Genomic DNA, 57,671 nt, shown 5'->3' on the forward strand with positions numbered 1-57,671 from the left:
GACCGCCATTTTAATAAGGCTCGGTAGCTCAGTCGGTAGAGCAGAGGACTGAAAATCCTCGTGTCGGCGGTTCGATTCCGTCCCGAGCCACCATTTATTTTAATAAAATACGCCGGCTTAGCTCAATTGGTAGAGCAACTGACTTGTAATCAGTAGGTTGGGGGTTCAAGTCCTCTAGCCGGCACCATGTAAGTTTCGGAGGGGTAGCGAAGTGGCTAAACGCGGCGGACTGTAAATCCGCTCCTTCGGGTTCGGCAGTTCGAATCTGCCCCCCTCCACCATTTACATAGGGGCATAGTTTAAAGGTAGAACTGAGGTCTCCAAAACCTCCAGTGTGGGTTCGATTCCTACTGCCCCTGCCAAATATATTTACACAACATGGCGGTTGTGGCGAAGTGGTTAACGCACCGGATTGTGGCTCCGGCATTCGTGGGTTCGATTCCCATCAGTCGCCCCATTTTTATTTTTAAAATTACAAATAATTTAATTGATACTTACATATAATTAAGTAAGAATTCGATGGGCTATAGCCAAGCGGTAAGGCAACGGACTTTGACTCCGTCATGCGCTGGTTCGAATCCAGCTAGCCCAGCCATTTTTGCGGAAGTAGTTCAGTGGTAGAATACAACCTTGCCAAGGTTGGGGTCGCGGGTTCGAATCCCGTCTTCCGCTCCAATGAAATTTAATATGGCGGCATAGCCAAGTGGTAAGGCAGAGGTCTGCAAAACCTTTATCACCGGTTCAAATCCGGTTGCCGCCTTTTCTTTTGTGCCGATGTGGCGGAATTGGCAGACGCGCACGACTCAAAATCGTGTTCCTTCGGGAGTGTCGGTTCGACCCCGACCATCGGTATCATGAACGTCGTAAAAAAACTCTATACAATTAGTATAGAGTTTTTTTTGTTTTCTTTTCATTACATGACAAAATAAGCACAAAAAGTGTACGGTGAGTAAACTGCGAAACATTAAAAGGATAAAAACAAACATTCAATTTTATCCTTTTAATTGCGGTATTCTATAATATTCCCTTCGAGCACTCTAGAGAGAATTTCTCCACCCCGGTGACATGAAGTTAAATCCGACACCACCAGTAGATATTAGTACATGATCAGCTGTTAATTTCGTAATTTCTAAAAACTTCTTTTCAAACTTTTCTCTGTTGTATTTGTACATAGTTGAGTGGCACGACCACATGTGCGTTGAAGTACTCAACCAGTCCCCTAATTCCTTCAATTCAGGAAACGCCTCAAATTGGATTGGTTCATCTAATTTCATGAATCTTACTTGATAGATAGTTGGGTTTAACTTCTCTCCTATTCCTTTAAAAGCATGTGATTTTTTCTCATTTGAATGTGTCATAATTCTCCCTCCACCTTTTCTTCAAATTTTTCCCTATTTTTATTGTACAGCAATAGAAAGTAATTATGGGAATATTATGGAAATCGGTATCGGCAATATAAAAAGACTCTAACAGAAATGTTAGAGTCTTTTTTGTTAAATTATATTATGTGATGCTAAAATTCGTAATAAACTTAGGAATTCATGTATAATATAACTTGTCGAAAGAACAAAATGATAGTGATTTATATTATGTCTGTAATATGAATCAAAAATGAACTTTTTATATTTCTTTTAAAAATGTGTTGAACACACATTATATTTCATATTAATATTTTTATGTAGATTTAAAACGAGAAAGAGAGTGGAAAGTATGGGCCGTAAATGGAACAATATTAAAGACAAAAAAGCATCGAAAGATGCAAATACAAGCCGTATATACGCGAAATTTGGACGTGAAATTTATGTGGCGGCAAAACAAGGAGAGCCAGATCCAGAATCAAACCAAGCGCTTAGAGTCGTATTAGAACGTGCGAAAACATACAATGTACCAAGAACAATTATTGATCGTGCAGTTGAAAAGGCAAAAGGCGGTTCAGAGGAAAATTATGACGAGCTTCGTTATGAAGGATTTGGACCAAATGGAGCTATGGTTATTGTAGATACACTTACAAATAACGTAAACCGTACTGCAGCAGATGTACGAGCTGCATTTAGCAAAAACAGTGGTAACATGGGTGTAAACGGTTCTGTAGCTTACATGTTTGATGCGACAGCTGTTATCGGCCTTGAAGGTAAAACATCAGATGAAGTTCTTGAAATTTTAATGGAAGCAGATGTTGATGCACGTGACATTCTAGAAGAAGAAGATTCTGTTATCGTGTATGCTGAACCTGATCAATTCCATTCAGTACAATCTGCACTTAAAGGTGCTGGTGTTGAAGAATTTACAGTTGCAGAATTAACAATGCTTGCACAAAGTGATGTTACACTTCCCGAAGATGCTCAAGTACAATTTGAGAAAATGGTTGATGCATTAGAAGATTTAGAAGATGTGCAACAAGTTTACCACAACGTAGACTTAGGAGAATAATACGATAGAAGCCCTGTCCGTTTAACGGATAGAGGCTTTTTTTATGAAGTTAATTAAGTTGATGAATTAGTAAAGGTATTTTGTTGTAGACAGGGAATATGCTTATAGGGATATATGAAATAATCATTATTTCTAGGAGGTTTAATATGGAACATAAAACACCAAAGCATATCGTTGCTGTAGCAGGTTATTTAACAAATGAAAAAGATGAAGTGTTATTAGCTAAAGTACATTGGCGATCGGATACGTGGGAGTTGCCAGGAGGACAGGTGGAAGAAGGAGAAGCGCTCGATCAAGCAGTTTGTAGGGAAATGTTTGAGGAAACCGGTTTAACTGTGAAGCCGGTTGGAGTTACAGGTGTTTACTATAATGCTTCTATGCATATTTTAGCTGTTGTTTTTAAAGTGGCATATGTGAGCGGTGAAATAAAAATTCAACCTGAAGAAATACAAGAGGCTAAATTTGTTGCTTTAAATGAAGAGAATATAGATGAGTATATAACGCGTCCTCATATGAAATCCAGAACGCTTGATGCGATGAGAGCAACACATTATATTCCGTACGAAACGTGGGAAGTACAGCCGTATAGTTTAATAGGAAGATTGTAAAGAAAAGAGTGACTGATTTGAGATACATTCAAATCACTACTCTTTTTTTTGTATACTGTTTAAGAAAAAGGTCAAAATAATAATAGCGCTAGTATTGATTTGTAGAACGTTTGTTCTGTATAATGGATTTATCCCGCTATTTGCCGGGCAGCTCAATTGGTGAGGGCTAATAATCAGTGGGGATGAACAAAACCTCCACTGATTAAAGTTTCACTTTATATGTTATATACATTTAGATTACTAGATAGTTAAAAGTACATATATTTGTAGATGATATAATTAAAGTGTAAAGTGAAAATATAATAGTCTTAAGGGTTACTCTCTTATTGGTTATTCGTACTTTAACATACCTATATTCAATATTTCAGATGAATAGTAGATAAAAAAAGACTGTGATACAATACTTTTTTATCCGACTATTTGCTGGGCAGTAAGCCTGATTGATGAGGGCTTATTAAAGTTTCACTTTATACCTTACAATGATGTAAGGTACGTGTAAGAGAAATCGATGGGATATTTTTTTACAACAATGTATTCTTAAAGTAAGAGTTATATGCTGTGTGGAAAAGAGGTGTTCAAGATGAAAGAACGAGTATTATCTAGGGTGAACTATCATCAAAAAGTTGCATTAAATCCAATGACTAAACTTTTTTATAAAGCCATTATATTATTATTATTGTTAAGTTGTACGTTATTATTCATTGGAAATGTAATGATTGAGCAAAGTGATATTAGTAAATTACATGTGCCGGCTAAGTTAGAGGTACCAGAATCATTAACACATGCATTTATTGCGACAGAAGATAAAAGATTTTATCATCATAACGGTTTAGATTATATAGCAATTATTAGGGCCTCTGTTGAGAATATAAAGGCTGGTGGTGTCGTACAAGGAGGAAGCACGATTACACAGCAGCTATCTAAAAATGCTTTTTTAACGAATGAACGTACATTTTCTCGTAAGTGGAAAGAGATTTTTTATACGAAAAAAATTGAACGTACATTTACGAAGGATGAAATTTTAAAATTATATGTAAGTAACATTTATTATGGAGAAGGAGCATGGGGAATTGAAAAAGCAGCAAACCTTTACTTCGGTAAAAAGGTGAACCAATTAACGTTGGCTGAAAGTGCAATGATGGCTGCTGTAGTAAAAGCACCTGCTTATTACTCACCTGCCCAAAATTATGATAAAGCAGTAGAGAGACGAAATGTCGTTTTGAGACTAATGGAGAAAGAAGGCTATATAAGTCATGATGAGTATGTTCAAGCAGTTAGTGAGAAATTGGTAATTCGTCATGATATAAAAATAGAGCAGTCGATGTTAAATAGCGCGCGTAAAAAAGCAGTAAGTTAAGAGAAGTTCCTACAGAGGAGCTTCTTTTTTTGAATAAATTGTGACAAATTGTGACACAATATCGTCACAATTATTGTGTTTTTGTAATTTATGTGAGCGTGTTCATTGCGTGACGTATATAAGTGTTGATATTATGTGTATTGTGTACAATGCTGTATACAGAATATGAATTTAAAGAGGAATGTATATGAAATCAAATAAACTCATGGCTCTTGGTATAGTTTTTTCTATCGCAGTATTGATTGTAATTGGAACAATTGCGTATAGCATCATAAATGACAAAAAAGATAAAGGGAATGAGATGTTTGCTTATTCCACGCAACAATCTTTAGGGAAAGATGATGCTCCAGTTAAGGTAGTTGAATTTGGAGACTTCAAATGTCCTGCTTGTCGTACTTGGGATGTAACAGTATTACCTCGATTAAAAGAAGAGTATATTGATAAAGGCAAAGTGCAGTTATATTTTATTAACTTCCCATTTATCGGAAAAGACTCGGATTTAGGTGCAGCAGCTGGTGAAGCAATTTATAAACAAGATAAAGATTCATTCTGGATTTTCTATGATGAGATTTATCAAAATCAAAAGAAAGATACGGAAGAATGGATTACAGAAGATTTGCTTCTTAGCATTGTGAAAGAGAAACTTCCAAAAGTTGATGTAGAGCAATTTAAGAAAGATTTACACAGTAAAGAAATTACAGAAAAAGTACGTAAAGATTCAGATCGTGCTCAAAAATTAAAAGTTCAAGGTGCTCCTTCAGTATATGTAAACGGAAATCTTGCAAACCCTGATTTCGATAGTATGAAGAAGGCCATTGATAAAGAATTGAAAAAGTGATGAGGTCTCTCATCACTTTTTCGACTTTTTTCGATAAAATTCTTGCCTCTATTTTTTTAACATGCTATACTACTTTACATAAGTTATTCTAATATCTTATATGTAATTCATATTTGCGGGTGTAGTTTAGTGGTAAAACAAGAGCCTTCCAAGCTCTGGTCGAGAGTTCGATTCTCTTCACCCGCTCCAAATTTTATTAAATGTTTTTCTATAAATTGTGATCAACGCAGTGTTTCGTTTCCGAGATAAACGAGGCATTGCGTTTTTTAATGTTTGAAAAATATAATTACATGCGAAAATAGAAGTAAATAATAGTATTCCAAAAGTGAATTACTAACCAATAAAGTCGTTACATAAGGGATGATGGATTCATCTGAGGAGGCGATTAAGAGTGGATTTTGAACAATTAAAGCAAGATGTAATTGCGTATAGTAAAACAATTGGCATAGATAAAATAGGCTTTGCGAGTGCTTCTCCTTTTGAGGAATTAAAGCAGCGCTTAATCCAGCAACAACAATTAAATTATCAATCTGGATTTGAAGAGCCTGATATAGAGAAGAGAACGAATCCGCAACTTTTATTACCGGGTGCTAAATCAATTATTGCGATTGCTTTAGCATATCCTTCAAAATTAAAAAATGCACCATTAAGTAAGCGTGGAGAACGCCGTGGAATTTTTTGCCGTGCTTCTTGGGGACAAGATTATCATCTTGTTTTACGAGATCGTTTGCAAAAATTAGAAGCATATTTAATTGAAAAACTTCCGGATATAGAAGTGAAGTCCATGGTTGATACAGGTGAATTAAGTGATCGAGCTGTATCAGAGCGTGCAGGCATTGGCTGGAGTGGGAAAAACTGTGCTATTATTACACCTGAATTCGGTTCGTACGTATACTTAGGGGAAATGATTACAAATGTTCCATTCCCGCCAGATAAGCCGATAGAAGATCAATGCGGGGGCTGTACGAAATGTATCGATATTTGTCCTACAGGTGCTTTAATACAGGGGGGACAGTTAGATTCGAAGAAGTGTATTGCGTTTTTAACACAGACGAAAGGATTCCTACCTGAAGAATATCGCGATAAAATAGGAAATCGTATATATGGATGTGATACGTGTCAGACTGTTTGCCCGAAAAACAAAGGAATGGATTTTCATAATCATCCTGAGATGGAGCCGGACCCTGAGCTAGTTAAACCATTATTAACGCCACTTTTAACAATTAGTAATCGTGATTTTAAAGAGAAATATGGGATTATGTCAGGGTCATGGAGAGGGAAAAAGCCACTGCAAAGAAATGCGATTTTAGCATTAGCACATTTTAAAGAAGCATCGGCAATTCCTGATTTAATTGGTGTTATGAAAGATGACCCAAGACCGGTATTGCGCGGAACGGCAGCATGGGCACTTGGGAAAATTGGGGGAGATGGAGTAGGCGAAGCGATTGAGAAAGCGATGGAACGTGAGAAAGATGAAGAAGTACTTCATGAAATGAAGCGCGGGCTTGAATTGTTAGCACAGAAAAAAGAGTAGATAATATTTCCCTTTTTCATATTGTAATATGGGAGGGAAACGAAATGGCTGTAAAAATGAATATTGAAAAGCAAGTACAACAGTTTTTAGCATATATCACAGAGAAACGAACAGACGTGGATGGTATTGCTGAGGATTTACTACAAATGGCACAGAGAAAGAAACAATTGTTTCAAAGGCGTAGTGCACATATAGTGAAAGCAACTGCGGATGTTTCTTTCATTAGACAATTAAATAGTAATGACCATCAAGAAATTGATTATCAAATACATTTTAAATATTTAATTAAGCATAAAGAATTATTTTATATTGAAGAGGAACAATTAAAACGAAGAGTTTGTTTAAATAATAGTCGGATTATAGGCGATTATGATATTGAAGTGTCAGAAGAAATTAGAATGGGTGAGACATTAGAAAGGGAAATTACGAAAGAGAAGTACGGTTCTTATCAGTATAATCGTTTAGAGGCAGTGAAATATGCAGAGCGTTGGTGGGATGACCGAAATCCTATGTATCGTAATTTCCCTGATAATTGTACGAATTTTATTTCTCAATGTCTTCATACTGGAGAAGTACCTATGAACGGATATCCTAATATTCGTAAAGGATGGTGGCAAAGGGAGAATCAGTGGAGTTGGAGCTGGGCTGTTGCACATTCTTTTTATTGGTATTTGTCAGGTGCTACAACAGGACTTCGAGCAGAGGCGGTAGAGAGGCCAGAAGAACTTATTCTTGGAGATGTTATTGCTTATGATTTCGAGGATGACGGAAGATGGAATCATACGACGATTGTAGTAGCAAAAGATGCAGATGGTATGCCGCTTGTAAATGCACATTCAGCGAATAGCCGTCGACGTTATTGGAACTATGAAGACTCTAGTAAATATACACCACAAATGAAATATAAATTCTTTCATATTATTAATGGGTAGAGATTTTTCGCTCAAGTGGTATAATACGTAGTAGACAAAAAACAGAGGTGAATATCGCGTGGGAGTACATGTTGTTTTATATCAGCCAGAAATTCCAGCAAATACAGGGAATATTGCTCGTACTTGTGCAGCAACTGGAACAGAATTACATTTGATTAGACCGCTTGGATTTTCAACGGATGATAAAATGTTAAAGCGTGCCGGATTAGATTATTGGCAGCACGTGAAAATTACGTATTATGATTCAATTGAAGAATTTTATGAAAAAAATAAAGATGGTGAATTCTTCTATTTAACGAAGTATGGCGAAAAAGCTCATACAGCGTTTGACTATAGCAAGCGCGAGAAGGATTACTATTTTGTATTTGGAAGAGAAACAAACGGCTTACCAGCTAATGTAATCGAAGAAAACTTTGATCATTGTTTACGTATTCCAATGACAGATAAAGTACGTTCATTAAATTTATCTAATACAGCAGCAATTTTAATTTATGAAGCGTTCCGTCAACAAAATTACCCTGGATTAGATTTAGAAATCGTTTATTAAAAGTCGCCATATGGCGACTTTTTTTTATAAAATAAAAATAATATGTAATCATACATTTAAAAGAGAGGACATAATCATATAGAATGGGATATATGATTAAAAATAGATAAGACGGGTTGAGATAAATATGAAGGAAGAATATAGTAATCAAAATACCTTTTTAAGTATGATAGATATGGATTTAATTAGACAAGGATTATTACATGCTATTCAAGATTTAGTATTTATTTTGAAAGTTATTGATGATGAAACGTTTAAATATATGTATGTGAATAGAATAGGAATGGATTATGCTAGGTTAAGCGAAGAGTGCTATGGAAAAACTTTTGCAGAAGTATTACCAAAAGATATAGCGGGGATATTGCAAAGGCAATATGAAAAAGTAGTGAGAGAAGCGAAAGCACACACATTTTGTGATGTAGTCAAATTACAAAAAGGTGAGATACATTATGAATCTTCACTTAATCCTGTCTGCGATGAAGAAGGAATATGTCAATTTGTTATTTGTATTACAAGAGATATTACAGCTCAAATTGAGGAGAAGACAGAGATAGAGGAAAAACAAATGTTATTTAAGTCGTTACTAGAATATAATAATGACTCAATTATATCTATAGATTCTATAGGGAGAGTTACATATGCAAACCCGGCAACGTATGAAATATTTGGATACCGGTATGAAGAGTTAAATAATAAATTTATTTTTGAATTCATTAATAAAGAATATGAAAAAGACTTTCAAATTCTATTTAAAGGAGCTCTGCAGGGAAGAGCAAAACAAATCGTTTCAAAGAAATATGTTCATAAAGAAGGGTACGAGCTATATATTTCTTTGAGAACTATCCCGATTATTGTGAACGGTGAAATTGTTGGAGTTTATATTGTTACGAGAGATGTTACAAGGCAAGTATTAAACGAAATGCGAACAGAATATTTAGCCTACTATGACCAGTTAACGGGATTAATGAATAGAATTTCATGTACAAATAAGTTAAATACTTTTTTAAAAGAGAGTATAAATTTTGCGCTTGTATTTATAGATTTAGATGAGTTTCATCGTATTAATGATACATTTGGTCATAAAGAGGGAGATAAAGTATTACAAAAAGTTACAGAATGTTTAAGCAATCTAAAAATAGAAGGTATGCACTTATTTAGAGAACACGATGATCAATTTGTTATGTTAATAGAAAATATAACGAAAGAATGTGTAGAGGAAATTGCAAAAGGCATACTGAAAAATATTAGTGAATATTTTGTAATCGAGGAAGAAGATGTATATTTAAGTGCGTCAATTGGAATTGTAATGGCTCCAGCAGATGGAGAAGATGAAAAAATACTATTTCAGAGGGTCGATGCTGCTTTAGAAAAAGCAAAAGAAAAAGGAAAAGGACATTATCATTTTTATTGTAGTGGATTAGACTGTGAGCGTGAACAAAGGTTTATAATAGAAAACCAGTTACATCGTGCTATAGAAAAAAATGAGTTTTTCTTATATTATCAGCCACAAATTAATATTGAAACGAAAAAAATAGCTAGTATGGAAGCTTTAATAAGGTGGGAGAATAAGGAATTAGGATTTGTTTCTCCAAATCAATTTATTCCGTTGGCAGAAAGAACAGGATTTATTATTAAGCTCGATGAATGGGTAGTAAATCAAGTGTGTCAGCAACTGCGCGAATGGTTAAATAAAGGATATGAAGTGGTCCCAATTGCAGTTAATATTTCAGCTAGACACTTTCGCTCTATTACATTAATAGAGATGATTACACGGGCTTTAAATAAGTACAATGTACCAGCTTATTTATTAGCGATAGAGGTTACAGAAGGAGCTCTTATACATAAAGATATATCGAAGAGAGTGTTACTACAATTAAAAGAACAAAATTTAAAGATTCATTTAGATGATTTTGGAACAGGCTATTCATCTTTAAGTTACTTGAAAACATATCCAATTGATACTTTAAAAATTGATCGTTCTTTTATGGAAGGTATACATATAGATGAACGTGATACGAATATTACAGCTGCAATTATTCATTTAGCTCATACTTTAGAACTGAATGTAATTGCAGAGGGAGTAGAAAAAAAGGAGCAAATACAGTTTTTGAAAGAAAAGAATGTGAAGCTTGTACAAGGTTATTATTATAGTCGACCATTATCCAAATATGATATGGAAAATATGTATTATAAATAATGTATAAAAAAATGATGTGCTAAAAGCACATCATTTTTTATGTGTACCTGGTTTGTCATTGTAACCAGATGTAAAAATAGCTGTAAGAAATGTGAGTGATACACCTAAAATTAATAATAATTTCATACTAATATCCTCCTTACTTTTTTCGGTTCACGAGTTCTATTTATTACCCAAAATGTATGTAAGGTTCTTAGAAGAAAAGAATTTATTTATAATGAATAGCAGTGTGAAAACGTTAATACCTATATTATACAGAATTTTCTTTGAATTTTGGAGAGAATTTTAGCGTGCTATTATATATTTCGTTTTGATTTAAAGAATGTTTAAGGACATCCTAGCATACCTTTTATAATAATCCGATTGAACAAGGAGATGGGGGAGGAGCTATAATGGATATTCTAAAAAAGATTGAACAGCATCGAGCAGCAGAAGAACGGTTACAATGGGAAGGTACGTTTGCGGAGTATTTGGAGCTTGTGAAAGAAAGACCATGGGTGGCTCAAACAGCACACTCTCGCATTTACAATATGATAAAAGATGCTGGAATTGAAGAAGTTGATGGTAGAAGAAAGTATAACTTCTTTAGTAATCAGCTCTTTGGATTAGAGGATGCTCTAGAACGTCTTGTAGAGGAATATTTTCATCCATCCGCAAAACGATTAGATGTTAGAAAAAGAATTTTATTATTAATGGGTCCTGTTAGTGGAGGGAAATCAACGTTAGTTACGATGTTGAAACGAGGATTAGAAACATATTCACGAACAGATCGTGGAGCAATTTTTGCAATTAAAGGATGCCCAATGCATGAGGATCCACTGCATTTAATTCCACATCATTTACGAGATGATTTCTTTGATGAGTATGGGGTTAGAATTGAAGGAAATTTATCACCACTAAATGTCATGCGTTTAGAGCAAGAATACGGATCAAGAATTGAGGATGTAGTTGTAGAGCGTATTTTCTTCTCTGAAGATCGCCGTACAGGGATTGGTACATTTAGCCCGTCTGATCCAAAATCACAGGATATTGCAGATTTAACAGGTAGTCTGGACTTTTCTACGATTGCAGAATATGGTTCAGAATCAGACCCGCGTGCGTATCGATTTGATGGAGAATTAAATAAGGCGAACCGAGGAATGATGGAGTTCCAAGAGATGTTAAAATGTGATGAGAAGTTTTTATGGCACTTATTATCGCTTACGCAAGAAGGGAATTTCAAAGCGGGAAGATTTGCGCTTATTTCAGCAGATGAATTAATTGTAGCGCATACGAATGAAACAGAGTATCGCTCATTTATAGCAAATAAGAAAAATGAGGCATTGCACTCAAGAATTATTGTAATGCCAGTTCCTTATAATTTACGAGTAAGTGAAGAAGAACATATTTATGAAAAAATGATTCGTGAAAGTGATGTGTCGAATGTTCACATTGCACCACACACACTTCGCGTTGCAGCAATGTTCACTATTTTAACTCGTTTAAAAGATCCGAAGCGTCCGGATATTGATTTAATTAAAAAGATGCGTTTGTATGATGGAGAAACGGTAGAAGGTTATAATGCGATTGATGTAGAGGAGCTACAACGAGAATATCAAGATGAAGGTATGAAGGGTATTGATCCTCGTTATGTCATTAACCGAATTTCGTCTACAATCATTCGAAAAGAGGTACCATCTATTAACGCGTTAGATGTACTTAGATCTTTAAAAGATGGGCTGGATCAGCATCCATCGATTAGTAATGAAGACCGTGAACGTTATATGAATTTCATCTCATTAGCGAGAAAAGAATACGATGAAATCGCAAAGAAAGAAGTACAAAAGGCGTTTGTTTATTCATATGAAGAATCGGCTAAGACACTTATGGATAATTATTTAGATAACGTCGAGGCGTACTGCAATAAATCGAAATTACGTGATCCGTTAACAGGAGAAGAAATGAGTCCAGATGAAAAATTAATGCGCTCAATTGAAGAGCAAATTGGGATTTCAGAAAATGCTAAGAAAGCGTTCCGTGAAGAGATTTTAATTCGCATTTCTGCTTATGCCCGTAAAGGAAAACGCTTTGATTATAATTCACATGAACGTCTTCGTGAAGCGATTCAGAAAAAACTATTTGCTGATTTAAAAGATATAGTGAAAATTACAACATCAACGAAAACGCCAGACGAAAATCAGCTTAAGAAAATCAATGATGTTGTTGCGCGTTTAATTGATGAGCATGGCTATAATTCTTCTTCAGCAAATGAATTATTACGCTATGTAGGTAGCTTGTTAAACCGATAGTTTGATAACAAAACGCTGTCTCTTGTATTTTGCGGGACAGCGTTTTATTATCCGTTCATATGTGTATAAAGTGTCATACCTTGTCCAAATGTAATAAATTAAGATGCAATTTCATGAATTTATTGTCAATTATTTTTACAATATGCATATGATAGAGTAACCAACCATTCATACGAAAAAAGCCAACACAATACAATATGTTGCAAAGTAAAAATGTGTGCAACAATGCATTGTGTTTCTTTCTTATCAGTGGCTGAATATTTCTTTCTATTATGTGAGTGGCAAAATTTTGTTTAGGATGCTCGGGTATTGTATGAAAAACGTTATAAATGTTTATGGGATGATTTTCTGTGGGCAGTTACCTTTCAAATATTCTAGCTTGCACAGTACAGAACAAAATTTATAGATTGCTGTTCATAAAGGAAGACAATTACAGTAAGGAGGGAAAGGAATGGGCGAAGAAAATCAACCAAATTATACGATTTCACAGGAAAACTGGTCCCTCCATCGCAAAGGATATGACGACCAACAACGCCATCAAGAAAAAGTACAAGAGGCAATTAAGAATAATTTACCCGATCTTGTAACAGAAGAAAGTATAGTTATGTCTAATGGCAAAGATGTTGTAAAAATACCAATTCGTTCTCTAGATGAATATAAGATTAGATACAATTATGATAAAAATAAACATGTTGGGCAAGGAAACGGTGACAGTAAAGTTGGTGATGTCGTTGCGAGAGATGGATCAGGTGGTCAAAAACAAAAAGGGCCAGGAAAAGGGCAAGGAGCAGGAGATGCAGCTGGGGAAGATTACTATGAAGCTGAAGTCTCTATTTTAGAATTAGAGCAGGCGTTTTTCAGAGAGTTAGAGCTGCCTAATTTAAAGAGAAAAGAAATAGATGAAAATCGGATTGAACATGTTGAATTTAATGACATTAGAAAAACAGGATTATGGGGAAATATCGATAAGAAACGAACAATGATATCTGCATATAAACGAAATGCGATGCGTGGTAAAGCATCTTTCCATCCAATTCATCAAGAAGACTTAAAGTTCCGCACTTGGAATGAAGTATTAAAGCCAGATTCAAAGGCTGTTGTGTTAGCGATGATGGATACGAGTGGATCGATGGGAATGTGGGAGAAGTATATGGCACGTAGCTTCTTTTTCTGGATGACAAGATTTTTACGAACAAAGTATGAAACAGTTGATATTGAATTTATTGCTCACCATACAGAAGCGAAAGTCGTCACAGAAGAAGAATTTTTCTCAAAAGGAGAAAGTGGCGGAACAATATGTTCTTCCGTATATAAAAAGGCATTAGAACTGATTGATAATAAATATTCACCAGACCGCTATAATATTTATCCATTCCATTTTTCAGATGGTGATAATTTAACATCAGATAACGCTAGGTGTGTAAAGCTTGTGGAAGAATTAATGAAGAAATGTAATATGTTTGGATATGGGGAAGTGAATCAGTATAATCGCCATAGTACACTCATGTCAGCCTATAAAAATATTAAAGATGAAAACTTTAGATACTATATTTTAAAGCAAAAAGCAGACGTATTTCATGCGATGAAAAGCTTTTTTAGAGAAGAATCAGGTGAGAAAATGGCATAACCTCTTTTAAAGAGGTTCTTTTTTTGTAAACTTTTTATTTTTTTAGTTGACAATGATAATGAAAATCATTATCATTTATTCGAGAAATGATTACATTTCGAATTATATATTTTGGAGGAGATGTAAAGTTGAAACAAAATAAAAGAAAACGTATAAATGCAATGATTATAGCGGCGGCGTTATCACTTCCGTTTGCTGTTTATTCAACACCTGCTTTAGCGGCAGTGGCAATTGAGGCGAATAAAACGGGACAAGGTTTAGAAGATGGTACATATGATGCTGTTATTAAAGCGTATAAAGATAAAACGAATGAAGAGTCTATGGCAGCTGTTTATATAAAGGATCCGAAATTAACAATTGAGAATGGAAAGAAAATTGTAACAGCAACGTTAAGTGATAGTGATTTCTTCCAATACTTGAAAACAGAGGATATTCATACGCCAGGTGTGTTTCATGATGTAAAGGTCCTATCAGAAGACAAAAAGAAAAATGGGACGAAGGTTATTCAATTTGAAGTTGGAGAATTAGGAAAAACATACAATATGCAAATGCATATTTATATTCCAACGATGGCCTATGATAATAAATATCAAGTGCAGTTTGAAGTGAATGCTATAAATTTAGAAAACAATGTTTCAGAAAAACAAAAGGAAAATAAAGAGGAGCAACAAGATGAAAACGGAAATGTAATATTAGATAAGCAATTACAAAAATATATTAATAAATATAACTTAGATAGAGATAATGTAGATGCGCCAATCACAAAGAAAGATTTATTACAAATTAAAACATTATCCGTTTATTCAGGTAAAGGGATAAATGAAATAGCTGGTTTAGAGTATATGACAAATTTAGAGAAGTTGACGTTACGAGAGTCTAATGTAACAGATATATCAGCTATCTCGAAATTGAGAAGTTTGAAGTACGTTGATTTAACTTCTAATTCAATTGAAAGTATTCATCCAATTGGGCAATTAGAGAATATTAATATGCTTTTTTTAAGAGATAATAAAATTTCTGATCTTACACCATTAAGTAAAATGAAAAAAATCAAAACATTAGATTTAATCGGTAATAACATTAAAGATATCCAGCCATTATTTACATTATCAACTATGAAACAATTATACTTAGCAAATAATCAAATCAGTGATCTTAATGGAATTGATCGATTAAATAATGTGGAACTATTATGGATAGGGAACAATAAAATTAATAATGTTGAATCTATTAGTAAAATGAGTAATCTTATTGAACTAGAAATTGCTGATAGTGAAATAAAAGATATATCACCATTATCTCAATTAGGAATTTTACAAGTGCTGAATTTAGAAGAGAATTATATCTCTGATATATCGCCGTTGAGCACTTTAACAAATTTACATGAGATAAATCTTGGAGCAAATGAAATTTCTGACGTAAGGCCTGTTGAGGAATTAGGTAAGCGAATTTCAATTGACATTCAAAGACAAAAAATCTTTTTAAATGAAGCAAGCGTAGATGAGGAATTAAAAATCCCAGTATACAACCTTAAGGGAGAACCACTTCAAAATATTAATGTAAAAAGTGAGGGGGCTACTCTGAATAACGGATTTATAAAATGGAATAGTCCTGGAGAAAAAATATATGAATTTAAACTAGATACTAATTCTACTGAAAGTAAAATAAGATTTAATGGTACGGTTATACAGAATATAGTTGAAAAACAAAAAGAACGTGCAAATGTAATTCTCGATAAAACTTTACAACAACATATTAATAAAGAGAATTTAGGTAGAGAGAACTTAAACGCTCCTATCACAAAAGAAGATTTATTACAGGTTAAAAAATTAGAGATACTTAAAGAAAAAGGAAATGAGATAAAAGATATAACAGGTTTAGAGTACATGACGAACTTAGAAAACCTTACTTTAGAAGGAGTAGGCCTGAAAAATATTGATTTCATCTCAAACTTGAAACGATTGAATAATGTGAATGTATCTCATAATCAAATTGAAGATATAACACCGCTATCTTCATTGAAAAATTTACAGTGGTTAAATCTTACTGAGAATCGTATTACAGATGTAACGGTTCTTGGCTCAATGTTAGACTTACTTAGTTTAAAATTAGCTGAAAATGAGATTCGTGATGTAAGGCCATTAATACAATTAGGTCAGTGGGTAACAATTGATGTTAGAAGGCAAAAGGTCATTTTGGATGATGCAGAAATAAATAAAGAAGTGAAAATACCTGTATATGATTTAGAGGGAGAGCCAATTGAAAAGATTACACTAAAGAGTGAAGGTGGAACTCTTACTGATGAGGGAATCATTTGGCGTACTTTAGGAGAAAAAATATATGAATTTGATTTAGATGCAGATCATTATGAGACTGGCATATTATATAGTGGCATTGTAATGCAGAATATAGTAGAAAAATTAATACCAAAAGAAGAAGTGAAAGAACCAACAAAGGAAGTGGAAGAGTCAAAAGAAGAAGTGAAAGAACCAACAAAAGAAGTGGAAGAAACAAAAGAAGAAGTGAAAGAACCAACAAAGGAAGTTGAAGAGTCAAAAGAAGAAGTGAAAGAACCAACAAAGGAAGTGGAAGAGTCAAAAGAAGAAGTGAAAGAACCAACAAAAGAAGTTGAAGAGTCAAAAGAAGAAGTGAAAGAACCAACAAAGGAAGTGGAAGAGTCAAAAGAAGAAGTGAAAGAACCAACAAAGGAAGTTGAAGAGTCAAAAGAAGAAGTGAAAGAACCAACAAAGGAAGTTGAAGAGTCAAAAGAAGAAGTGAAAGAACCAACAAAAGAAGTTGAAGAGTCAAAAGAAGAAGTAAAAGAACCAACGAAAGAAGTGGAAGAGTCAAAAGAAGAAGTGAAAGAACCAACAAAAGAAGTTGAAGAAGCGAAAGAGGAAGTAAAAGAGCCAAAAGGAAATAATCAGGTTGTTGAAAACGAAGGCAGAACAGCAGATACTTTAAATACACAACATGTTAATAAGACGGAGGAAGGAAAGAAATCTTTACCATCAACAGGCGGTGAAGCTAGCACATCGACTTTACTTTCTGGAATAACACTTGTTCTTTCCGCACTAAGTATGTTCGTATTTAGAAAGAGGTTATTTAAGAAATAAATAACGTTTAATCTTATTATTGTATATAATTAATGTTTGTCTTTTGTGTAATAGATAGAGTAAAACCCCATTCGTATGAAAATTATATTTCATACGAATGGGGTTTGTTAATTTTCTTTTTTCTCTCAGTCATCACGGATTCAGAAGTAATTTGAGGTGCCAATTGTTACATAATCTTTTTTATTTTTTGCGGAACTTCTTTCGTTTGCGAATTAACATCTTCCTTTCGCAGCTCTTTAAATAGCGAAGCAACCATAAGAACGACTACGATAGAAAATGGTAGTGCTGCGATTATAGCTGCAATTTGTAGTGCATTTAATCCTCCAGCTTGTAATAAAAGTGCTGCAATGATCGCGATTGTTAATCCCCATATAAGTTTTAAACTATTTTTCGGTGATAAGCTTCCGTTACTCGTTTGCATTGAAACAACAAATGTTGCCGAGTCGGCAGAAGTAACGAAAAATGTGGCTACTAAAATTAACCCGATAACCGTTAAAAATGTAGAGAATGGTAGGTGCGAAATAACAGCAAATAATCCAATCTCTGTACCATTTTTTGCGATTTCATCAGCTATCCCAAGCGATTGGAACATTTCCATATGGATAGCGGTACCGCCAAATACTGCAAACCAAAATGTACAGATAAGAGTTGGGACTAATACAACTCCAATAATAAATTCTTTTATTGTGCGCCCTTTAGAAATACGAGCAATGAATGTACCGACGAATGGAGACCAAGAGATCCACCATCCCCAATAGAAAATAGTCCAGTTTTCAATCCAAGAAGAAGATTTTTCACTAAATGCTCCTAAATTTAATCCCATACTAGGTAAAGCGCCGATATAAGAACCGAGTGTAGATGTGAAATATTTCATAATAAATACAGTTGGTCCTAAAATTAAAAAGGAGACGAGTAAAATACCTGCGAGAGAGAAATTCAAGTTACTCAAATATTTAATCCCACGATCTAAGCCAGTTTGCGCACTTGTTAAATATAAAACAGCGAAGATAGCTATAAGTACGAGCTGAGTAAGTAAAGTGTTATGAATAGAAGGGAATAAATAGCTTAATCCTCCGGCAATTTGTTGAGCACCAATCCCAACAGATGGCACAATGCCAAATACTGTGGCTAAAACAGCCAAAATATCGACTGTTTTTCCGATAGGAGAATTTTTCGATCGATTAAATAATGGAGTAACTGTAGCCCCAATTGTGCTACCTTTTTGTTTGCGGAATGTGAAATATGCAATTGTTAAAGCAACCATCGCGTATAGTGACCACGGAAAGAGTCCCCAGTGGAAAAATGAATATTGCATAGCGAGTTTGGCGCTTTCCTCTGTACCTGCTTTTCCTGTTAATGGATCTGTAAAATGTGAAATCGGTTCAGCGATTCCATAGAAGAGGAGTCCAATCCCCATTCCTGCTCCAAACAACATGGATAACCAAGATGAATAGCTGTATTTTGGTCTTTCTCCATCTTTACCAAGACGAATAGAACCGTATTTTGAAAAGGCTAAATAAGTAGCTAAAACAAGCATTGTGGTCATAAGTAGAGAGTAAAACCATCCAAATTTATTGAGGATAAATGAGTTTAAAGAAGATGTGATACTTTGTAAATCATGGCCTTGTATCCAGCTTGCTGGTATGACACCCCATATAATAAATAAGGTTGTAAGCAAGATGGAGATATAAAATACACTGTTCTCTTTTTTTATCATAGAATCCCACCTTTATTTAATAAAGTTAACAATTATATTAACCATAACAATTAAAGGGTGAAATGTCAAAAAATTCTCTTTTTAATATTTGTAAAAGGGAATTTTGATTGTTATAAGTTCATAATCAGCGGAGGTTAGATAAAGGAAAGGGTGTTCACGATATGTACAAATTATAGGAAGAAATAATATGAAATATTGCATTTTATATTGTTACATCCATATTTTATGTTAAATTCTTGAATGGAATATTAAAATAGGGGGCAAGGATATGAACAAGAAATCAAAGATCAATAAAGTGATGCTTAGCATTAGTACAATGGCTTTATCGTTAGGGGCACTTCAAACTCATGCAGTAGCGGAAGAAAAAGTACCGTATAATGTGCTAAAAACGAAACCGGTTGGAATTGAAAAGCCAGTAGATGAAGTTGGGCATGTTTCAAAAGTTGATGAAACCTTATCATTTCAAGAACGTTTAAAAGTAGGCGATTTTTCACAGCGACCAGCATCTATTACGAAGAAAACGGCAGTAAAGCAAGTTAAAGAAAGCTATTCAATGGCTGATTTAAACAAAATGAATGATCAAGAATTAGTTGAAACATTAGGCAGTATTAAGTGGCACCAAATTACAGATTTATTCCAGTTTAATGAAGACACAAAGGCCTTTTATAAAGATAAAGGAAAAATGCAAGTCATTATAGATGAATTAGCTCATAGAGGTAGTACATTTACGAAAGATGATTCAAAAGGAATTCAAACGTTTACTGAAGTGTTGCGTTCCGCTTTTTATCTGGCATTTTATAATAACGAATTAAGTGAATTAAATGAAAGAAGCTTCCAGGATAAATGTTTACCTGCTTTAAAAGCAATCGCAAAAAATCCAAACTTTAAGCTTGGTACAGATGAACAAGATACAGTCGTATCTGCATACGGAAAATTAATTAGTAATGCATCAAGTGATGTTGAAACAGTTCAATACGCATCAAATATTTTAAAGCAATACAATGATAATTTTACTACTTATGTAAATGATCGAATGAAGGGACAAGCAATATACGATATTATGCAAGGGATTGACTATGATATACAGTCGTATTTAGTTGAGGCCCGTAAAGAAGCGAATGAAACGATGTGGTATGGAAAAGTAGATGGGTTTATTAATGAAATAAATCGTATTGCTCTTTTAAATGAAGTAACGTCAGAAAATAAATGGCTCGTTAATAATGGTATTTATTTTGCAAGCCGTTTAGGGAAATTTCATAGCAATCCGAATAAAGGATTAGAGGTTGTTACACAAGCAATGCATATGTACCCACACTTAAGTGAACCATATTTTGTTGCGATAGAACAAATTACAACAAATTATAATGGTAAAGATTATAGCGGGAATACAGTAGATTTAGAGAAAATACGTAAAGAAGGAAAAGAGCAGTACTTACCAAAAACGTATACATTCGATGATGGATCAATTGTGTTCAAAACAGGAGATAAAGTATCAGAAGAAAAAATTAAGAGATTATATTGGGCTGCGAAGGAAGTAAAGGCACAGTATCACCGTGTAATTGGAAATGACAAAGCATTAGAGCCAGGAAATGCGGATGATGTGTTAACAATCGTAATTTATAATAGTCCAGATGAATATCAGTTAAATAGACAATTGTATGGGTATGAAACAAACAACGGTGGAATTTATATCGAAGAAACAGGAACATTCTTTACATATGAGCGTACACCAGAGCAAAGTATTTATAGTTTAGAAGAGTTATTCCGTCATGAATTTACTCATTATCTGCAAGGGAGATATGAAGTTCCTGGTTTATTTGGAAGAGGAGATATGTATCAAAATGAAAGGTTAACTTGGTTCCAAGAAGGAAATGCAGAGTTTTTCGCAGGCTCTACTCGTACGAATAACGTTGTACCAAGAAAGAGTATAATTAGCGGATTATCATCTGATCCTGCAAGCCGTTATACTGCAGAGCGCACACTATTTGCTAAATACGGTTCTTGGGATTTCTATAATTACTCGTTCGCATTGCAGTCTTACTTATATACGCATCAGTTTGAAACATTTGATAAAATTCAAGATTTAATTCGTGCGAATGACGTGAAAAATTATGATGCATATCGTGAAAATCTAAGTAAAGATCCTAAGTTAAATAAAGAGTATCAAGAGTATATGCAGCAGTTAATTAATAATCAAGATACATACACTGTACCAGAAGTAGCTGATGATTATTTAGCTGAACATGCAACGAAGTCGTTAACAGCGGTGAAGAAAGAAATTAGTGATACGTTGCCTATGAAAGATACAAAAATGACAAAACATAATTCTCAATTCTTTAATACATTTACATTAGAAGGTACGTATACAGGTAGTGTCACAAAAGGTGAATCAGAAGATTGGAAAGCAATGAGTAAAAGAGTAAATGAATCTTTAGAACAATTGGCGCAAAAAGAATGGAGTGGCTACAAAACTGTTACAGCATACTTCGTCAATTATCGTGTGAATAGCTCAAATGAATTTGAATATGATGTAGTCTTCCATGGAATCGCAAAAGATGATGGAGAAAATAAAGCTCCGACGGTTAATGTAAACGGGCCTTATAATGGAGTTGTAAAAGAGGGAATTCAATTTAAAAGTGATGGCTCAAACGATGAAGATGGAAAAATTGTTTCTTATTTATGGGAATTTGGAGATGGAAGCACAAGTGCAGAAGTGAATCCAGTACATGTATATGAAAGAGAAGGTTCTTATAAAGTATCGTTAAGAGTAAAAGATGATAAAGGAAAAGAGAGCAGAAGCGAAACAACTGTTACGATTAAAGATGGAAGTTTAACAGAATCAGAACCAAATAATCGTCCAGAGGAAGCAAATCGTATCGGGCTAAATAGTACGATAAAAGGTAATCTTATTGGCGGGGACCACACTGATGTTTATACATTTAATGTAGCATCAGCGAAAGATATCGACATTTCTGTTTTAAATGAGTATGGAATTGGGATGACATGGGTACTTCACCATGAATCAGATATGCAAAATTATGCGGCTTACGGTCAAGCTAATGGGAATCATATAGAAGCAAAATTTAATGCAAAACCAGGTAAGTATTACTTGTATGTATATAAATATGATAATGGCGATGGAACATACGAATTGTCAGTAAAATAAGTACTTTTCCAATGTATGTTTAACTTTACTTTTTGTGGAAAATAGTATATTATATAGATATATAATATATCGGTTATTTTCTAGGAGGAGCCTGTCACAATAGGTTTCTCCTGTTCTTTTTTAGAGGCCTGTCTTACAGGCTTTTCTTTAAAGGGTAAATAACTGAAAATTTAGAACGATAATCTTTGAAAGAGGTGGGGCATACACATAACAAAAAAGGGATTGTTTAAGAGAGGGGGATAAGAAATGGCTTTGTTTGGTTATCCACTTGAAACAATTTATTTATATGGATTTATTATTGCTACTATACTCACTGTAATTTATATCTTTTTTGGAGATATATTTGAATCCATATTTAGTTTTGGAGGCGGATCTGTATCCGTTGTTACTTTATTACTTAGTTTTTTCGCCATGTTATGTGGACTTAGTTATATAGGAGAATATTTATTTTCCTTTAATAGTATTCTTATTTTTGGGGCTGCATTTGCTATATCTTTTATCGGTGTATTCATCATGAAAATACTAATTTTAAAACCGATTGCAGAAGCAGAACAAAACACGGTGCAACGTATGGATGAATTCATCGGTTGCAAAGGAGAGGTCATTACGACTATTCCTACAGAAGGGTTTGGTGAAGTATTAATTTCCTCCCAATTTGGAAACAATGCAATCCTAGCTAAAACAGTTGGAAAGAAAGATATTTCGCAAGGAACAGAGGTTATTATCGAGGGAGTCCAAGATGGTGTTTTACTTGTACAGAACATCGCTTATTCTTTAAAGAAACCAAAATTATAAGGGGGAATTTACATGACGATTCCATTAATTATCGGTGGAGTATTACTCGCAATTTTAATTCTACTCATTTTAGTATTCATTACAAAGTATCGAACAGTTGGACCAGATGAAGCATTAATTGTTACTGGAAACTGGCTTGGTGGCGGGAAAAATGTAGTTACCACTGATGATGGAAAGAAGATTAAGATTATTCGTGGTGGCGGTACTTTCGTAGTTCCGATTATGCAAAGAGCAGAGCCTTTAAGTCTATTAAACTACAAATTAGAAGTGGGAACACGTGATACGTATACGAAACAAGGTGTACCGATTACAGTAAATGGTGTTTCTATTATTAAAGTAGGATCTACCATTGAAGAAGTTTCTACAGCAGCTGAACAATATTTAGGAAAAGAAACAGAAGAGTTGAAAATAGAAGCAAAAGAAGTTTTAGAAGGTCATCTACGTGCTATTTTATCTTCTATGACAGTAGAAGATGCCTATAGTAATAGAGAGCAATTCGCTCAAAAGGTACATGAAGTAGCTTCTACAGATTTAAAGAAGATGGGACTTCGCATCGTTTCCTTTACAATTAAAGAAATCATGGATAAGAACGGTTACTTAGATGCACTTGGTCAGCCACAAATTGCGATGGTTAAGCGTGATGCAACAGTTGCAAATGCAGAGCGTGAAAAAGAGGCACGAATTGAAAAAGCTCGTGCTGAGAAAGAAGCAAAAGAAGCTGAGTATCAACGTGATGCACAAATCGCTGAAGCTGAAAAACATAAAGAGTTAAAAGTACAATCTTATAAGAGAGATCAAGAACAAGCTCGCGCAGATGCAGATCTTTCCTATGAATTACAACAAGCAAAAGCGCAACAAGGTGTTACAGAAGAGCAAATGCGCGTTAAAATCATTGAACGTGAAAAGCAAATTGAATTAGAAGAAAAAGAGATTGCGCGTCGTGAAAAGCAATATGATGCAGAAGTAAAGAAAAAGGCAGATGCAGATCGCTATGCTGTTGAACAATCAGCAGAAGCGGAAAAAGTAAAACAAATGAAAAAAGCAGATGCAGATCAATATAAAATTGAAGCGGAAGCAAGAGCACGTGCAGAAGAAGTTCGTGTAGAAGGTTTAGCGAAGGCGGAAATCGAAAAAGCGCAAGGTCAAGCAAAAGCAGAAGTACAAAAAGCACAAGGTACAGCGGAAGCAGATGTTATCAGATTAAAAGGTTTAGCAGAAGCGGAAGCGAAACAAAAAATTGCAGAGGCATTTGAGTTATATGGCCAAGCGGCGATTATGGATATGGTTCTTAACATGCTTCCAAGTTATGCGAAGGAAGTTGCAAGCCCACTTAGCAACATTGATAAAATTACAGTTGTCGATACAGGTGGCGGTGGTAAAAATAGCGGCGCCGGAAAAGTTGCAGGTTATGCGACTGATTTAATGGCAACGATGCAAGAAACATTAAAAGCTTCTTCTGGGATTGATTTAAAAGGGTTATTAGAAGGATTTGCTGGAAAAGGAGCAGTACAACAATTATCAAACGATAAATCTGTTGTATCTGTAGTAGAAGATGCGAAAAAAGAAGTAGAAAAAGATAAAGAATAGTAAAGCGGGAGGAACCTCTAGTAAGTGAGATACTAGAGGTTCTTCAGTGAATTATAATATTTCGAATAATATACATTTTTATATATTGTTTTAATTATTTAATTTATATAGAATGAAAAAGGTATGTATCAATTCTTTATGATGTAGAAAAAGATAGAGAGTCTCATCGATACATTTAAATTGTATTATTTTTATAGAAAGATTAAATGTTAATTAATTACATTTAAAACGGTATGGAGGGGTAGAAGTATGTTTCAAGGGAAATTAAGGAGTAGTAGTTTAAAAACAAAGTTACTTGTATCATTTATTATTATTTTAATTCTTCCAAGTATTGTAATTGGTTGGACGTCTTATCAACAGGCGAAGACGAATTTTAATGAAACGATTTTGAACTCGGCGAAAGATAATATAAAAATTTTGGATAATGTAATTAATAAAGAATTGGATAGTAAAAAAATAGATGCAACTTATTTTACAAAATTATTCACACAATCAAGTTACCAAGCAGATCAAATTCAAAACATACAAAATAAACTAGAAGAATACAATAAACTGCATCCAGAAATGGAAGCAATCTATACAGGATCTAGTAATGGACAGTTTATTCAATCACCAGCTATTCAGATGCCAGATGGATATAATCCTACAGAAAGAGATTGGTATAAAGAGGCAGTGAAGAAAAGCGGAGAAGTAATTGTAACTGCTCCATATAAGTCAAAAACGACAGGTAATATTGTTATTACACTAGCAAAACAAAATGAGGATAAAAGTGGCGTTCTTGGGATTGACTTAATCATTAATGATATTGTTACTACTTCCAAGATGGTTAATATCGGTAAGGAAGGGTATGTAGCAATATTTGATCAAGATAAAAATGTAGTAGCGCACCCGACACTGAAGCCAGGAGAGAAATTAGAAGAGAAACTTAGTAAAGAATTGTATAAACAGGAAGCTGGGGATGTTCATTATTCGTTAGATGGTGAAGATCGTAATATCACTTTTAAAACGAATAAGAAAACTGGATGGAAAATAGCAGGAATTATGCCTTCCAAAGAAATTATCGAAGCGGCTGAACCTATTTTCTATAAAACAATAACTGTTCTTGGATTTTCGCTACTAATCGGTGGGATTGTAATTTACTTCATTATTGCGTCTATTATTAAACCGTTAAAACAACTTGTTATATCATCGAAGAAGATTAGTGAAGGCGATTTAACAGAATCAATTACAGTTCATTCTAAAGATGAAATTGGACAGCTAGGAGAAAGCTTTAACGAGATGGCTACATCGTTACATAGTGTCATTTCCAATATAAACATTTCAGCAAGTCATGTAGCAGCATCTTCAGAAGAATTAACAGCTAGTATGAAGCAGACAAGCGAAGCAACGGAACAAATTACACAGGCGATAGAGCAAGTATCGAGTGGTGCAGAAATACAAACGAAAGAAGTTGAAGAAGGAGCAACATTGTTAGAAGAAGTTACAGAAGGAATTCAGCGTGTTGCAGATAGTTCTTCATTAGTATCTACAGCCTCTATGTATACGAAGAAAAAAGCTGAAAATGGTGGGACGTTAGTTGAAAAAACTGTGAATCAAATGCAATTAATTCATGATTCTGTTTCACAGTCAGACAAAATCATTGGTTTGTTAGACGATAAGTCGAAACAAATTGGAGCAATTCTTGAAGTGATTCAACATATTGCAGAACAGACAAATTTATTAGCGTTAAATGCGGCAATTGAGGCTGCGAGAGCTGGAGAGCAAGGAAGAGGATTTGCAATTGTAGCAGATGAAGTGCGAAAGCTAGCAGAACAATCAGGAAAGTCTTCTACGGAAATTGGAAAACTAGTGAAAGAGATTCAATTTGATATAAAAGAAACAGTAAGCTCTATGAATCAAGTTGGAACAGAAGTACAATCAGGACTTGTAGTTGCAAATGAAACGAAGCAAAGCTTTGCCGAAATATTGAAGTCTACAAATGATACAGTTGTACAAATTGATAGCATGGTAGATGTAGCAAAACAAATGACGGTAGATGCAAAGCAAGTAAGTGCATCTATTAATGAAATTGCAGCTACGATTGAAGAAAATGCGGCAAGCGTTCAAAATATTGCTGGTTCCTCTGAGGAACAATTAGCTTCAGTAGATGAAATAAATGCAGCAGCAGTTCATTTATCACAAATGGCAGAAGAATTACAAGAGATGATTGGTAAGTTTAAAATATAATAATAAACTGTTAAGAAACGAAGTAGTGCTTATGCTTCGTTTCTTTTTTTATGAAGATAAAAAAGAAAGAAATATATAGTAAGCGTGTTATGATAATAAAAAACTGTATTTTCTTTAAATTCTATCTTTAATTATGTTAGGGGAATGGTTTTGACATTGAAAAAATTAAAACTACAACCGAGAATTACATTAACTATTAGTACACTTATTCTTGTTGTACTTTTGCTAACAAGTTATTTATTTTTTTACATATTATCTGAAACAGTAGAAGAGCAAATTGGTAAAAGGGCCTTGCATGTTGCGAAAACAGTTGCTGCGATACCAGAAATTCAGGAAGCTTTTCAAAAAGAAAATCCAGCTTCTATTATTCAGCCAATCGCAGAAAAAATTCGAATTGATACAGAAGCTGACTTTATTGTAGTTGGAAACAAAGAGGGGATTCGTTATGCGCATCCTGAGCGAGATAAAATAGGAGAAAAAATGGTTGGCGGAGATAATAAAGGCGTTTTATTAGAAGGGAAATCTTATGTTTCGAAAGCTAATGGATCGTTAGGCCCTTCATTGCGTGGGAAAGTCCCAATCCGTAACCAGGAAAATGAAATTATCGGTGTGGTGTCTGTTGGGTTTTCAATGGCTGATATTCATGGAGCAGTAGAAGTGTATGGAAAGCGTGTATTTTGGATTACAGTAATAGGTCTTTTAATTGGGGTAATCGGCTCTATATATTTAGCGGGAAGTATAAAAAGAATGATGTTCGGGATGGAGCCAGAAGAAATTTCATCTTTATATGAAGAGCATAGTACAGTGATTCAATCTGTACGTGAAGGGATTATTGTAATCGATAAAAATGGCATGATTAGTTTAGTCAATCAAGCAGCTTATGATATTCTTTCGCTAAATAAACAACAAAATATTATTGGGGAATTTATTTTAAATGTAATTCCTAATTCAACGATACTAGATGTATTTCAAACTGGTGAAGAACAGTTTGACCGCCAATTAAATATAAAAGGACAGGCTGTTATTGCGAACCGTCTACCTATTAAAGTAAAGAATAAAGTAACTGGCGTTGTATCGAGCTTACGTTTGAAATCTGAAATGGATCAGTTAACAGCAGAATTGTCCCAGACGAAGCAATATACAGAGGCATTGCGGGCGCAAACGCATGAATATAATAATTTATTGTATACGCTTTCGGGTCTTATCCAATTAGAATCATATGAAGATGCTTTAGAGCTTATTCATAAGGAAACAGCGGTATATCAAGATTTTGTTCAATTTATTATGAAGCGGATTCAAAATCCATGGCTAGGTGGAATTTTAATTGGATTTTATAATAGAGCACGAGAGTTGAAGATTGATTTTATGCTAGATAGAGAAAGTGGTTTAGACAAATTAAGTCCACATATTGAGAGTAATTATGTCGTTTCTATTTTAGGGAATTTAATTACGAATGCATTTGAAGCAATTGAAAAAAATGAAGAGAATGATAGGAAAGTAAGGATGTTTGTAACTGATATTGGAGAAGAAATATTAATTGAAGTGGAAGATTCAGGGCAAGGGATTCATGATGAAATAATTACTAGCATATTCTATAAAGGCTTTTCGACGAAAGAAGGAGGAGAGCGAGGATATGGATTAGCAAAAGTGAAAGAGTTAGTAGAAGATTTAAATGGAAGTATTGCAATTGAAAAAGGGGATTTAGGTGGTGCGTTATTTATTATTGCACTACCGAAAGAGAGAGGCGAATAGTAATGGGTGAGGAGATTGAAGTATTAATTGTAGAAGATGATATTCGGATTGCTGACATTCATCGTCGTTTTACTGAAAAAATTGAGGGATTTAAAGTAATTGGAACGGCAACGACTGGAGAACAAGCGAAAGAATGGCTAGAGCTTGTGAAGCCACAGCTCGTGTTATTAGATGTGTACTTACCTGATATGCAGGGAACGGAACTTGTCACATATATTAGGAATCATTTGCACGATACAGATATCATTATGATTACAGCGGCATCGGAAACAGATGTAGTGAGGCACGCCCTGCGGGGCGGAGTAACAGATTATATCGTAAAGCCACTAATGTTTGATCGATTTAAAGCAAGTCTAGAAGGCTATCAAAAAAAGATTATACAGTTAAAGAAGAACAATCAATTATCTACGGAACAAATTGAATATTTATGGTCTCAAAGAGGTGTGAAGGGAGATCAAATAGAATATGCCCCGAAAGGGATAGATCCTTATACTTTAGCGAAAGTAAAAAAGCATATGTTAACAGTTAATGAAGAAGGGATTACAGCAGAAATGTTAAGCTCAATGATTGGAGTAAGCCGATCAACGGCAAGGCGCTATTTAGAGTATTTGATATCTGGGAAGAAAGTCCACGCAGAGCTAATATATGGAAGTGTTGGGAGACCGGAGAGACGTTATTTTCTTGCTTCTTCATAATAAAAAACAGTAGAGGATTTTATTTCTTCTACTGTTTTTTTGCATCTTATATTGGAATAATCCCAATTACAATTCCGGTAATTAACATAACCATTGTCGTTCCAACGGCCCACAATAAAGTGAAGCGTTGATGTTCACCGAAATCAACTTTGGCCATTCCGACCAATAAATAAGTGGAAGCGACAAGAGGACTTAATAAGTGAACGGGTTGCCCAAGTAAGGAAGCGCGTCCCATTTCAGCTGCACTAATTCCGTAAGTAGCAGCAGCTTTCGTCAAAATAGGTAATACCCCGAAGTAAAATGCATCATTAGACATGAAAAATGTGAATGGCATACTAAGAAGAGCTGTAATAATTGGCAATTGTGGTCCAAGTACATCTGGTATAAGAGTTACTACACTGTTAGCCATCGCATCTACCATTTTTGTTCCGGATAAAATACCAGTGAAAATACCGGCAGCAAATACGAGAGAAACAACTGCTAATACATTCCCTGCATGAGAAGCAATACGTTCTTTCTGTTGTTCTAAGTTTGGATAGTTAATCATAACAGCAATAGCAAAAGCGACTGTAAATAAAACAGGTAACGGCATAACTTCTAGTATGAGACAGACAAGTAATGTAGCGGTTAATAAAAAGTTAATCCATAGAAGTTTAGGACGTTTATGTACTGCGGCTTCGACAGTTGCAGCTTGCTCATCCATTGTTTGCATTTGTTTTAAATACTGTACATCCATAATTCCTAAACGTTTTCTTTCTTTTTTTCCAAGATAGTAGGCAACGAAAACAACCCAAATTGCACCAGTAATCATTCCTGGAATAAGAGGTGTAAATAATTCGGAAGCATCAAGCCCAAGTGCGCTCATAACACGAGCTGTGGGTCCACCCCAAGGTGTAAGATTTGTTACCCCCGCCCCTAACATAACAACTCCAGCTAATATGAGGGGGTTCATTCCAAGGCGCTTATATAGTGGATACATTGCGGAAACTGTAATCATGTATGTTGTTGTACCGTCACCATCTAGAGAAACGATAATAGTCAATATAGCCGTTCCGACAACGATTTTTAAAGGATCTCCTTTTACAAATTTTAAAATCTTACTAATGACAGGATCGAATAAACCGCTATCAATCATAATCCCAAAATATAAAATAGCGAACATAAGCATAATACCAGTAGGTGCTAATTTTTGAATTCCCTCTAACATCATAGGCCCCATATTGGCATAGAATCCGCCAATTAATGCAAAAACACTCGGAATTAATATTAATGCTACTAGCGCTGACATACGTTTCGTCATAATTAAAAACATAAAGACAAATACCATCGCAAATCCAAGTAGTGCTAACATGTAATTTCCCCCTCAAAAGAATGATTGCGCTTTCAAAATAGAATAAAAATTCAGAAAAAGGTTTTTTATTTATAATAAAAGCATCTATTCAAATGGTAAATAATTTGAAAAATAACATCATTAGAAGCATAATTTTTATTTTGTTCATTTTGTTCACGGTAGTTAATTTGAATTTTTAAAAAGTAAGCTGCTCCTCGTAAGAATGGTAGAATAAGATGAAAATAGTGAAGTGTGAAATAGGGAGTAGATGTTATATGAAAACGAGAATTGAAGAGATTTATAGCTCTTATGAAGGAAAAGTAGAGGAGATTTTTATTAATGAATCTTCTTACGTATATGAATGGGAAAAATTACTGATGATCCGAAAAAATGACGGTGAGCTAAAAAAAATTGCAGTCGGGATTAGTGGAAATATAAGATTGGTAAATGTAGAAGTTGGACAGGAAATTAGTGCGGATACATTATTAGTTAAGTTAGAAGATGATTTGTTAATTACAGGCTGCGAGTGATGAGAGATGTGTAGAAATAACTACACATCTTTTTTTGTTTCCTATATTACAAAAAGCACATTGTTTTTTCACAAATCTCACACAACCTTTTGGTATTCTTTTCGTGAAGTATACGGTTTCTAGGGAGGAATATTGATGAAAGTAAAATATGTTGTACTTGCTATATGTTTATGTTTCATATTTACAGTAGTCGGGTGTGGGAAAAAGGAAACAGCAGCTGTTGCCATTGATGAGAAACATGATAAATGTGATATTTGTCAAATTGGGGTAACAGATAATCAATTTGCAACAGAAATTATTTTAGAAAATGGAAAAGCGTTAAAGTTTGATGATATCGGTTGTATGTATAAATGGATCGAGATCAACTCAGATGAAAAGACGAAAGAGAAATTTGTTCGAGATTATGATTCGAAAGATTGGATTTCGTTAGAAGACGCTACTTACGTATATGATAAAACAATAACGACACCGATGGCTTATAATGTCATTTCATTTAAAAATAAAAAAGATGCAGAGAGCTTTGTATCTAACTATAAGGGCAAAGTTCTTTCGTATAAAGAGTTAGCAGAGCATAAATGGGAAATGAATAAAGAGATGATGGGGAAACCGAAAGCAGGAAATCATGGTGGACATCATTAATAATAGAAAAAGACAACTATATAGTTGTCTTTTTCTATTATTACTCAGGTGCAAATATAGAAAAGGTGTAAAATTTTTAGAAGAACGGTTACAATGGAATATAGTAACCTAAAGCAATCATTTATCCCGCATTAACGGGCAGTAAGATCCCCACCTCAAAATTTAGTGAAAGCAAAGAATTTAGGTGGAGATCAACTGCCCGTAAAAGCCCGATTGGTGTGGGCTAATAATTAGTGGTGGATGAACAAAACCCCCACTAATTAAAGTTTCACTTTATGTACTTTTTAGAAATGTATACAAATGCGGTAAAAACGTGCTAAACTAATTGCTTCATAATGTTAATGATGGGGCCATCAGGCGTATCATTTCAATAGGTTGAGAAACATAGTATAAGCTTAAGATAATCTGATTAAAGAAGGAATCTAAAGGGCTTATGGATAAATGTACTCAAGAAGAGTTATTGTATGTGATGGAGGAATGGTTAAGAAAACATTATCTTTCATAGGAGCTGTAGTTGTGAGAAAACAAAAAATTTTATTATGTATTTTATTAGGACTTTTAATGACGGTAGTGGCTTGCGATAAGCAAGAAGAACCAGAATCGAAACCGGTTCATGTGAAAAATGAAAAGAAAAAAGAGAAGCATAAAGAACAGGAAGAATCTAAAGAAGAGAAAAGTATAAATTTAATGGACAAACAGTTGTTACTTTCAGCTACTCTTGGAGACACAGAGACAGCTATGAAGTTGATTCAGGATGGAGCGAATATAAACGTAGAAGGTGACAACGGAGAAACGCCTGTCCTTGCAGCGACGTACCAAAATCATGTAGAGACAGTTAAAGCATTAATTGGTGCAGGTGCTAATATTGAAATTAAAGATGAGAAAAAAAGTAATCCACTTCTTTATGCAAGTAGAGAAGGATATACGGATATTGTAAAAGTATTAATTAATGCAGGAGTTAATACGAAAGAAACGACTAAGTCAGGTGGAACAGCACTTATTTCTGCATCTGAGCGTGGCCATGTAGAGGTTGTTAAAGAATTATTAGAGCATACAGATATTGATGTGAATTATAAAAATGAACGTGGTGGAACAGCGCTATTAGAAGCAATTGTATTAGGAAATGGTAGTGAAAACCATAAGAAAGTAATTCAATTGCTTATTGATCACGGTGCAGATGTAAATATGGCTAACAAGGAACATCTGACGCCACTGCAATACGCTGAAAAAAGAGGTTTTAAAGATATTGTAAATATGTTGAGGGTAGCTGGAGCAAATGAAGTAGTACAGCCACAACAACCAGTAGAGTAAAAAACGAAAAATAATCCCATTTAGATAGACAGAATGAAGAAATCAGTTAGTATGATGGATTCAGTAATGTGTATTTGAATGGGATTTTTGTTTTGAACATGAAAAATAGATTATGAATGGATGGTATATGGAGTAAATAAGGAGGATAAAAATGAGGCTCTCAGAACTTGATTTAATAGTAATTCAGGTAGAGGTTTTGTTTGTTCATAATCAAGTCGGAAAAATGAAATATGTAAATGAACAAGGAAATCCGAAAGCACCACGTTTTTTTCTTGGCAGAACTCGTGAAGGGAGTATAACGAGATATCATTGTAATGTGGATGATGAAACGGTAAGTAAGATTGAGAAGTTAATTCAAGAACCTTCAAAGCATATAGAGATAGCAAAGATTATTAATGTATTAAATGAAGAAAGAACAGTGAAAAATATTTGGATGGGTCCTGCTTTCATGTTTCATAGTAATTTACATAAGCCGACTAGAACAATACAAATAACTGAGAAGAATAGAGAGCTTTTGCGAGAAAATTTTCCTAATCTAATAGAACAGATGGAATGGAGGAAACCTTATTTTGCAATTGTAAAAAATGAAAAGGTAGTTTCTGTTTGTTGCAGTGCCAGAAGTACGCCCGTAGCTGCTGAGGCAAGTGTGGAAACTTTAGCGGAGTTTCAAGGGAACGGATATGGTACTGATGTTGTTACAGCCTGGGCGATATCATTACAAGAAGAAAAACGCATTCCACTTTATAGTACTTCTTGGGATAATTATGCTTCACAAGCAGTTGCGAGAAAACTAAAACTAATTAACTATGGAATGAATTTACATATTGATTGAATTTTAAGTATTGTTTCGTTCTATTTGTTTATATTTTAATATCTAGATTAATTTAAATAGTGATATGGTGAATATTAACATTCGGTTAACATCTAATTAACAATCTATCAAAACTGACTTAATAAATGCGTAATATAGTAAAGGTAACAAAATAACTAGGGTAGAGAACATTTGAGAACACCCACTTACATATAATGTGCCACTTTCTTAGGTGTGCTCTATTCTCTAGAGTTCAAATAAGGAGAAAGGCGTTCTATGTAAGTAGGTGTTTTTAGTTTGGATAAAAATAGAACAGTTAGGTGGAATGAATGTTTAAAGAATCTTATATTGCGATGATAAAGGATTGGAAAGGATACAAAGCATACAAAAAATTGCCGAAAACAGTTTTTCTTATGACTGGTTCAATGCTGGAATTACCAGAGCGTGTATATGAATTGCAGAAACATGGACATGATGTATTTCTTCATTGTGATTTTATACAAGGCTTAAATACGAATACAGAGGAAGCACTTTTGTATATTGAAGATGTTATCGGGGCACAAGGTATTATTTCAACAAAGGGTTCGACAATTCGAAATGCTAATAAAATTGGATTGAAAACAATTCAACGTATTTTTATTGTAGATACTTTATCCCTTACTAAATCAATTGAAAATTGTAAAACGACTAAACCAAATGCAGTAGAGATTATGCCGGGGATTATGCCTTCTATAATTAAACAGCTAGCAGAGGAAATAGAGTTTCCTATTATTGCAGGCGGGCTGATTCAAACGCGAGAAGATGCGGAAATTGCAATTCGTGCAGGAGCAAGTGCGATTTCAACAAGTCATTATGAAGTATGGATACATGAAGAAAAAAGGAGTGCAACCTTGTGATTGAATTGAAAAATGTTTCAAAGGTATATAAAAATGCAGAAGAGACAGCGGTTAAAGGCGTATCGGTTCATATTAAGAAGGGCGAATTTTTTGTTTTAGTTGGACCTTCGGGATGCGGGAAAAGCACATTATTACGAATGATCGCTGGCTTAGAAGAGATTTCTTCGGGAGATTTAATTATTAATGAACGTGTTGCAAATGATCTAGAGCCGAAAGACCGTAATCTATCAATGGTATTTCAAAATTATGCATTATATCCACACTTATCTGTAGAAGAAAATATTTTATTTGGACTTAAGGTAAGAAAAGTACAAAAAGAAGAGCGACAAAAGCGATTAATGGAAGCTATTGAAATGGTAGGACTGAAAGAGTATGTGAAAATGAAACCAGGCCAATTATCAGGCGGACAAAGACAGCGTGTTGCGCTTGCTAGGGCGATCGTGAGTCAAGCACCAATCTGTTTAATGGATGAACCACTTTCGAATTTAGATGCGAAATTACGTGCGCAAATGAGAATTGAAATTAGAGAAATTCAGCAGCGATTAGGAATTACGATGATTTACGTTACCCACGATCAAATAGAAGCGATGACTATGGGAGATCGTATTATGGTTTTAAATAAAGGAAGTATACAGCAAGTTGGAACACCACTTGACATATATAACGAACCAGCAAACGAATTTGTTGCAAGCTTTATAGGTTCTCCTTCTATGAATATAAATGATGGAGAAGTGGATAAAGAAAAAGGTGTATTACATATAGGGAAATTGCAAATTCCATTATCTATTGGACAGTTAAAGCAATTACCAGAAGGAATAATTCGTATAGGCATGCGTCCTGAGCATATTGCACTGTCTGAGGAAGGACAAGAAGTGACGCTGCAATCTGTAGAAGTATTAGGGAATGAATCTATATTAAACTTTGCGGTAAATGGAACAATTTGGAGTGCGAAAGTCATCGGACAGTTACTCTTGAACAAAGGTGACAAAGTAAAATTATTATTCTCGCAAGAAAAGTTATGCTTCTTTAACGAAAACACGAATGAACGCTTAAAAGTGGTAGCTGAAGAAGAGTTGAAAGTGGTGGCGAAATAATGATCGAAGTAAGTAAGTTACCAGTTCAAACAAAGGTGTCAAAAAAGAAAAAATTATGGGGGAGAACGAAAGATTTAAGAATAGGATTATTGTTTTTGGCGCCATCTATTTTGCTATTTTCGATTTTTCTGTTCTATCCATTGTTTAGGACGATTTACTATAGTTTTTATTTAACCGATATACATGGAGAAGCTAATCTTTTCGTTGGCTTAGAAAATTATCAATATTTATTCTCTGATCCAGCCTTCTACAAAAGTATAAAATCAACTTTACTATTTGTTTTATATACAGTGCCTACGAGTATTATATTTGCTTTGTTTCTTGCATTGATTGCAAATGGAAAGGTAAGAGGTATTGGGTTATTCCGAGTTCTGTTTTCTTCGACGATGGGAATATCAGTAGCTGCTAGTGCAGTGATTTGGCTATTTTTATTTCATCCAAGTGTAGGATTATTTAATAATATATTAGCCGCTATGAATCTTCCTGCAATCGCATGGTTAACGAGTCCGGACTGGGCACTATTCTCTGTATCAGTTACAACAGTTTGGGTGAATACAGGGTTTGCATTTTTAGTTATATTAGGTGGTTTACAAAATATCGATACGTCTTTATATGAGAGTGCATCTATAGATGGTGCTAGTTATTTATATAAGCTTCGCCGTGTTACATTACCGATGCTATCGCCAACTTTATTCTTTATTGTAACCGTAACGTTAATTAGTGCGTTCCAAAGTTTTGGACAAATTGATATTTTAACGCACGGTGGACCGAATGATGCAACGAATTTGATTGTGTACTCGATTTACAAAGAGGCGTTTGTGAATCATCAATTTGGAACAGCAAGTGCACAAGTGATGGTATTATTTGTTTTCATTTTCGTTGCTACATTACTTCAATTTAAGTTTGCTGAGAGAAAGGTGCATTATAAATGATTGTTAAACAGTGGAAACAAAATTTCCTATTATACATGCTGCTCATTATTAGTGCAGTAATGGTATTTTTTCCTGTACTGTATGCATTTTTAATAAGTTTTATGACACCAGACGATATTCAAATGAGAAGGTTATTTCCGACCCAGTTTACTTTTGATAATTTCATTAATATTTTTCAAAAAGTACCACTTTTTACATACTTATATAACAGTTTAATTGTATCGACAGTCGTTATGATTGGACAACTTATCGTATCAAGTTTAGCAGCTTATGCTTTTGTTTTTCTTCAGTTTAAAGGGAGAAACTTAATTTTCTTCCTGTTTATTTCAACGATGCTGATTCCGTGGGAAGCAACGATGGTGCCTAACTTTTTAACGATTCAAAACTTTGGCTGGATCAATAGTTTCGCCGGGATGACAGTGCCGTTTTTTGCAACAGCTTTCGGTATTTTCTTGTTACGTCAACATTTTATGACACTTCCGAATGAACTAAAAGAAGCTGCGTTTATTGAAGGGATTGGAAATGTAAGGTTTTTATTCAGCGTTGTAATTCCGTATTGTAAAACGAGTTTTATTACGCTTGGAGTATATAGCTTTTTAACAACATGGAATATGTATTTATGGCCACTTTTAGTGACCACTGATGAAAAAGTAAGAACAGTGCAAATCGGTGTGAAGCAGCTTCAGTCTCAAGAAGTTGCAACTGATTGGGGAAGCGTAATGGCCGGTGTTACGGTTATCGTTATTCCAACATTGATTTTACTATTTTTAGGGCAAAAGCAATTACAACAAGGATTAACAAAAGGTGCAATTAAATAATTAAGAGAAGGTGAGATTTAAATGAATCTAGTAAAAAAAGGTGCTGCTCTATTAATGGTAGCAACAATGGCATTATCTAGTGTCGCTTGTTCAAATAGTAAAACAGAGGGAAAACCTGAAGCACAGGCAAAAGTAGCACCAGTTGAAAAAAATGGTGATAAAACAGTAATTCGCTTCTGGCATGCGATGGGTGGAAAAACACAAGGAGTACTAGAGGGTCTTGTTGCAGACTATAATAAGTCGCAAAATAAATACGAGATAAAGGCAGAGTTCCAAGGGACATATGAAGAGTCTTTAACGAAATTTAGAACGATGTCTGCAACGAAAGAAGCGCCAGCTCTTGTTCAATCGAGTGAAATTACAACGAAATATATGATTGATAGCAAAAAAATCACACCAATTGATAGCTGGATAAAAAAAGATAAGTACGATACGTCAAAATTAGAAAAAGCAATTACAAATTATTATTCAGTTGATGGAAAAATGTATTCTATGCCATTTAATTCATCTACACCAGTATTAATTTATAATAAAGATGCTTTCGCAAAGGCGGGCTTAGATCCAGAGAAAGCTCCAAAAACATATGCGGAATTACAAGAAGCAGCGAAAAAGTTAACGATTAAAGAAGGCGGAAATGTAAAACAATATGGATTCTCCATGCTTAACTATGGTTGGTTCTTTGAAGAGTTGTTAGCGACACAAGGTGCTTTATATGTAAATAACGAAAACGGCCGTAAAGATGCTGCAAAGAAGGCGGTATTTAACGGTAAAGAAGGACAGAAAGTATTTGGAATGTTAGATGATTTAAATAAAGCTGGCGCACTTGGAAAGTATGGAGCAAGTTGGGATGATATTCGTGCTGCGTTCCAGTCTGGACAAGTTGCTATGTATTTAGATTCTTCAGCAGGTGTTCGTGATTTAATTGATGCATCTAAGTTTAATGTAGGTGTTTCATATATTCCATATCCAGAGGATTCGAAACAAAATGGTGTTGTCATTGGAGGCGCATCATTATGGATGACGAATATGGTTTCAGAAGAAACGCAACAAGGTGCTTGGGACTTTATGAAATATTTAACGAAGCCAGACGTACAAGCGAAATGGCATACGGCAACAGGCTATTTCTCAATTAATCCAGATGCATATAATGAGCCGTTAGTAAAAGAGCAATATGAAAAATATCCACAGTTGAAAGTAACAGTAGATCAACTGCAAGCGACGAAGCAATCTCCAGCAACACAAGGTGCTTTAATTAGTGTATTCCCAGAATCACGAGATGCAGTTGTAAAAGCATTGGAAGCAATGTATGACGGAAAGAATAGTAAAGAGGCGTTAGATGAAGCTGCCAAAGCAACAGATAGAGCAATTAGCATTTCAGCTCGTACGAGTCAAAAATAAGAGAAAGCCGTATCCTTAAAAGGGATACGGCTTTCTTTATAGGGAGATAAGGGATCAAAGAAATGATGAAGTCTTATCTCTTTTATATGAGTAAAGGGTCTAGAGTGAATGTTGTCCTTTTCATTATTTATTCAACTCCATTGCGACTTGTTTACCATTTACGAAAACCTCTACTATCGCTACTACAACTTCCATTACTTTTTTCATCTCTCATCTCTCCTTGTTTTTTGTTTCATTTCTTACTCTCAGTATAAGGAGATACAGTAATTACAACTATCGAATTGGATGACAAGAGACTTACATTGTTGTAAGGATAATAGTTTAGTTTGTAATAAAGTGAAACTTTAATCAATGGGGCTTTTCTTCATCCCCCAATGATTATTAGCCCTCACCAATCGGGCTTTTACGGGCAGCCCTACCCCCACCTAACTTCTTTGCTTCTGCTGAATTTTGAGGTGGGGGTCTTACTGCCCGTTAATGCGAGATAAATTTAATTCAAGGTTAAGATTCGGAATTTTCCGTTGTTTTGAACTATAATTAGAAAGAGGGGGGATAATATGAAAAGAATTCTTGTTATTAGTGATATTCATGGAGAAATAGAAAAGTTCGAACAGTTGTTGAAAGAAGCTCAATATGATGCGAAACAGGATCAATTAATCTTACTGGGAGATTATGTAGATCGTGGTCCAAATGCGCGTGCTGTAATTGAAAAGGTAAAAGAATTGAAAGAAGAGGGAGCTCTCATTTTAAAAGGAAATCATGAAGATATGATGATTAAGGCGTTAACGACAAATGAGGAACGTTCATGGAACCATTGGGTAAAAAGAAATGGTGGAGATAAGACATTATATAGTTATGGATTTCTAGAAGAAGATATTGTGGTTAATGAGAAAGACTTCCAAAAACCGATTTTACAATCTTCTGTATTAGAGGAACATATAAAGTTTATTCAAGAATTAGATCATTACATTGAAACAGAAGAGTATATATTTGTACATGCTGGGGTTGAGCCGATGAAACGAGTTTCTGAATCTGAACCATATACGTTAATGTGGATCCGTAATGAATTTCATAATGGATATAGCGGTGAAAAGGTTGTTGTATTTGGGCATACGGAAACAAAAACGCTTCATAGTAGTGAGGATTGCGGAGTGTATTTTGGTAGTAATCGTATTATTGGAATTGATGGCGGGGCTGTGTATGGTGGTCAGCTAAATTGTTTGGAGTTGCCAAGTAAAAAGGTATATGTAATAAAAAATTGAAAGAGATAAGAGGAATCTTATTTCTTTCAATTTTTTATTAAGGTAAATTTAAGACAAAGTTTTTATAATAAAATTTCAAAATTTTAGAAGGAAATAGTTGAAAATGAAATTACGTAATATAACTACATTCTTTTGTTATGAAGAGAAGAAATGTAATAATAAATAGAATTGAACTATTTGATGGAAGGTGAGAGCATGCGCTTACTTGTAGTAGAAGATAATACTTCGTTATTAGAGTCTATCGTACAAATTTTGCGTGATGAATTTGAAGTAGATACGGCAATAAATGGAGAAGATGGATTGTTTTTAGCGCTTCAAAATATATATGATGCAATTTTGTTGGATGTGATGATGCCAGGGATGGACGGATTTGAAGTGATTCAAAAAATACGTGATGAAAAGATTGAAACACCAGTCCTGTTTTTGACAGCGAGAGATTCTTTAGAAGATCGGGTGAAGGGATTGGACTTTGGTGGAGATGACTATATCGTTAAGCCATTTCAGGCCCCTGAATTAAAAGCGAGAATTCGCGCTTTACTACGCAGAAGTGGTAGTTTAACAACGCAGCAAACGATTCGCTATAAAGGGATTGAATTGTTCGGAAAAGATAAAGACGTTCAAGTAGATGGACAAGGTATTAAGTTGACATTGAAACAATATGAGCTACTAGAGTATCTCATTCAAAATAGCGGGAAGATTTTAATGCGTGAACAAATTTTTGATCGTGTTTGGGGATTTGATTCAGATACGACAGTAGCAATTGTAGAAGTGTATGTGCATCATTTACGTAAAAAATTAGAGCCATTCGGTTATCAGAAAGATATTCAAACCGTTCGAGGTATTGGATATATATTAAAAGAACAATGAAAAAAGGAAGTATGTTTCAAAAGACACGCATTCGTTTGACTATAGTGAATTCATTAGTATTTATCCTATTAATAGGTATATTAGGCAGTATTATTTATTCATACACATATAAGCGTATTTATAATGAAGTGGATCAATCTATAAAAATGATGGCTCAGTATAGAGAAAAATTAGATGTTAAAATACCACCAAGAAAACGCATAGAGAATATCCAGATTGGAGATCCGCGAGTAACTAGAATAACTTGGAATGGGAAAATAGTGAAAATAGAGGGCGATAACCGTAAATTCCGTTCTATTTTTGAAGAGAATTTGGAAAAGTTTTCTCCAAAAAAATTAGGGGAGTTACAAGATATTGAAGTACAAGGACGATATTTTAGAGCATTTTCGCTTCAAAAAGATGGAGAAATAGTTCAAATCGTGCGAGATATAACAGCGGAAGAAAGAATGTTAAATACTTTATTTTTAATCCTCGTTATAGGTTGTAGCATAGGAAGCCTCTGTGCGATAGGTATCGGCTTTTTCCTAGCTGGCAGAGCACTTGTACCTATTCAAAATTCATGGGAGAAACAGCAGCAATTCGTTTCTGATGCATCACATGAACTAAGGACACCGCTTGCAGTTATTCAATCAAAAACGGATGTGTTATTCCAATCACCATCCGCTACGATAGAAGAAAAAGCGATGGATATTTCTACAATTTCAAAAGAATGTAGGCGGTTATCGAAACTCGTTAGTAATTTATTATTGCTAGCACGTTCTGATTCTAATCAAATTGAGATGGATAAGAAAACATTTGAACTTGATAAATTGTTAGAAGAAATAGTAGCTCCATATAAAGAGATTGCTTCTTATCAGGAAAAAGAAATGATACTAAAAGTAGAACGTGGTGTATCTTTTATGGGGGATAGAGAGCGGATTCATCAAATGATGGTCATACTGTTAGATAATGCGATGAAGTATACAAACGAAGGTGGGCATATTCAAATAGATTGTACGCAAACGAGTAGTTCAATTCGTATACAGGTGAAGGATGACGGGATAGGAGTGAAAGAAGAAGATATTCCGAAATTATTTGATCGTTTTTATCAAGGGGATAAAGCAAGAAGTACGTCAGAAGGAGCTGGATTAGGTCTTTCAATCGCAAATTGGATTGTAGAAAAGCATTATGGAAAAATATCAGTAGAGAGCAGATGGGGAAATGGCACTTGTTTTGAAGTGATTTTTCCTAAAAATCAAAAAATATAAGTAAGAAGACGATCTTGTTTTTACAAGGTCGTCTTTTTTTTAAGGGAAAGTTAAGAAACTATTTATATTATGTATGGCATAAAGAACGTTCGTTACATGAAGAAGAGACTAGGTGTATGTGAGTGGATTTTATCAATCATAATGTTATCTCAAGCAGCGATGAGATGTATGTATAGTATTAAAAAAATTATGGGAATGCTGAAAAAGAAAGTGTAAGAGGGAGGAATTAATTTTGAAAAAGAAAATGATGACGGTATTCACTATTGGAGTAATGAGTTTAAGCATATTAGGGGGTGCCTCTCCTTCTGAAACACAAAAAGGAAAGACAGATTACACGCAGCGCAGTAAAGAACAATTGAACAATGGTAAGATACATGCAGTGCATACAGAAGAAAAAGCAGAGGAACTAGGTATTGAAACGGAAGGAAAAGAACAAATTACATTAGAAAAAGAAATTCATGAAACAGAAGTAGGAAGGGAAGCAGAGCAGTTAGGTATTTCGATTGAAGGAAAAGATGTTGGGATGCTGTCAGAAGAAATCTATGAAACAAAAGTAAAGCAAGAAGCGTTAAAGCTAGGTATATCTATAGAGAATACATCAATTGTAGATTTAATTACTCAAATTAATACGATTAAAATTAAAGATGAAGCAGATAAATTAGGCATTTCTACAGATGGAAAAGAAATTGAAGACATCGCGGAAGAAATCTACGGAACGAAAGTAAGAGAAGAAGCAGGAAAGTTAGACATTTCTCAAAAAGGAAAAGAAATTGAAGAGTTAGCACAAGAAGTGTACGAACAAAAAGTACAGGAAGAAGCAAAAAAATATCATATTGATTTGTACGGTAAAGATATATATCAAATATTAAAAGAAATTAATGAACAAAAGGTGCTACAAATGGCAGATGAGCTTAATATGGATAAAATGAATATGAATATTCAAGAGTTAGCGGAAAAGATAAAAAAAGATCAGCCTGAAAAAGGAAAAGAACTAAATTTTGTACCGATGATTAGAACGGATGCTGACGCATTTTATTCTTATTTAACGAATTAATAAGGGCGTGAAAGTGATAAGAAAATTGAAGTGGTATATATGTACAGCTTTACTAGGTGCAGCAATATGGAGTGTATATACAAATGGAATTCCAAAGTATGTAGAGAAGTTTACATTCTCAAATATACAAAGAGGAAAAGAAACGGAGTTTAGTAATAACGATGAAAAAGTCATCTTATCAAATGTTCCATTAATTCAGCAGTTACCAGAATTGGATAGAGGCTGTGAAGTGACAAGTTTAGCAATGATGTTACAATACGCTGGTGTTTCAGTGGATAAGATGACATTAGCAAATGAAATAAAAAAAGTTGATTTTATAGACGATGGTGTGCGCGGGAATCCAAATGAAGGATTTGTAGGTAATATTTATACATTCTCTGAATCAGGATATGGTGTATATCATGGGCCACTTTTTCAGTTAGCAGAAAAATATTTACCTAATAAAGCTGTAGACTTAACTGGGAAGAATATAGAAGAGATTTATAAGAGTGTAAAAGCAGGGAAACCGGTAGTCATGATTACGAATGCAACATTTGCACCATTAGATGAAGATGAATTTACTACATGGGAAACAAATAGTGGAGATGTTTCTATTACGTATAATGAACATTGTATTGTACTTATTGGGTATGATCAGGAATCTGTATATATTCGAGATCCACTTGAGGATAGCTTAGATGTAAAAGTACCGAGAGAAAGCTTTGAACAGGCATGGGTGCAAATGGGGAGTCAGGCAATTAGTTATGTAAAGAGCTCCAAATAAATTAGGATGAAGAGTTTTAGTAAGATGACTATAAGGCGAAGGATAGAGATTGAAGATTATAAGAGAAATTTTTTAGAGTAGAAGCTGTTGAGAAATAAGAGAACTTTAGTATATATAATGCTAAAGTTCTCTTATTTTATGATTAAAATCCTTATTAAGGAGTGAATATGGAAAAATGCATAATTGACGAAAAATTTACATGTTATCATTATATATTGTTTTATGTATGTTAATTGTATAAAATGACACAAGTATCCACATTACATAAAGGAGGCTTATTATGCAAAAAATATTTAACTGGGTTAAATGTATGAGTATCAAGAAAAAATTAATCATTTCATTTTTTATTATTTTAACTATACCAGGAATTATTATCGGTGGTGTTTCATATCAAACTGCCAAAACAAATTTTGAACATCAAATGACAGATAAAGCAAAGGAGAATATTTCAGTTTTAAATACTGTTATTTCTCAAAATATAGAAGAGAAATTTGTTGATGCGACGTATTTTGCAGACATCTTAACAGAGGATACATATCCAAATGGACAAGAAGAGATAGTGAGAACGAAGTTAGCACAATATATAAAGCTTCATCCAGAAGTAGAAGGTATTTATATTGGAACGCAGACGGGAAAGTTTATAAGAGAACCATTTATCCAAATGGCTGATGGGTATAATCCAACAGATAGATCTTGGTATAAAGAAGCACATGAAAATAAAGGGAAAGTAATTGTTACTGCACCATATCAATCAGCATCTACAAAAAATATGGTAGTGACCATTGCGAAAGAAGTAAAAGATGGTAAAGGTGTTATAGGAATTAACTTAAATTTAGATAACATCTTAAAAATTTCCAAAATGATTAACATTGGTGAAAAAGGTTATGCAGTTATTTTAGATCAAAATAAGCAAATTGTTAGTCATCCATCTAGAAAACCAGGTGCGAAAGTTACTGATCCTTGGGTTAAACCAATTTATGAAGATAAACAAGGAAATGTGTCTTATACAGAACAAGATGATAAAAAGAATTTAATCTTTGCAACAAATGAAAAAACCGGCTGGAAAGTAGTTGGAGTTATGTTCGATGAAGAAATTACCCAAGCTGCCAGTCCAGTGTTTTATAAGACTTTAATTGTTATTGCTATCGCTATTGCATTTGGTAGTGTATTAATTTATTTCATTACAAGGTCTATTACAGGGCCATTACGAAAAATAGCTGAATCAGCATATAAAATTAGTAAGGGAGATTTAACAGAGAAAATTACAATCCATTCTAAGGATGACATAGGGAAATTAGGGACTTCATTTAATGAAATGTCTACGTCTTTACAAGATGTTATTACCCAAATTAGCTTTTCAGCAGAACATGTCGCGGCATCGGCTGAGGAGTTAACAGCGAGCGTACAGCAAGCAAATGATGCGACAGATCAAATTACAATTGCAATGGAACAAGTATCAGGTGGGGCTGAATCACAAAGTCAAGGTGTTGAAGAAGGTGCGGCTACATTACAACAAGTAAATACAGCAATTCAAGATGTAACCGGAAGCGCAGAGTCAATTTCTATTTCCTCATTACATGCGAGAGAAAGAGCTGAAGAGGGAGAAGATTTAGTTGAACAAACTGCAAAACAAATGCAGTCTATTTCTAGGTCGGTATCCGAGTCAGATGCTATTATTAAACTTCTTGATGAGAAATCAAAGCAAGTAGGAGCTATTTCTGAAGCAATTCAAAACATAGCTACTCAAACGAACTTATTAGCTTTAAATGCGGCTATTGAAGCAGCAAGAGCAGGTGAACAGGGTCGAGGATTTGCTATTGTAGCAGATGAGGTTAGAAAATTAGCAGAGCAATCAGGAGAGTCATCTGGAGAGATTGCAAATTTAATTGCAGAAATTAAGGCGGATATTGAACATACTGTTAAGGCAATGGATAATGTGAATGGAGAAGTTCAACAAGGCCTTGATGTTGTAACAAAAACGAAAGTAAGTTTTACGGAAATTTTAAGTTCTACTACACATATTGTTTCTCAAGTTAATCAAATGGTAGAAACAACGAAGAGAATTGCTGGAGATGCAAATGAAGTGACAAATGCTATTGATGAAATTGCAGCGGCTGCAGAAGAAAATACAGCTAGTATGCAAAGTGTTGCGGCTTCAACAGAAGAACAGGTTAATTCAATGGAGGAAATTAGTTCAGCTTCGCAAAACTTAGCTGGGATGGCCGAAGAACTACAAGCGATGACTAGTAAATTTAAAGTATAATAACAGCAGATAAGTAAGGTGAAAATAATATCACCTTACTTATTTTTCTATTCAGCAATTAGGGGAGTCATTAACGGGATGAAAAAAAGAAAAAGACTATGGAATTTGTGGAAAACGATTACATTGTTAGTTTGTACAGTTGTAATTTTTTCTTTACTTGTGACAGATATATTAATTAGTCATAATGTAGAACGGGCGACGGAGGATAGCCAAGCAGAGAAAGCAAAAACAATTGCACACATTGTGGCGAATGATTCAATTGTAATCAATGGCTTGGTTGGGAAAGCGGATACTCCTGCAATCCAAACGTATACAAATAGGATATTAAAAAACACAGGTGTTCAATTTATTGTAGTTATGGACATGGATGGAATAAGAAAATCTCATCCAGATCCTCAAAAAATAGGTCGTCATTTCATTGGTGGGGACGAAGGGCCTGCATTGAAAGGAAAAGAACATGTATCGTTAGCAGAAGGAACTTTAGGTATTTCCATGCGAGTGTTTGTACCAATATTTTCTGAAACAGGTGAACAACTTGGAGCAGTGGCCGTTGGTATTTCAGCAGATAATGTAAAAGAGAGAGTTAAGGAAAGTAGACATATCATTTATATTGGTGTCGGAGTTGGAGTATTAGTCGGAATTATAGGAGCAATATTGCTAGCTAGACATATCAAGAAAAGTTTATTCGGTCTTGAGCCGCACAGGATAGCAAAAATTCTTGAAGAAAGAAATACGATGCTACAATCTGTAAAGGAGGGGATCATTGCTGTAGATAAAGAGGCTAGAGTAACGTTAATTAATAATGAAGCAAAACGTCTATTTAAAAAAAGTGGACTTGAAGAAAATTTTATCGGTAAAGATGTTGAGTTGTATATGCCAAATTCACGTATAAAAGAAGTATTGCAAACGGGAGAAGTACAATTAAACGAAGAACAAAATATTTATGGAATTACGATTGTGACGAATCGAGTTCCTTTATATGTAAAAGGAGAAATAGTGGGTGCAATTGCAACATTTCGTGATAAAACAGAGATTAGAAAACTAGCAGAGGAACTAACTGGTATTAGACTATATGCAGAAGCATTACGGGCACAATCTCATGAGTTTATGAATAAGATGCATGTCGTATTAGGGCTTACACATATGAAACAGTATGAAGAATTACAGAAGTATATAAGCGGTATGGTATCAGAGCATCAATATGAAATTGGTGGAGTTATGAAAAGAATAAAAAGTCCAGTATTTGCTGGTTTTTTACTAGGTAAGCTCAGCTATGCTAGAGAGAAAAATATAAAATTAATTATAAGTGAAGATTCTTATATGCCGGAAATAGATGATGAAAGTATTACTCATGAACTTATTACGATTGTCGGAAATTTAATTGATAATGCATTAGAAGCAGTGACGAATTGTGAAAAGAAGCAAGTTGAAATTGAGATACAACATGGGGATATATTAACTATTACAGTACAAGATACGGGAAAAGGTATACAAGAAAAAGAAATAGAGGAATTATTTACGAAAGGTTATTCCACAAAGGGAGATAACCGGGGTTATGGTTTGTATCTTGTAAAAGAAAGTATACAGCGAATAAATGGGGAAATTCATATGCATTCATTAGTAGGAAAGGGAACAACGATAACAATTGAAATACCTAAAGGTAGGGATGAGAGGCAAATATGATTAAAGTTTTAATTGTAGAAGATGACCCGATGGTAGCAATGTTAAATACGCACTATTTAGAGCAAGTAGGAGGGTTTGAACTTGTTCAAGCAGTTAACTCAGTAAAGTCGGCGATAGAAGTATTAGAGACATCACGAGTGGATTTAGTATTACTTGATATTTTTATGCCTGAAGAGACTGGGTTTGAGCTTTTAATGTATATCCGGAACCAAGAAAAAGAAATCGATATAATGATGATTTCAGCTGTACATGATATGGGGAGTATTAAAAAAGCATTACAATATGGAGTTGTAGATTATTTAATTAAACCATTTACATTTGAACGATTTAAAGAGGCATTAACTATATATCGAGAAAAATTTACTTTCATGAAAGAACAACAAAAAATTAGTCAATCGGAATTAGATTCGTTAATTTTACAAAAAGAAAAAAGAGAGCCTACTGTCACTAAAGAGCTTCCGAAAGGGTTAACGAAGCAAACGTTGCAATTAATTTGGCAGAAGATCGAGTCGCTGAATGGAAGAGTGTTTACAACAGATGAAATGGCACAATTAGTTGGAATTTCAAGAGTTTCTATTCGAAAATATGTAATGTTTTTGACTGACATTGGGGTGTTAGAAAACGAAATGATGTACCAACATGTGGGAAGACCTGTAAGTAAATTAAGATGTGTTGATCAAAAGAAAATAGAGTTTTACGTATAAGCGACTTAGTATAAGTCGCTTATACTTTTTTTAATTACAAAATCAATTACAAAACTTACAAAAACTATTTTTACTATTGAAAGCGTTTTAATATTGTTATTAAGAAAACGAGGGGGTGCCATATGGGAATTCAAAAGAATGTGGAAGCGGTATCATTTTCTGAAGGAAATGAAGTACAAAGAGAATCTTTCGCTTCTAAAATTATGAATGTAAAAATCGGTGTTATACCTTTACCGTTATATGTAGTATTGGCTGCTATTATTTATGGGGCATCTGTATATAATAAATTGCCAGCAGATATGATTGGTGGATTTGCAGTTATTATGATCATGGGGATTTTCTTAGGCGATATTGGGATGAGAATTCCAATTTTAAAAAATATCGGCGGTCCAGCAATACTTTCGTTATTTATTCCATCATTACTTGTATTTTTTAACTGGATGAATCCAGCTTCAATGGAAGCTGCGACAATGTTAATGAAAAAATCGAACTTTTTATATCTATATATTTCTTGTTTAGTAGTCGGAAGTATTTTAGGAATGAACCGTAAAGTGTTAGTACAAGGTTTCGTTCGTATGTTTATTCCTTTAGTAGTAGGGACGTTAGCTTCTGTAGCAGTAGGATTATTGGTCGGTTCACTATTTGGATTTGAAATGAAGCAGACATTCTTCTTTATCATCGTACCAATTGTGAGTGGTGGTATCGGGGAAGGAATTTTACCATTGTCGCTAGCTTATAGTGACATTTTAAATGAATCATCAGCAACATTTGTATCGCAGCTTATTCCAGCAGCTATTATTGGAAATATGTTCGCAATCGTGAGTGCAGGGTATATGAAGCGTTTAGGTGAGAAGAAACCAGAGCTTAGTGGTAACGGTGTATTAGTGAAAACAGACAATCAAGCAGAATTATTAAAAGAACAAAATACAGAGAAGCCAATTGACTTCTCATTAATGGGAGCAGGTTTATTAATTGCGTGCACGTTCTTCATCTTCGGAGGATTTGCTTCTAAGTTCATCGGTATTCCTGGGGCAATCATTATGATTTTCTCAGCAGCACTTGTGAAATACTTTAAATTAATGCCAGCGAAAATGGAGCAAGGAGCATTCCATTTATATAAATTTATTTCAAAAAATTTAACTTGGCCTTTAATGGTTGGATTAGGATTGCTATATATTCCGTTAAAAGACGTAGCAGCAGTTCTTTCAGTAGGATATGTTGTTGTGTGTGCATCGGTTGTTCTTACAATGGTAGCATCAGGTTTTCTTGTAGGGAAAGTGATGAAAATGTATCCAGTTGAATCAGCGATTGTAACTGGATGTCATAGCGGTTTAGGTGGAACTGGAGATGTCGCTATTTTATCGGCTTCAAATCGTATGGAATTAATGCCGTTCGCGCAAATTTCTACTCGTTTAGGCGGGGCAGCAATGGTTGTAACAGCGACAATATTATTAAAGATGTTTTCATGATTAAACAAGCTAGCTATATTCATATAGCTAGCTTGTCAAATTAAGGGGAGATTATAAGTATGTTAGCAAATCAAATTAATGAAAGATCATTGTTATTGCATAAAGAGTTAGTAGGGAAAATTGAAATTACAAGTAAAGTGGAGGTAAATTCAGCGGATGATTTAAGCCTGACGTATACACCAGGTGTAGCTGAGTCTTGTAAAGCAATTGCGGCAGATGAAGAAACGGTGTATGACTATACAGCACGTGGTAATATGGTGGCGGTTGTCTCAGATGGAACAGCGGTACTTGGTTTAGGAAACATTGGACCAAAAGCGGCTATGCCTGTTATGGAAGGAAAAAGTATTTTGTTTAAGAAGTTTGCGAATGTAGATGCTTTCCCATTATGTTTAGGCACAACGGATGTAGATGAAATCGTTACCCTTGTAAAAAATTTAGAGCCTACATTTGCAGGGATTAATTTAGAAGATATTGCAGCACCACGTTGTTTTGAAATTGAAAAACGATTAAAAGAAGAAACGAATATTCCTATATTCCATGATGATCAACATGGAACAGCTATTGTCGTTTTAGCAGCTGTTATTAATGCATTAAAAGTTGTTAGCAAACAAATGGATAATGTAAAAATCGTTATTAACGGTGCGGGTTCGGCAGGAATTGCAATTGGAAAATTATTATTAAAGGCTGGTGCAAAGTACATTACATTAGTTAGCTTAGAAGGTATTGTTTGTGAAGGTGAAACATGGATGAACGAAGCGCAAATTGAAGTTTCAAAAAAGACAAATCGTGAACATGTGCGTGGAACGTTAAAAGAAGCGATTCACCAAGCTGATATTTTTATTGGCGTATCTGCTCCTAACGTATTAACGAAAGAACTTGTACAGACGATGAATGAGAAAGCAATTGTGTTTGCAATGGCGAATCCAATTCCAGAAATCTTCCCTGAGGATGCATTAGAGGCTGGGGCAGCTGTAGTAGGAACTGGGCGCTCGGATTATGCGAATCAAGTAAATAATGTATTGGCGTTTCCCGGAATATTCCGCGGTGCGTTAGATGTGCGCGCGACTGATATTACAGAAGAGATGAAATTAGCGGCAGCATATGGGATCGCTAACATCATTACGGACGAAGAACGTAATGCGAATTATGTAATCCCGAATCCATTAGATAAAAGAGTTGTTCCAAGTGTTGCAGAAGCAGTAGCGAAAGCAGCTATTGATTCAGGCGTGGCGCAAATTACGAAAATAACAAGTTATTAATAGCTAAAAGCAGTGCCTAAAAAGGCACTGCTTTTTTGAGATAAGAAATCAAAATAATGAAGAAGTGTAGAATTATTTATGTTTCTTCACTATTTATTTAATTCCATTGCAACTTGTTTACCATTTACTAAAACCTCAGTTACTGCTACGATCACTTCTATCATTTTTTTCATCTCTCATCTCTCCTCGTTTCATTTCTTACTTTAAGTATAAGAGAAGAGAGATAATTCAACTATCGAAGTACATGACGTAGAAATTACATTGTTGTAAGAAAGTGGTTTATTTTTGTCACTTTACTCAGCGGTGATTACAAACTGATCATAATATTTTTCATTCACATATATATTTAATAACCATAATCCAGATGAAGGTAGTGACATAGCGAGAGGGAGTTCGCTTGTAGTAGAATCGATTGTATTTGAAGTAGTCCAAGTTTGTTTGGAAGTTTCTTTTTGAAAGAGTACTGGTGTTGGAGTTACAGATCCTTGTTTTAGCGCAATAATAGACAATTTTCCAGTTGGTATTTCAGAATCTAGAAAGTACCACATTATTTCATTTTGTTCATTTGCGATAATAGGACTATCAGCCATTGCGATTTTTTTTTCGATGCCTTTTAAAGGTATTTTTCCGTCTATGAATGAGGGTGCTTCTTCCCAATTTACATCTTTTAAAACACTAAGGTGAAAGAAGGAAGGTGCGTTCACTTGAGTGGATGATGTTGTGACAGCTTCTGTTTTAGGTACTTTTGAATCAGGTTGTGCTTGTGTGCATCCAGTGATGAGGAAGGAGAGAAGTAGCATAGTTCCGATTTTTTTCATGGTGCCACACTCCTAGTTTTTATTGTTAGTGTAATTGTATTTGCTAGAAGGCGGGACAATTCCTTTAAATTATAAAAAGAGGTCGTAAGTTTTGTACGACCTCTTTTGACATTTTTTATCCCGTAAAAGCCCGATTGGTGTAGGTTAATAATCTGTGGGGGGGATGAACAAACCCACACTGATTAAAGTTTCACCTTATATTTGTTCCGTTGTATAGGTTGGTTCGGTTTCTTTTTGAGGCATCGTCAAAAAAATAACGGACAGAACGATACATACGCCGCCTAATAATTGATATGTTCCAAAAGATTCATTTAGCCAAGTGATTGAAACGATGGCAGCTACAAGGGGTTCAATGCTAGATAAAATGCTTGTTTCTGTTGCGGCTAAATATTTCAGACTACCGATATAAAGAAGGAAAGAAAGAGTGCCGCTTATAATGATAAGAATAAGCATAGAAAAAGTTTTTGGTGTAAAGGTTTGTGAAAGCTGACTCCATCCAAACGAACTATTACAAATAAGCAGGGCGATGCCGCCGATTAACATCCCCCAGCCAATTACTATGGTTGTTCCGCATGCTTTAATAAGCGAAGCTGGATGGAGGGTATAAAATGCAAATCCGATTGCTGTTAATAGTCCAAAAATAATAGCTTCTTTAGATAAAACAACATTTTCAATTGAGCCATTTGTAATAATGAAGTATGTCCCTGTTAGCGCAGTTATAATTGCGAATAGTTGCATAGAAGCAGGGAATTTTCTTTGTTCAAATGCAACATACATGGTAATAAGAACAGGACCTAGAAATTGAAATAGCGTTGCTGTGACCGCGTTACTAATATGAACCGTTTCGATAAAGGCGTATTGTGCACCGAGCATGCCGAGAATAGAGAAAATAATAAGTTGTATAGAATATCTAGGGTGTTTCCAAATTTGAAATATGTTTTGTTTCTTTGTAAGTAAGAAAGACAAAATAAATATTCCTGCAAGCAACAAGCGAATTGTTAAAAAATCAATTGAGGATACATTAGTATGCTGAAATAGCCACTGAATCATTGGACCAGATAATCCCCATAATGTAGCCCCTGTAATAATCATAATAAGTCCGATACGTCTACCATTGTTCATTATCATGTTTCTCCTCTCCGGTATTTGATTTTTTATGTGTGACATGATAAAAGGAATTATATATAACTTCTGGTACTGTAAAAAGTATCAGATTTTAGTTTTATTAAGGGGTCAGATATTATGTTAGAATTAACGCCTAATTTAAATGTGAATAGTAAAAAGGCATTATATGTGCAATTGTATGAGTATATAAAAAAAGAAATTAAAGATGGATCGATTGTACCTTTTACGAAATTACCAGCTAAGCGAAAGTTAGCGATACATTTACAAGTAAGTAAAAATACAGTAGAGGCAGCGTACGAACAATTACTTGCAGAAGGTTATATTGAGTCGATATCGAGAAAAGGTTATTTTGTATGCAAGATTGAGCAAATGGTTCATGTAGAGGATTGCGGAGAGAGAATAGAAGAAGTACCGTTTCAGGAGAAGAGTTATAAATTTGACTTTACACAAACAGGAATTGATACAAATGCTTTTCCATTCAATATGTATCGGAAAATTGTAAATGAAGTATGGCAGCCGCATAATAACGAACTTCTCTTTCTAGGACACCCTCAAGGGGAAGCGAGCTTAAGAGAAGAGATTACGAATTATTTGTATGAATCTAGAGGTGTGCGTTGTTCAGCTAGTCAAATTGTATTAGGAGCGGGAACACAAATATTAGTGAAACTATTGTTTCAATTGTTAAAGGGAAGCAATTATGCAGTTGAAAACCCAGGGTATCATAGGAAGATGGTTGTTTTTGAACAGGGAGAAGCAAGAGTCCAAATGTTATCTTTAGATAGAGATGGAATTTGTATTGCAGATTTAGAAAATAGCAATGCGAATGTTGTATTTGTTACACCTTCCCATCAGTTTCCATATGGAATGATTATGCCTATTACGAGAAGGATGCAGCTCTTACAATGGGCAAAGAAAGAAGAGGGCAGGTATATGATTGAAGATGATTATGATAGTGAATTTCGCTATTCTGGAAAGCCTATACCGGCGCTACAAGGGTTAGATACAGAGGGGAAAGTTATTTATATGGGGACGCTATCTAAAGCATTATTGCCATCGCTACGGATGAGCTATATGGTGTTGCCGAAGAAATTAATTAAAAAGTATCAACAGCAATATTTATTTTATACACAAAGTGTTTCAAGAATGGACCAAGAAGTGATTAGAAGATTTTTAAATGAAGGCTATTGGGAAAAACATATTCATAAAATGCGTGTCGTCTACCGAAAGAAGAGAGATCGACTTGTTTTTGAAATAGAGAAGTATTTCTCTAATCGTGTTGAAGTGATAGGAGAAGATTCGGGATTACACATTTTATTAAAAGTGCATAACGGAATGCGGGAAGAAGAATTAATTCAAGAAGCTGCGAAACATAGTATCAAAATATATCCTGTGTCTACGTACTATAAAGACGGTACGGCGCCTGAGAGTGTAGTTTTACTTGGGTTTGCGATATTATCAGAGGAAGAAATTGCGAAAGCGATTCAATTATTACACACGGCATGGTTTACCAGAAAGTAAAAAACATCCTCCAAACATGAGGATGTTTTTTATTATTTATTTTCATCTAAGAATAAGACCATATGCTCTTCGTCCCAATATTGTCCGTTATATTTTAATGAACGTTCTTGTACACCGAATGTTTTAAAACCTAATGATTCATAAAGTTTTTTCGCTCCATCGTTGCCAACAACAACATCAAGCATAACTTGTTCTACTTCTAAAGATTTAGCAAGCTCAAGACATTCTTTAATAAGTGCTTTTCCTGCTCCAAGTCCACGTGCTTTTGGAGATACATATACAGAACCGATTTTAGCTTTATGTTCTTGTTTTACATATGGTTTCGTTTCCAGTGTTGCAACCCCGATTAATTTTCCATCTTTAAATGCACCTAGCGTATAGTTTTCATCTTGTGCTAATTTTTGTGCTTTATATTCAATCGCACACTCTTTATTAATAATATCTTCATAAGAAGAGCTGAATGCTTCAGGGTTTTGCTTTAATCCTTCTACGCGAAGTTCTAAGTAAATTTCTGCTTCGTCTTTTGTTAATACATGGATATCCAATTATATCACCCTCCAAATCTTTGCAAATGTACCTTTATTTTATATTGAAATAAGAATAATTTCAAAAGCTTAGCTTATATGAGCTGTTTTTATGAACAAAATAACACCAGTAGTGTTTACTACTACTGGTGTTTTCACACGCATATTATTCAAAAGGTAGCTCGATTATAAAGTTTGTTCCCGCTCCTAATTGGCTTGTTACTAGAATAGAACCGTTATGCAATTCTACAATTTCCTTTGCAACAGCTAGCCCGATACCTTTTCCGCCTGTAGCTCGTGTTCTAGATTTATCGACACGATAAAAGCGGTCAAAAATATGCGGGATATCTTCTTCAGGAATACCTTCACCTTCATCTTGTACACTTATTGTAAAAGAATCTGTTTCCATGAGTACACGTATCGTAATAGATGTGTTTTCTGGCGAATGTTGATAAGCGTTGTGTAATAAATTTAACATAACTTGTTCCATACGTCTTTCGTCTATACAAACTTCTAAATCATCTTTGCAATATACATGAAGTTGCATTTGCTTATTCGTTAATGTTGTTTTTGTTTTTTCAACCATTCGTTCTAAAAATGGCTGAAGAAGCACTTTTTGTTTTTTTATAACAAATTGGTGTTGTTCTAATTGTACAAGCATAAATAAATCTTGGACGAGATCGGTTACACTATCCGTTTCATCCTCAATGATTTGTAAGTATTCTTCTCGCTCCTCTTTTGTTAAAGAGTCTCTCTTTGCTACCTTTGCATAACCCTTCATATAGGTCAATGGAGTTAATAGTTCATGAGCGACACTAGCGAGAAATTCATTGCGCTCTTTTTTCATATACGTAAGTTCACTCGATAAATCTTCAATTGTTTTTGCTAAACTTCCGAGTTCATCATTCCGTTTAATACCTAATTGAATTGGTTTATTTAATTTTGACATTTTTTCTGTCGCTCTCTTCATTTTTACAAGTGGTTCTGTAATAACGCGTGAAAAAACAAAGACAGAAATTGTTGTTAAAATAATTGTTAAAACGCTAATGATAAGAAATTGGTTCATGAGTTTAAGTAACATATTTTCTAGGAAAGATGTTTTTAATAGCATATATAGCTTTCCTTGAAACTTTGTTGTGTTAAGTGGGCTTACTGTTGTGATGAACTTTGATTTTTTCCAGTTTCTTTCAACGACCAATCCGCCGTCTGGGACAGTTTCTGTTTTACAAGTAAGTTGTTTTTGCATATCTTTTGTTACGGGTTCTGAGGTGGAAATAATTTTGCCGTTATGGTCAGTAATAATGATAGCTATATCGGAGTTAGAAATTGATTCCGATTCAACTAAGTGTGCAGCCTCATTCGTAATATCGAACTCAGGATACACAGGACGTTTAGGATTTTTATTATGTTCAGCGTGTTTCATTTCTTTATAATATTCATCCCGTCTCTCGCGGCTTTTAATTTTTTTACTATAGCGATTACCTTTCTCTAAAAGAGCATCTGTTTCCTCTACAATACGCATTTTTGAAAGGCTTTTATAAAAAGATACGAAAGCAATTGTTTCAATACATAAAGCTAATATTAAAAAGTATGTCCCAATTTTAAGGGAAAGTTTACTCATTTTTTCACCATACCTTATTCATAATAAAGAGTCAGTGGTATACGATTTCCCACTGACCGAAGTAATTATTCACTTTTCCATTTATATCCGACTTTATAGACCGTTTCTAGGTAATCTTCAATTGGAAATCCTTTTTTGCGTAGTTTATCACGGATATTACGAATGTGTGAATCAATTGTTCTATATTCGATATCTGTTTCATAGCCCCAAATTTTTTCGATTAAATCATCTCGGCTATAAGCACGGTTTGTATTTTGCAAAAATAATCCGAGTAACGAAAATTCGATAGGAGTTAATGAGATTTTTTCATCATAAACTGTGAC

The 57,671-nt window shown here is 34.5% G+C and carries 45 protein-coding genes and 10 tRNA genes (1 of these 55 running past the window's edge); 47 read left to right on the forward strand and 8 right to left on the reverse strand.

Features of this window, described 5'->3' with window-relative positions:
• The first annotated feature begins 17 nt into the window (after window positions 1-17).
• From ACLBXA_RS22375 to ACLBXA_RS22415, 9 genes are all read left to right on the forward strand, one after another.
• Window positions 18-93: transfer RNA gene (locus ACLBXA_RS22375), tRNA-Phe, on the forward strand.
• 18 nt (window positions 94-111) lie between these two features.
• A tRNA-Thr gene (locus ACLBXA_RS22380) sits at window positions 112-187 on the forward strand.
• Window positions 188-197: 10 nt separating this feature from the next.
• Window positions 198-281, forward strand: a tRNA-Tyr gene (locus ACLBXA_RS22385).
• Window positions 282-288: 7 nt separating this feature from the next.
• A tRNA-Trp gene (locus ACLBXA_RS22390) sits at window positions 289-362 on the forward strand.
• Window positions 363-381: 19 nt separating this feature from the next.
• Window positions 382-457: transfer RNA gene (locus tag ACLBXA_RS22395), tRNA-His, on the forward strand.
• Between the two features lie 63 nt (window positions 458-520).
• Window positions 521-595: transfer RNA gene (locus ACLBXA_RS22400), tRNA-Gln, on the forward strand.
• Window positions 596-600: 5 nt separating this feature from the next.
• Window positions 601-675: transfer RNA gene (locus tag ACLBXA_RS22405), tRNA-Gly, on the forward strand.
• A gap of 14 nt (window positions 676-689) precedes the next feature.
• A tRNA-Cys gene (locus tag ACLBXA_RS22410) sits at window positions 690-760 on the forward strand.
• Between the two features lie 10 nt (window positions 761-770).
• A tRNA-Leu gene (locus ACLBXA_RS22415) sits at window positions 771-852 on the forward strand.
• A gap of 185 nt (window positions 853-1,037) precedes the next feature.
• Here the strand turns inward: ACLBXA_RS22415 and ACLBXA_RS22420 are convergent.
• A complete protein-coding gene (locus ACLBXA_RS22420) occupies window positions 1,038-1,358 on the reverse strand; it encodes a DUF3884 family protein (protein WP_000149824.1) in 321 nt (106 codons plus the stop codon).
• A 352-nt stretch (window positions 1,359-1,710) separates the two neighbouring features.
• Between ACLBXA_RS22420 and ACLBXA_RS22425 the strand changes: the two genes are divergently transcribed.
• The 12 genes from ACLBXA_RS22425 to ACLBXA_RS22480 all read left to right on the forward strand — a co-directional run bounded on the left by ACLBXA_RS22425 (window position 1,711) and on the right by ACLBXA_RS22480 (window position 17,474).
• The gene (locus ACLBXA_RS22425) at window positions 1,711-2,430 is read left to right on the forward strand and encodes a YebC/PmpR family DNA-binding transcriptional regulator (protein ID WP_000532954.1); all 720 of its coding nucleotides are present in this window, start codon (window positions 1,711-1,713) and stop codon (window positions 2,428-2,430) included.
• Window positions 2,431-2,576: 146 nt separating this feature from the next.
• Window positions 2,577-3,038, forward strand: a complete 462-nt coding sequence (locus ACLBXA_RS22430; protein ID WP_000400451.1) for an NUDIX hydrolase — start codon at window positions 2,577-2,579, stop codon at window positions 3,036-3,038.
• A 580-nt stretch (window positions 3,039-3,618) separates the two neighbouring features.
• Complete coding sequence (locus tag ACLBXA_RS22435; protein WP_000664718.1) at window positions 3,619-4,395, forward strand: transglycosylase domain-containing protein; 777 nt, start codon at window positions 3,619-3,621, stop codon at window positions 4,393-4,395.
• Between the two features lie 187 nt (window positions 4,396-4,582).
• Window positions 4,583-5,233 (forward strand): DsbA family protein, encoded by a 651-nt coding sequence (locus ACLBXA_RS22440; protein WP_000841308.1) that lies wholly within the window; start codon window positions 4,583-4,585, stop codon window positions 5,231-5,233.
• A 115-nt stretch (window positions 5,234-5,348) separates the two neighbouring features.
• Window positions 5,349-5,422, forward strand: a tRNA-Gly gene (locus ACLBXA_RS22445).
• A gap of 202 nt (window positions 5,423-5,624) precedes the next feature.
• Entirely contained in the window at window positions 5,625-6,767 is a 1,143-nt protein-coding gene (queG, locus tag ACLBXA_RS22450) for a tRNA epoxyqueuosine(34) reductase QueG (RefSeq protein WP_000345208.1), read from the forward strand.
• A 44-nt stretch (window positions 6,768-6,811) separates the two neighbouring features.
• Window positions 6,812-7,699 (forward strand): amidase domain-containing protein, encoded by an 888-nt coding sequence (locus tag ACLBXA_RS22455; RefSeq protein WP_000279323.1) that lies wholly within the window; start codon window positions 6,812-6,814, stop codon window positions 7,697-7,699.
• A 58-nt stretch (window positions 7,700-7,757) separates the two neighbouring features.
• Entirely contained in the window at window positions 7,758-8,246 is a 489-nt protein-coding gene (gene trmL, locus ACLBXA_RS22460) for a tRNA (uridine(34)/cytosine(34)/5-carboxymethylaminomethyluridine(34)-2'-O)-methyltransferase TrmL (protein ID WP_000538147.1), read from the forward strand.
• A 127-nt stretch (window positions 8,247-8,373) separates the two neighbouring features.
• Window positions 8,374-10,443 (forward strand): sensor domain-containing protein, encoded by a 2,070-nt coding sequence (locus ACLBXA_RS22465; protein WP_000657163.1) that lies wholly within the window; start codon window positions 8,374-8,376, stop codon window positions 10,441-10,443.
• A gap of 392 nt (window positions 10,444-10,835) precedes the next feature.
• Window positions 10,836-12,731 carry a PrkA family serine protein kinase gene (locus tag ACLBXA_RS22470; RefSeq protein WP_000353273.1) on the forward strand — a complete coding sequence of 632 codons (1,896 nt, stop codon included), beginning with the start codon at window positions 10,836-10,838 and terminating at the stop codon, window positions 12,729-12,731.
• Window positions 12,732-13,182: 451 nt separating this feature from the next.
• Window positions 13,183-14,358, forward strand: a complete 1,176-nt coding sequence (yhbH, locus tag ACLBXA_RS22475; protein ID WP_000503516.1) for a sporulation protein YhbH — start codon at window positions 13,183-13,185, stop codon at window positions 14,356-14,358.
• Between the two features lie 128 nt (window positions 14,359-14,486).
• Entirely contained in the window at window positions 14,487-17,474 is a 2,988-nt protein-coding gene (locus ACLBXA_RS22480; protein WP_447617509.1) for a leucine-rich repeat domain-containing protein, read from the forward strand.
• A 166-nt stretch (window positions 17,475-17,640) separates the two neighbouring features.
• Here the strand turns inward: ACLBXA_RS22480 and opuD are convergent, their stop codons facing one another.
• Window positions 17,641-19,191 carry a glycine betaine transporter OpuD gene (opuD, locus tag ACLBXA_RS22485; protein ID WP_000591601.1) on the reverse strand — a complete coding sequence of 517 codons (1,551 nt, stop codon included), beginning with the start codon at window positions 19,189-19,191 and terminating at the stop codon, window positions 17,641-17,643.
• Window positions 19,192-19,459: 268 nt separating this feature from the next.
• Here opuD and colA point away from each other — a divergent pair, with 268 nt between their 5' ends.
• The 6 genes from colA to ACLBXA_RS22515 all read left to right on the forward strand — a co-directional run bounded on the left by colA (window position 19,460) and on the right by ACLBXA_RS22515 (window position 29,412).
• Entirely contained in the window at window positions 19,460-22,357 is a 2,898-nt protein-coding gene (gene colA, locus ACLBXA_RS22490; protein ID WP_001036430.1) for a collagenase ColA, read from the forward strand.
• Between the two features lie 246 nt (window positions 22,358-22,603).
• Complete coding sequence (locus tag ACLBXA_RS22495; RefSeq protein WP_001173143.1) at window positions 22,604-23,152, forward strand: NfeD family protein; 549 nt, start codon at window positions 22,604-22,606, stop codon at window positions 23,150-23,152.
• Between the two features lie 12 nt (window positions 23,153-23,164).
• Window positions 23,165-24,739, forward strand: a complete 1,575-nt coding sequence (locus tag ACLBXA_RS22500) for a flotillin family protein (RefSeq protein WP_327956763.1) — start codon at window positions 23,165-23,167, stop codon at window positions 24,737-24,739.
• Between the two features lie 249 nt (window positions 24,740-24,988).
• Window positions 24,989-26,965: a methyl-accepting chemotaxis protein gene (locus tag ACLBXA_RS22505; RefSeq protein WP_000486198.1), complete on the forward strand. Its 1,977-nt coding sequence runs from the start codon at window positions 24,989-24,991 to the stop codon at window positions 26,963-26,965.
• Window positions 26,966-27,109: 144 nt separating this feature from the next.
• Window positions 27,110-28,717 (forward strand): ATP-binding protein, encoded by a 1,608-nt coding sequence (locus ACLBXA_RS22510; protein ID WP_033669149.1) that lies wholly within the window; start codon window positions 27,110-27,112, stop codon window positions 28,715-28,717.
• Between the two features lie 2 nt (window positions 28,718-28,719).
• A complete protein-coding gene (locus ACLBXA_RS22515; protein ID WP_000503468.1) occupies window positions 28,720-29,412 on the forward strand; it encodes a response regulator in 693 nt (230 codons plus the stop codon).
• A 46-nt stretch (window positions 29,413-29,458) separates the two neighbouring features.
• On the opposite strand, the gene ACLBXA_RS22520 is transcribed toward ACLBXA_RS22515, so the two are convergent.
• The gene (locus tag ACLBXA_RS22520) at window positions 29,459-30,763 is read right to left on the reverse strand and encodes a CitMHS family transporter (RefSeq protein WP_000880470.1); all 1,305 of its coding nucleotides are present in this window, start codon (window positions 30,761-30,763) and stop codon (window positions 29,459-29,461) included.
• A gap of 254 nt (window positions 30,764-31,017) precedes the next feature.
• Here ACLBXA_RS22520 and ACLBXA_RS22525 point away from each other — a divergent pair, with 254 nt between their 5' ends.
• The 19 genes from ACLBXA_RS22525 (at window position 31,018) to ACLBXA_RS22615 (ending at window position 51,742) form a co-directional block, all read left to right on the forward strand.
• Window positions 31,018-31,272 carry a hypothetical protein gene (locus ACLBXA_RS22525; RefSeq protein ID WP_000857376.1) on the forward strand — a complete coding sequence of 85 codons (255 nt, stop codon included), beginning with the start codon at window positions 31,018-31,020 and terminating at the stop codon, window positions 31,270-31,272.
• Window positions 31,273-31,407: 135 nt separating this feature from the next.
• Entirely contained in the window at window positions 31,408-31,911 is a 504-nt protein-coding gene (locus ACLBXA_RS22530) for a nitrous oxide reductase accessory protein NosL (RefSeq protein WP_144514476.1), read from the forward strand.
• 441 nt (window positions 31,912-32,352) lie between these two features.
• Complete coding sequence (locus ACLBXA_RS22535; RefSeq protein WP_000287334.1) at window positions 32,353-33,222, forward strand: ankyrin repeat domain-containing protein; 870 nt, start codon at window positions 32,353-32,355, stop codon at window positions 33,220-33,222.
• A 151-nt stretch (window positions 33,223-33,373) separates the two neighbouring features.
• On the forward strand, window positions 33,374-34,054 hold the full coding sequence (locus ACLBXA_RS22540) for a GNAT family N-acetyltransferase (protein ID WP_001239734.1): 681 nt from the start codon (window positions 33,374-33,376) through the stop codon (window positions 34,052-34,054).
• Between the two features lie 308 nt (window positions 34,055-34,362).
• A complete protein-coding gene (locus ACLBXA_RS22545) occupies window positions 34,363-34,929 on the forward strand; it encodes a glycerol-3-phosphate responsive antiterminator (protein WP_000472047.1) in 567 nt (188 codons plus the stop codon).
• The gene (locus ACLBXA_RS22550) at window positions 34,926-36,023 is read left to right on the forward strand and encodes an ABC transporter ATP-binding protein (protein ID WP_000571381.1); all 1,098 of its coding nucleotides are present in this window, start codon (window positions 34,926-34,928) and stop codon (window positions 36,021-36,023) included. The genes ACLBXA_RS22545 and ACLBXA_RS22550 overlap by 4 nt, the downstream gene beginning before the upstream one ends.
• The gene (locus ACLBXA_RS22555; RefSeq protein ID WP_327955669.1) at window positions 36,023-36,955 is read left to right on the forward strand and encodes a sugar ABC transporter permease; all 933 of its coding nucleotides are present in this window, start codon (window positions 36,023-36,025) and stop codon (window positions 36,953-36,955) included. Before ACLBXA_RS22550 ends, ACLBXA_RS22555 begins: the two co-directional genes overlap by 1 nt.
• A complete protein-coding gene (locus ACLBXA_RS22560) occupies window positions 36,952-37,773 on the forward strand; it encodes a carbohydrate ABC transporter permease (protein ID WP_000635948.1) in 822 nt (273 codons plus the stop codon). Before ACLBXA_RS22555 ends, ACLBXA_RS22560 begins: the two co-directional genes overlap by 4 nt.
• A gap of 21 nt (window positions 37,774-37,794) precedes the next feature.
• Window positions 37,795-39,171, forward strand: a complete 1,377-nt coding sequence (locus ACLBXA_RS22565; protein WP_001055010.1) for an ABC transporter substrate-binding protein — start codon at window positions 37,795-37,797, stop codon at window positions 39,169-39,171.
• Window positions 39,172-39,728: 557 nt separating this feature from the next.
• Window positions 39,729-40,433, forward strand: coding sequence for a metallophosphoesterase family protein (locus tag ACLBXA_RS22570; RefSeq protein ID WP_000821983.1), 705 nt, complete (start codon window positions 39,729-39,731; stop codon window positions 40,431-40,433).
• Between the two features lie 195 nt (window positions 40,434-40,628).
• A complete protein-coding gene (locus tag ACLBXA_RS22575) occupies window positions 40,629-41,300 on the forward strand; it encodes a response regulator transcription factor (protein WP_002162940.1) in 672 nt (223 codons plus the stop codon).
• Complete coding sequence (locus ACLBXA_RS22580) at window positions 41,297-42,547, forward strand: sensor histidine kinase (protein WP_000715828.1); 1,251 nt, start codon at window positions 41,297-41,299, stop codon at window positions 42,545-42,547. The genes ACLBXA_RS22575 and ACLBXA_RS22580 overlap by 4 nt, the downstream gene beginning before the upstream one ends.
• A gap of 232 nt (window positions 42,548-42,779) precedes the next feature.
• A complete protein-coding gene (locus ACLBXA_RS22585; RefSeq protein ID WP_000728579.1) occupies window positions 42,780-43,601 on the forward strand; it encodes a hypothetical protein in 822 nt (273 codons plus the stop codon).
• Between the two features lie 7 nt (window positions 43,602-43,608).
• Window positions 43,609-44,364 carry a C39 family peptidase gene (locus ACLBXA_RS22590; RefSeq protein ID WP_003255893.1) on the forward strand — a complete coding sequence of 252 codons (756 nt, stop codon included), beginning with the start codon at window positions 43,609-43,611 and terminating at the stop codon, window positions 44,362-44,364.
• Window positions 44,365-44,644: 280 nt separating this feature from the next.
• Window positions 44,645-46,627: a methyl-accepting chemotaxis protein gene (locus ACLBXA_RS22595; RefSeq protein WP_001169182.1), complete on the forward strand. Its 1,983-nt coding sequence runs from the start codon at window positions 44,645-44,647 to the stop codon at window positions 46,625-46,627.
• A 78-nt stretch (window positions 46,628-46,705) separates the two neighbouring features.
• Window positions 46,706-48,310, forward strand: a complete 1,605-nt coding sequence (locus ACLBXA_RS22600) for a sensor histidine kinase (protein WP_000746398.1) — start codon at window positions 46,706-46,708, stop codon at window positions 48,308-48,310.
• The gene (locus ACLBXA_RS22605) at window positions 48,307-49,014 is read left to right on the forward strand and encodes a response regulator (protein ID WP_000598691.1); all 708 of its coding nucleotides are present in this window, start codon (window positions 48,307-48,309) and stop codon (window positions 49,012-49,014) included. Before ACLBXA_RS22600 ends, ACLBXA_RS22605 begins: the two co-directional genes overlap by 4 nt.
• Window positions 49,015-49,136: 122 nt before the next feature.
• Window positions 49,137-50,483: a 2-hydroxycarboxylate transporter family protein gene (locus ACLBXA_RS22610; RefSeq protein WP_000512725.1), complete on the forward strand. Its 1,347-nt coding sequence runs from the start codon at window positions 49,137-49,139 to the stop codon at window positions 50,481-50,483.
• 59 nt (window positions 50,484-50,542) lie between these two features.
• Window positions 50,543-51,742, forward strand: coding sequence for an NAD(P)-dependent malic enzyme (locus ACLBXA_RS22615; protein WP_000880775.1), 1,200 nt, complete (start codon window positions 50,543-50,545; stop codon window positions 51,740-51,742).
• 293 nt (window positions 51,743-52,035) lie between these two features.
• Here ACLBXA_RS22615 and ACLBXA_RS22620 read toward each other — a convergent pair whose 3' ends face one another.
• Both ACLBXA_RS22620 and ACLBXA_RS22625 read right to left on the reverse strand, forming a co-directional pair.
• Window positions 52,036-52,560, reverse strand: a complete 525-nt coding sequence (locus ACLBXA_RS22620; protein WP_000719685.1) for a DUF4871 domain-containing protein — start codon at window positions 52,558-52,560, stop codon at window positions 52,036-52,038.
• 195 nt (window positions 52,561-52,755) lie between these two features.
• Complete coding sequence (locus ACLBXA_RS22625; RefSeq protein ID WP_001059061.1) at window positions 52,756-53,682, reverse strand: DMT family transporter; 927 nt, start codon at window positions 53,680-53,682, stop codon at window positions 52,756-52,758.
• 120 nt (window positions 53,683-53,802) lie between these two features.
• Here ACLBXA_RS22625 and pdxR point away from each other — a divergent pair, with 120 nt between their 5' ends.
• Window positions 53,803-55,203: a MocR-like pyridoxine biosynthesis transcription factor PdxR gene (gene pdxR, locus ACLBXA_RS22630; RefSeq protein WP_000891922.1), complete on the forward strand. Its 1,401-nt coding sequence runs from the start codon at window positions 53,803-53,805 to the stop codon at window positions 55,201-55,203.
• Between the two features lie 32 nt (window positions 55,204-55,235).
• Here the strand turns inward: pdxR and ACLBXA_RS22635 are convergent, their stop codons facing one another.
• From ACLBXA_RS22635 to ACLBXA_RS22645, 3 genes are all read right to left on the reverse strand, one after another.
• Entirely contained in the window at window positions 55,236-55,748 is a 513-nt protein-coding gene (locus tag ACLBXA_RS22635) for a GNAT family N-acetyltransferase (RefSeq protein WP_000351212.1), read from the reverse strand.
• A gap of 145 nt (window positions 55,749-55,893) precedes the next feature.
• On the reverse strand, window positions 55,894-57,348 hold the full coding sequence (locus ACLBXA_RS22640) for a HAMP domain-containing sensor histidine kinase (protein WP_000041024.1): 1,455 nt from the start codon (window positions 57,346-57,348) through the stop codon (window positions 55,894-55,896).
• A 65-nt stretch (window positions 57,349-57,413) separates the two neighbouring features.
• On the reverse strand, window positions 57,414-57,671 hold the 3' end of the coding sequence (locus ACLBXA_RS22645; RefSeq protein WP_000238957.1) for a response regulator transcription factor. 414 nt of this gene lie beyond the right edge of the window; the window shows 258 of its 672 coding nt (coding positions 415-672); its start codon lies off the right edge, out of view; its stop codon occupies window positions 57,414-57,416.

This window comes from Bacillus sp. D48C, assembly GCF_053345735.1.

Bases quoted from the DNA above. Each gene is read 5' to 3' on its own strand.
- ACLBXA_RS22420 (WP_000149824.1), bottom strand. From the start codon at position 1,358: ATGACACATTCAAATGAGAAAAAATCACATGCTTTTAAAGGAATAGGA.
- ACLBXA_RS22425 (WP_000532954.1), top strand. From the start codon at position 1,711: ATGGGCCGTAAATGGAACAATATTAAAGACAAAAAAGCATCGAAAGAT.
- ACLBXA_RS22430 (WP_000400451.1), top strand. From the start codon at position 2,577: ATGGAACATAAAACACCAAAGCATATCGTTGCTGTAGCAGGTTATTTA.
- ACLBXA_RS22435 (WP_000664718.1), top strand. From the start codon at position 3,619: ATGAAAGAACGAGTATTATCTAGGGTGAACTATCATCAAAAAGTTGCA.
- ACLBXA_RS22440 (WP_000841308.1), top strand. From the start codon at position 4,583: ATGAAATCAAATAAACTCATGGCTCTTGGTATAGTTTTTTCTATCGCA.
- ACLBXA_RS22455 (WP_000279323.1), top strand. From the start codon at position 6,812: ATGGCTGTAAAAATGAATATTGAAAAGCAAGTACAACAGTTTTTAGCA.
- ACLBXA_RS22465 (WP_000657163.1), top strand. From the start codon at position 8,374: ATGAAGGAAGAATATAGTAATCAAAATACCTTTTTAAGTATGATAGAT.
- ACLBXA_RS22470 (WP_000353273.1), top strand. From the start codon at position 10,836: ATGGATATTCTAAAAAAGATTGAACAGCATCGAGCAGCAGAAGAACGG.
- yhbH (WP_000503516.1), top strand. From the start codon at position 13,183: ATGGGCGAAGAAAATCAACCAAATTATACGATTTCACAGGAAAACTGG.
- opuD (WP_000591601.1), bottom strand. From the start codon at position 19,191: ATGATAAAAAAAGAGAACAGTGTATTTTATATCTCCATCTTGCTTACA.
- colA (WP_001036430.1), top strand. From the start codon at position 19,460: ATGAACAAGAAATCAAAGATCAATAAAGTGATGCTTAGCATTAGTACA.
- ACLBXA_RS22495 (WP_001173143.1), top strand. From the start codon at position 22,604: ATGGCTTTGTTTGGTTATCCACTTGAAACAATTTATTTATATGGATTT.
- ACLBXA_RS22500 (WP_327956763.1), top strand. From the start codon at position 23,165: ATGACGATTCCATTAATTATCGGTGGAGTATTACTCGCAATTTTAATT.
- ACLBXA_RS22505 (WP_000486198.1), top strand. From the start codon at position 24,989: ATGTTTCAAGGGAAATTAAGGAGTAGTAGTTTAAAAACAAAGTTACTT.
- ACLBXA_RS22510 (WP_033669149.1), top strand. From the start codon at position 27,110: ATGGTTTTGACATTGAAAAAATTAAAACTACAACCGAGAATTACATTA.
- ACLBXA_RS22515 (WP_000503468.1), top strand. From the start codon at position 28,720: ATGGGTGAGGAGATTGAAGTATTAATTGTAGAAGATGATATTCGGATT.
- ACLBXA_RS22520 (WP_000880470.1), bottom strand. From the start codon at position 30,763: ATGTTAGCACTACTTGGATTTGCGATGGTATTTGTCTTTATGTTTTTA.
- ACLBXA_RS22525 (WP_000857376.1), top strand. From the start codon at position 31,018: ATGAAAACGAGAATTGAAGAGATTTATAGCTCTTATGAAGGAAAAGTA.
- ACLBXA_RS22530 (WP_144514476.1), top strand. From the start codon at position 31,408: ATGAAAGTAAAATATGTTGTACTTGCTATATGTTTATGTTTCATATTT.
- ACLBXA_RS22535 (WP_000287334.1), top strand. From the start codon at position 32,353: ATGTACTCAAGAAGAGTTATTGTATGTGATGGAGGAATGGTTAAGAAA.
- ACLBXA_RS22540 (WP_001239734.1), top strand. From the start codon at position 33,374: ATGAGGCTCTCAGAACTTGATTTAATAGTAATTCAGGTAGAGGTTTTG.
- ACLBXA_RS22545 (WP_000472047.1), top strand. From the start codon at position 34,363: ATGTTTAAAGAATCTTATATTGCGATGATAAAGGATTGGAAAGGATAC.
- ACLBXA_RS22555 (WP_327955669.1), top strand. From the start codon at position 36,023: ATGATCGAAGTAAGTAAGTTACCAGTTCAAACAAAGGTGTCAAAAAAG.
- ACLBXA_RS22560 (WP_000635948.1), top strand. From the start codon at position 36,952: ATGATTGTTAAACAGTGGAAACAAAATTTCCTATTATACATGCTGCTC.
- ACLBXA_RS22565 (WP_001055010.1), top strand. From the start codon at position 37,795: ATGAATCTAGTAAAAAAAGGTGCTGCTCTATTAATGGTAGCAACAATG.
- ACLBXA_RS22570 (WP_000821983.1), top strand. From the start codon at position 39,729: ATGAAAAGAATTCTTGTTATTAGTGATATTCATGGAGAAATAGAAAAG.
- ACLBXA_RS22575 (WP_002162940.1), top strand. From the start codon at position 40,629: ATGCGCTTACTTGTAGTAGAAGATAATACTTCGTTATTAGAGTCTATC.
- ACLBXA_RS22580 (WP_000715828.1), top strand. From the start codon at position 41,297: ATGAAAAAAGGAAGTATGTTTCAAAAGACACGCATTCGTTTGACTATA.
- ACLBXA_RS22595 (WP_001169182.1), top strand. From the start codon at position 44,645: ATGCAAAAAATATTTAACTGGGTTAAATGTATGAGTATCAAGAAAAAA.
- ACLBXA_RS22600 (WP_000746398.1), top strand. From the start codon at position 46,706: ATGAAAAAAAGAAAAAGACTATGGAATTTGTGGAAAACGATTACATTG.
- ACLBXA_RS22605 (WP_000598691.1), top strand. From the start codon at position 48,307: ATGATTAAAGTTTTAATTGTAGAAGATGACCCGATGGTAGCAATGTTA.
- ACLBXA_RS22610 (WP_000512725.1), top strand. From the start codon at position 49,137: ATGGGAATTCAAAAGAATGTGGAAGCGGTATCATTTTCTGAAGGAAAT.
- ACLBXA_RS22615 (WP_000880775.1), top strand. From the start codon at position 50,543: ATGTTAGCAAATCAAATTAATGAAAGATCATTGTTATTGCATAAAGAG.
- ACLBXA_RS22620 (WP_000719685.1), bottom strand. From the start codon at position 52,560: ATGAAAAAAATCGGAACTATGCTACTTCTCTCCTTCCTCATCACTGGA.
- ACLBXA_RS22625 (WP_001059061.1), bottom strand. From the start codon at position 53,682: ATGAACAATGGTAGACGTATCGGACTTATTATGATTATTACAGGGGCT.
- pdxR (WP_000891922.1), top strand. From the start codon at position 53,803: ATGTTAGAATTAACGCCTAATTTAAATGTGAATAGTAAAAAGGCATTA.
- ACLBXA_RS22640 (WP_000041024.1), bottom strand. From the start codon at position 57,348: ATGAGTAAACTTTCCCTTAAAATTGGGACATACTTTTTAATATTAGCT.